The sequence below is a fragment of the Pseudotamlana agarivorans genome (assembly GCF_001642835.1).
In the GTDB taxonomy this organism is placed as follows: Bacteria; Bacteroidota; Bacteroidia; order Flavobacteriales; family Flavobacteriaceae; genus Pseudotamlana; species Pseudotamlana agarivorans.
In genome coordinates, this window is sequence record NZ_LXEI01000004.1 from 1 (window position 1) to 57,671 (window position 57,671).

Consider the following 57,671-nt stretch of genomic DNA (forward strand, 5'->3'; position numbering starts at 1 on the left):
TTAACCGACGAAGAAACAACGACCTTAGTCATAGGAGGAAATGTAGTTGAGCGCTAAAGTTTGTTTATCGTTTAAGTTGACTTTTTATACAGGTTTGATCATCGGTTTTAGATATATTGAAAAATTATAGATACATTTGAAAGTGTTTACCTCATAATGCTTTTGAAACGCTTTTATTTTTATTTTCTCGCGATAGTCTTGTGTGTTAATCTTTCTTTTACTCAGAATTATAGTAAGGAAAAGTTTGACAAGGTACTCTCTTATTTGAGTGAGTCGAGTAATCTGAATCTTAGTTTTGAGAAAAAAAAGGAACTTGTATTAAAAGCTAAAGAACTAGCTTCTGATATGAATAGTTATTCGCTAATGTTGCAGTGTAATCAAAAACTGTTAGCATTGGAAGAGGAAATGGGTCATAAGGATTCGTTTCTGAAACTGAGTCATGAAAACTTACAACTTGCAGAAAAGTTTAAAGATACAGCTACCATAGCTCAAATAAATAAAAACCTCGGATATTATTATTTTGATAGAGAGGTCGATAGTGCACATTTTTATAACCACCGCGCGGAGAAATTATTTAAACAGCTTAATGATTATTTTAATACAGCTACTGTATTATTAGATATCGCTTTGCTTCAACGTAGCGCGAAGGATTTTACAGGAAGTGAACTGACTTCTATAGAGGGCATTATGCTTTTGAATAAAATAAAAAATCCGACAAAGGAGGTTATCCGTAAAAAGTCTTTTTTTTATAATAATTTAGGTGTGGTTTTTAATGGGTTGGAGCAGTATGATAAATCCATTGAATATCAAAATAAATCCATAGAACTTAAATTAAAGCTCAAGGGAAATAACAAAGCAGCTATTGATTTTTCCAAAAACAACTTAGGAAACGTATTAAAAAACGCTGGGCAATATGATTTAGCATTAAAAACTTTAGGTGAAGTACTTGAAGACGAAAGCCTAGAAAGTGAATCGCCAGATTTTTATGCGATGGTGCTAGATAATTACGCTCATACGTTGTATTTATCAAACAACAAAGAAGCCTTGCCAGGTTTATATCATAAAGCGTTGAAAGCAAGTAGAGTTAATGGTGTTGATGCCTATAACTCTATTATAATACTTCAACATTTGGCGGAATATTACAATGACTTAGGTTTAAAGGATTCTGCTAAATACTACGGTTATGAGGCCAAGCGTTATTCAGAGAAATACCATAACGATGACCTTTTGACATCCTTGTTATTGCTTTCAAAAATTGAGGAAGGTGATATTGCCGCAAACCATTTAAGAAATTACGTGCGACTTAATGATAGTCTTCAGAAAAGTGAACGAGCCATTAGAAATAAGTTTACTAGAATTAAGTTTGAAACCAATGAGATTGAAGAAGAGAATATTAAAATAGCAAGGGAGCGCTTGTGGTTGTTAGTAATTTCAATTGTGGTTATTGTAGCTTCCTTTTTATTGTATATCATATTTGCCCAGCGCAATAAAAATAAGAAGTTAGAGTTTATTCAACAGCAACAGCAAACTAACGAAGAAATTTATAACCTTTTGCTTACGCAAAATGAAGTCGTTGAGGATGCTCGAGCATTAGAAAAGAAGCGTATTTCTGAAGAATTGCATGATGGTGTGCTAGGAAAACTTTTCGGTGCTCGCTTGAGTTTGGATAGCTTAAATACCAATTCTAGTGCTGAGGCTATAAAAACAAGAAGCCAGTATATCGCCGAGCTTAAAATGGTAGAAGAAGACATTAGAAAAGTGTCGCATGAATTAAATACCGATTTTGTATCTGGTTCTGGATTCAGAGATATTATTAAAACTTTAGTGGAAACCCAAACCGTGGCTTATGGGCTAGAATATAAATTAGAATGGCAGTCTACTATCGATTGGGATGAGGTTTCAAATAAAATAAAAATTCATTTTTATAGAATTATTCAAGAGGCGCTCCATAATATTTATAAACATGCCAAAGCTAATAAAGTGAACCTTATTTTTAAACTGGAAAATAGCGCTATTTGTTTAAGTATTATTGATGACGGTGTTGGCTTTGATGTAAATAGAGCAAAGTCTGGAATTGGTCTTAAAAACATGAATTCCAGAATTAAAGAAATAAACGGTAAAATACATATTACTTCTAAAAAAGTAGAAGGAACCACGGTAAATATAGATGTCCCCATATCTTAACCTTAAATTATGACTGAAAATATTAAAATACTCATGATTGATGATCACCCCATGATTATTGAAGGGTATCAAAATACGTTGCTTTACACCAAGCGCGACAATCAAGAACTAGATATTGAAATAGCAAACAATTGCGACGAAGCGCTATTGGCGATAAACAAAGCTGTAAAAACAAATAAACCCTACGATGTATTGTTTGTAGATATCAGTTTGCCGGCTTCATTTGATGGAAGTATGAATTCTGGAGAGGATTTAGCAGAATTCGCTAGAAAGGTATTGCCTCAATCCAAAATAATCATTTTAACGATGTTTAATGAGTCGTTTAGAATTCATAACATTATTAAAACCATAAATCCTGAAGGCTTGTTAATTAAAAGCGATTTAACATCTAACGAATTGGCAAACGCTTTTCAAACGGTTATGAATAATGTGCCTTTTTATAGTGCTACTGTAAATCAATTAATTCGAAGAACCATTAGTAGTGACATCGTTATTGACGATAAAAATCGAAAAATACTGCACCTGCTTTCACAAGGTGTTAAAACTAAAAATTTAGTAGCACATTTAGATATTTCCTTAAGCGCTATAGAAAAAAGAAAAAAACAACTTCGGGATCTTTTTGAAGTTGAAGACGGACAGGATGAAACCTTATTGAATCAAGCACGTAAAAAGGGTTTTGTGTAAGTAAAGTCTATGAAAAAGTATGATTTTTAAATTTTTTTAAAGAAAATTATATTTTTTATACCATGTAAGCCCTTGTAAATTAAAGGTTTTCTAGGTTTCCGTAAGTTAGGTGTGGGTTTTCCGCAGTTTAAAAAGAATCATGTTACTTATCTTTGATGTATCAACAATTCAAAAATTAATTAATCCCTCAATTTTTTAGTTGATAATAGCAATTTACATAACCCTGTGGAGGTGAGAGACCCACAGGGTTCTTCTTTTTATAAAGTTTCCTTTTTTTACCAACATAAAATCTAAAAATATTGTACTTTTCGGTTTCAGTTATAATCCATGAAACACGCTATTGTTTTTTTATTGGTTTTAATGCTTTCATCTTGTGAGTATTTTAATGTGAAAAAAACATCTTCAGAAGCCATTTTAAATGAAGAGTTAAAAACTTTTAATTGGAATGATGTGGATGAGTACCCCAATTTTTCGATATGTGATGAATCTGCAAGTAAAGCAGAGCGACAAATGTGTTTTCAAAACACGTTAACCCATCATATTACCAATTTTTTACAAAATGAAGGGATTATTGTCTCTCAAGATATTAATGATACCATTTTATTAGAATTTCAGGTGTCTAAAACAGGCGATTTGTCTTTAATGAGCTCTAGTGTTGATAGTCTAACGGTTGATGAAATCCCTAATATTGAAGATTTGCTAAATCAGAGTCTAACCGATTTACCTGAAATTTTTCCAGCCATTAAACGTGGTCAGCAAGTCACTACAGAATTTAAGCTGCCTTTAATAATACGTGTTAATTAATCTAACGTTTAAAAGTTCTGCCTTTCCAGCTATAGTTTGAAAATAAAGCCATAAAAGCCACGTAAACACTAAAAAACGGGTAGAGGAAGGCGCTTATTATGAAATTTTTTAAAATAGAAGTCTGTTTAAAAAAATGAGCCGTTTTATAGAGCAGGTAAAAGTCAATTCCGCATTTTAGTATAAAGGTTATGCCGAGGTTTTTAAATGAAAACAGATCGAACAAACTAAGGATTAGTCCAATAACGAGGAGTAAGTTTGTAGCGAATACGAGAACTCCAGTAATTTTTCCAAAACCATTTTTATAGGCCGTTGTTTTTGCGGCCCAGCGTACCCGCTGTGAAATGAGTTGCTTCCAGTTTTCTTGAGCATTTGTTTTAACTATAGCCGCATCACATTTTAAATAGTTAACACGATTAGCCTGCTTATTAAGCGCTTTTTCTAATAAAAATAAATCGTCGCCACTTGCAATATTCGAGTTACCTTCAAAGCCAGAGACCTCTGCGAACAATGATTTTTTATAAGCAAAATTAGCACCATTACACATAAACGGCGTGTTTAGTCCGAATCCACCGATGGTAGCTCCTTGTAAACTTAAAACATCAAGACATTGAAAACGGTTTAAGAAAGACTCTTTTTCATGATAAGTTACAGGACCAGCAATGCAATATGAATCAGTTTTTTGAATAAAAGCATCATAGCTGTCTAACCAAAATTCTGGTAACACACAGTCGGCGTCGGTGGTAATAATCCATTCGTATTTTGACTGCCTTATGCAGGAAGTTATCGCGTCCTTTTTGGGAGAATTAGAGTGTCTTTCATTGGGTATTACTTTTAGATCGACGTTCTGGTTTTTAGTTAAATGCTGTATCAGCTTAACTGAGTCGTCTTCCGAGTCATCGTTAACTAAAATAACTTCAAATAGGGTTTTCGGGTAGTTAAGACTGTAAATCGATGCTAATAATTGGGAGAGGTTTTTAGCTTCATTGCGAAATGGGATAACTATAGTGAACTTGGTTTTCGCCTTTTTGGTTGCGACTTTAAAGGACTTAACCCGGCTGAAACCATACCCGAAACTACCAATTAAAATACCGTAGGCGATAATCATGGAAGTGAATAAAAACATCATGAATTTATCGTTTTATTATACTTAAAGTTGAGTACGTAAAAACATCCTATTAAGCTTGGAATCATAAAATTAAGCATCCACATCACCATGGTAATCGATAAAATAATAAGCTCGTGAGCGCCAACAAAAGCAAATAAATATACAGAAACACTACCTTTTATCAAGCCGTCAAAAAGTGTTATAGAAGGAATTATTGAGGCTATTAGGTACATGGAGGCTATTATGGAAATGGCCTCAAAATAAGGAAGGCGGATTTGAAAAATTTGTAACAAAAAATAAAATTGAAATGAGAAAACAGCGTAACGTAAAAAGGATAACCCAAATCCATAGTAAAGGGTTTTAATAGGAAATCGTTTAAAAAATCGCCTCAATTTTTTAGTTGAAACCTGTTTTAATTTGAAATTTCCCTTGAAAATAAACCAACCAATAAAACTTATAACAAGGACTAGAATTGTACCGTAAATGGCTAGATACTCCATATTTAAAGCCGTGTTATAGCTTTGAATAAACCACCATAAACCTATAAGACCAACAAATGTTGTTACGGCTAATTGTAAAATATTATTAATAAAATTTATGGCTACAATATGTTTTCTAAAGGAGGCTTCATAATACATGGCTTTGGCACCATATTCACCAATGCGGTTAGGGGTTATTAGCGATGTAGTGAGCGATCCTAAGCATTGTTCGCAGGCTTGTTTTAATGAAATGTTCTTAAAGGGACGTAGTAGCAATTGCCACTTAAAAAGTTCAAATAACCAGTTAATAATGGATAAAATTAACAGAAAACTAAGCGTTTTGACCGAAAAAGCATTATTTTCAGACAAAATATTATAGAATTCAGAGAAATGTAACGTATTATTGTGTACAATTTTCTGATATATAAAGTAAAGCGCAGCAAGGACTATGCTTATTTTAATAAGCTTAAAAAGTCGTTGTTTGCTGCGGTATGGAAGAGTATGTGCTATGATGGTACAAATTAAATCAATATTACGAAATGATTGCTTATTTTAATCAAATTAAGAGTTCATGGGTGGTGGGTTTCTTGTTTTTGTGCTTTAATTTATCACATGCACAGGGAGAAACGAGTACATTTAAATTGCAATTTGCAACGGGAGTTAATACCCCCATGTCAAATGGTTTTGTGAGTGATTTTGAAGCAAAGCCTATTAATTTTCCAACCATTAACTTAGGGTTGCAATATATGTTTAGCCAAGATTTTGGTGCTAAATTAGATTTAGGATATAACCGATTTTCAAATAAAAACGAGAGTCCTGCGTTTAAAACAAATTATACCCGTTTAAATTTACAATTGGTTTACGATGCCACTCATATTTTAAGATTTTCCCAACGCATGGGAACCTTTTTGCATGCGGGCCCGGGATATTCCATGATTCGACCTTTGGATATTTATGGCGAAAATAAACTCAACTACCTCAATGCCATGGGAGGCATAGAATTTCATTACGCTATTAACGACGTTTTGTCCATTTATTTGGATGGTTCTTATATCTTTGGCTTCAGTAAAGACTATAATCAGGTGACTGATGGGTATGGTGCTTTTAACGGAGATATATTAACCGTAACAATTGGAGCGTCTATTTCGCTAAGCGGTTGTTACTTTTGTAATGATTAATGCAGGAAAGAATAATTTTAGGGATTGACCCTGGAACCACTATTATGGGTTTCGGACTTATAAAAGTGGTTGGTAAAAAGATGCACTTTTTGCAGATGAATGAGTTGGATTTGAAAAAATACGACGACCATTACATCAAGCTTAAACTTATTTTTGAACGTACTATAGAACTTATTGATACACACAATCCCGACGAAATCGCTATTGAAGCCCCTTTTTTTGGTAAAAACGTACAAAGTATGTTAAAACTAGGTCGGGCGCAAGGGGTGGCTATGGCGGCTGGTTTAAGTCGAGAAATCCCGATTACCGAGTACTTGCCTAAAAAAATAAAAATGGCCATCACAGGAAATGGAAATGCCAGTAAAGAGCAGGTGGCTAAAATGCTTCAAAGTAATTTAGGCTTAAAAACTTTACCTAAAAATTTAGATGCTACCGATGGGTTGGCTGCAGCCGTTTGTCATTTTTACAATTCTGGACGCATCGATGTGGGTAAAAGTTATTCAGGTTGGGCAGCATTCGTGAAGCAAAATAGTACAGAGTCTCCAAAAGGAACTACAGTTATCAATCTGCGTTCTAAAAAGTAATCTTTAACAAATCGATATGGTATGAATAACTCTGCTCAAACAACACAGAGGTTTTCTCATTTGAAGCGCTCTAATGGTGCTGCCATATACATTCATATTCCCTTTTGTAAACAAGCCTGTTACTATTGCGATTTTCATTTTTCTACGTCTTTAAAAAAGAAAGATGAACTGCTACATTCTTTAATTCTAGAATTAGAAATGCGTAAAACAGATTTTGAAAATCTAATTATAGAAACCATATATTTTGGAGGAGGTACGCCTAGCTTATTGTCTCAGGAAGAGATTCAGGTGTTATTAGATGCCGTTTATAAACACTATACCGTGTGTGATGCTCCAGAAATTACATTGGAGGCAAACCCAGATGATTTGTCTTCTTCTAAAATAAGGGAGTTGGCTCATTCGCCCGTAAACCGCTTGAGTATAGGTGTTCAGTCTTTTTTTGAAGATGATTTAAAAAGCATGAATCGTGCCCATAATGCCTTGGAAGCCAAAGCTTGTTTAGAAGAAGCAACGGCTTATTTTGATAATATTACCATCGATTTAATATATGGTATTCCTAATATGAGTCTGGAAAAATGGGATGCCAATATAGCACTTGCTTTAGGATTTGGTGTGCCCCATATTTCCAGTTACGCACTTACAGTCGAACCTAAAACAGCTTTGGATAGTTTTGTGAAAAAAGGTGTGTTTCCGCCTATTGATGAAGACTTAGCGCTGCAACATTTTAATCATTTAGTAAAGCGAACTCATGAAGCGGGTTTTGTGCATTATGAAATTTCAAATTTTGGGAAACCCGATTACTTTTCTAAACACAATACCAGCTACTGGCAAGGCAAACCGTATTTAGGTATTGGGCCTTCGGCACACTCATTTTTAGGTAATGAACGCAGTTGGAATGTTGCTAATAATAATAAATACATACTAAGTATAGCCCAAGGTGAATTGCCTAAAACAGCTGAAACCCTCTCGGAAACCGATAGGTTTAATGAGTATGTTATGACGGGGCTGAGAACCATTTGGGGCGTGTCGTTATCTCAAGTGGAAGCTGAATTTGGAGCGACGATTCTTCAGTATTTACAAAAGCATGCAGCGTCATTTTTAAAAGATGATTTGCTGGCTATATCAGAGGGTGTTGATGAAAATGGTCATATCATTAAAAGCCTTGTAGCAACACAGAAAGGTAAATTTTTAATTGACGGAATTGCTTCAGAACTATTTATGATTTGATTATATTTGGATATGAATGCTACAATCCAATATAATTCACGAAAACTTCAAATTAATTTAAAAAAACCCATAGATATTTCTATGCCGCTTCGTGCTTCCGAAAAAAATGTTCGAGCTTGGTATGTCGATTCGCCTAAAATAGAACCCGTAGAGGATGGCGAATGGAAAATAGCGGTTAAAAATGGCGCTTGTATAAATTTTAATAATGTTAGTTTTAATCCGCATGCCCATGGTACACATACTGAATGTGCTGGACATATTACTGAAGAAGTACACTCTATAAACGAACACTTAAAACAGTTTTTCTTTTTAGCTGAAGTCATTACTGTAGCGCCCGAGCGTTTAAATGGGGACTCGGTTATTTCTGAAAAGCAAATAAAGTTTGCGTTGGGGAATAAGAAGCGTGATGCCTTAGTGATACGTACCATTCCTAATACTTTAGAGAAGTTATCGACGCATTATTCCCACACCAATCCGCCTTATTTGTTAGAGGATGCGGCTATTTACTTAAGAGAAAAGGGCATAAAACACCTGTTAGTAGATTTGCCAAGTGTCGATAAAGAAAAGGATGAATGTATGATATTGGCGCATAATGCGTTTTGGAATACCAGCGGAAAATTACGTCTTGATGCCACCATTACCGAGTTTATTTACGTGCCTAATCATGTTGAAGATGGTGAGTATTTTTTAAACCTCCAAATTGCACCATTTGAGAATGATGCCGCCCCGAGTAAACCTATTTTATATGAGGTTTTAGGTTAATTTTTAATTGTTTTGTAGCATGGATATTGAGCAAATTCGAGATTATTGTTTAAGTAAAAAAGGCGTTTCTGAGGATTTTCCGTTTGATGAGCATACTTTAGTTTTTAAAGTTTTGGGAAAAATGTATGCCTTAATTTCTTTAAAAAAGTGGGAGCAAGGCGAGCAGGCCATAAACTTAAAAGCCGATCCTGAATATGCTTTAGAATTACGCGCATCTCATAGTTGTATTCGTGCAGGTTATCATATGAATAAAAAACATTGGAATACAATCTATCTAAATGAAGAGGCTTTACCATCCGATTTCATAAAAACATTAATCGATCATTCTTACGATATGGTTGTAAAGGGGATGACGAAAAAAATGCGAGATACTTTGTTATAGTGATAACCGTATTGTTTTTTGTTGTATATTTGGTAACTCTCTAATTCACAAGAACTTGTTGGTAGTGTAATCACAGCCCTGAAATCTTAAAGTCCTATATTATTAACTTTAATTTTATCAGATTATGAAAACTATCAAAACATTGTTTACAGCAGTAATTTGTTTATTGTTGCTGTCTCTTCCGATGCATGCTTTACAAGCTGAAGCAACACCCATTCAGAAAACCACCTACCTCACCGTTACCAAGCTACATTGGAATATGGATATGAAAGATTTTGATATGGACACATGGAAGTCCATTGAGAAAGAGTACTTGGATAAGGTCGTTCGTAAGAATGAGCATATTTTAAGCGCTTCATATTATCTTCATCAAATGACACCAGATAGTCGCGATGTGTTGTACGTACAGTCTTTTGCTTCTTGGAATGATATAGAAAAATCCTGGAGTCGTAGTGCAGCATTAGAAAAGGAAGCTTGGACGAACGAAAAGCATCTTAAAGAATTCAGAGGCAAAAAAAATGCCTATTTTGACATGGATCATTCTGATGAGATTTATGTTGTCTTACCGCATACAAAACCTTTAAATTCCAAAGGAAAGGATATGATATGCTATATACGCACCAATCATATGCTGCCTATTGAGAGAGAGTCTACGGATGAAATTAGAGGTTTAATTACAGACCATTTTGATAAAATGATTAAGGAGAACAATTTAATTAAGGGCTATTATACGTTTAGACATGCCTGGGGATCGGATGGTAGTGAAATGGTTGAATCGTACTTTTTTGATTCTATGACCGATATGGATAGTATGTTTGAAGGGATGAGTGCTCTTGAGGAAAAAATGTGGCCAAACGAGAAGGAGCGCAAAGAACGCATAGAGAAATTTAAAAAATATTTCACTCCAATTCATGGAGATGCGGTTTTTAAATACATCGCCGATCTTTCTAAATAGTTTATTGGCTTTTGATTGGGTTTATTGTAAATCTATCGATGCTGTTGGCTATCATATTTAATATTAACGTTGGAAACGGTGTTTATTAGCTGTATTTTTGAGCGTTCTACAAAATTATACCTATGAGCGTTTTACAGACACTAAAAGACCGAAGCCATAATACTTGCGAATTATGTACATCAGCGAATGATTTATCTCAATATACCATTCCGCCATCATTAAATGAAAATGTGGATAATGATATTTTGGTGTGTAAAACCTGTTTGGATCAAATAGAAGAAAGGGAAGAAATGAACCCTAACCACTGGCGTTGTTTAAACGATAGCATGTGGAGCGAGCATGTGGCTGTTCAAATTATGGCTTGGCGCATGTTACAGCGTTTACGTCATGAGGGCTGGCCAAAAGACTTGGTAGATATGATGTATTTGGATGATGATGCATTAGCGTTGGCACGGGCTACGGGCGAGCATGAAGATGAGGCTAATAAAGTTATTCACCGTGATGTGAATGGCGTGATTTTAAGTAACGGTGATGCTGTGGTGCTTGTTAAAGATTTAAAAGTGAAAGGCTCTAGCTTGGTTGCAAAACAGGGTACTGCGGTTAGAAATATTCGATTAGACCGTGATAATGATAAATATATTGAAGGTAAAGTAGGAGCCCAGCAAATTGTGATTATTACCGATTTTGTAAAGAAATTGTAAACTGGTAGTGCTTTTTGCTAGTGGCTATTTTTGACGCCTTCCAAGGTTCTCAACCTTAGTGATCCACTGACTTCTTTGATGCGCGCTAGCGTTTTTAATGATGCCAAAATATGACACTTTGGTCGTGTTAATACCGCAAAATTTTAATGTGGACTTTTTTAATTGGTTTACACTCGGTTTCCCGTAAACAAACCAATAGTACCAACTTGGTTGATCTAGGGTAGTGATGATATGCGCTGTTTTGCCCTTTAAAAGTTTGTCCCAAAAAGGACTATTATCTCTGTACTTAAAAGCAAAGCCAGGTAAAAATAAGCGATCTATAAAACCTTTCATAAGGGCGGGTAAGCCACCCCACCAAACGGGATGAATCCAAACCAAATGTTCGGCCCACTTTATTTTTTCCCAAGCTTCAAGAAGGTCGGGCTCTAATTCGGTTCTTTTTTGAAAGCCAAACTCCAGATTCGGATTAAATATTAAGTCGGAAATAGTAATAACTTTCACTTCTGCATGAGCTTCTAAGGCGCCTTTTTTATAGGCTGCTGCAAAGGCATGATTTAGGCTAGCGTTATTGGGGTGACCGTTTATTATTAGTATGTTTTTAGACATGTTATTGTTTCTAATTGATGAGAAACAAAATTATGCCGGAGCCTTTAGGGGGTATAGGACAAATGTCTAAAAAGCTAATTCTTTGCGGATGCGGCTTAAATGTCTTTGAGTAACGCCTAGGTACGAAGCTAAATATTGTAAAGGAATGTTTTGAAGGTAGGAGGGATGGTTTTTTACCAATTCGGCATAACGCTTGGTGGCGTTACTTCCCTGCAAAAGAAAAATTCGTTTTTCCAATTCAATGTACTGTTGTTCGGCAATAACTTTTTGAAATTGTATCCAATTCGAGCTGGTTTGAGACAGTTTTTCCATGTGATCTTTTGGAATAACTAAAAGTTCTGTTGTTTGGATAGCTTGAATGTTTTCTTGGGTAGCTTGCCCTGTTAAAAACGATGAATAGGCGGACATGAAATTATGAGGGAAAGTGATGCAGTAGGTCATGTCATCCCCTTTTTCAGTCATATAATATGATCTTAGAAGTCCGCTTAAAACAAAGCAAACCGAGTTACAGATTTCACCCTCTTGAATATAATAATCCGATTTCTGAAGGGTTTTTGGGATGGCTAACCGAATAAACGCATCAATGTCGTCGTCAGTTAAAATGTTATACGTTTTTAAAGTGTTTTTAAGGACTTCACTATCCATTAGACTGTTTTTGGTGGTCGTCTTAAATTTATTTTGTGGTAACTTGTTGTTTCATTGCAATGAGATTGCTACTCATTCTTCGTTAGAATGAAAGCGTCTTTAAAAAAAGTTTTAAGTAGAAGTGTCGGCAATGATTTTCCATTCGCCATTAATTTTTTTGAAAACAAGCATAAAAATACCATCGGCATTCCCTACATCGCGTTTAATATGATATTCTCCTAAAACATAGTAAGCATCCTTACTAATTTTTGTGATATCATTTATTTTAAAGCTTAATTTTCCTGTGTGAGCTTCGGTGGGATACGCTTTTAGATAACGCTCTAGGGTGTTATTCCAACCCATGGTAACCCCATGCGCTCCATAAAACTTTAAAGAGTCACTTTTCCAGTAACCTTCCATGTAGGATTCAATATCGTTGTTTGACCAGGCCAGTCTTTGTTTTTTTAGAACTTTTTCGATGGCTTTTTGGTCTGATGTCTCTGGCGACTGAGCAAAGCTAGTCATGGCACATAGTAAACAAAAAAATAGAGCAAGTTTTTTCATGAACCGAAATCTGAATGTTAAAAAGGAAACGTATAAGCTAATAGTAAATGTAATGAAATCTTGAAATTAACATGTCTCTTGTCGATAAAATATGCAGGTAGGTGTTTTTTGTCTAGACTTAAAATCTATTGGTCGATAAAATAGTTTATGAATGATTTTGGTTTTTTACATTTACTGAGCAACCCTATAATGGACTTCTTAATTTTTTAGTTTAACCATTTAAAACATTTAGTATGGATTTAGTAATTACCAGCTGTAATAACTTTTACAAAGTTAAAGGCCACTTAAACAAAAGTAATGTTGGCATTTTTATCAACGAGTTTGATGATATTTTTAATAATCTAGATAGTCTTACTATTAGTATTAAGGACGTTGAGAGTATGGATAAATATGGCGTTGAGGCTTTATCTAAACTTCATAATGAGTCTATAATGAAAAACAAACAGTTTTCAATTATTGGTTATGGTTGTAAAGAACTTTACGACCACTTTAAAACAGAAGTTGCTGCCTAGAGCATTCTTCATTTTCGTTTTATAAATTTGGAAGAGGCTGTATAAAAAGTTATAGTTTTTTAATTAGTTTAAGTTTGTCGAAATCCGAGTTAAGGATTGTTTTTAAGATTATTCGATAAGCTCAGAATAACAAAGAGGCTGTAATTTTTATACAGCTTTTTTTGTGTTTTATTCTGCTTAAATCTAGTAAAACGTTTCAAGTTGACTGTGTTAGCGATAGGCGTGGAAAGCTTTTGGCGAGGCGTTCATCGAGCCAAAACTTGTAACAGATAGCGCGACGCCCTTTGGCTTCCTAAAAAAGCTAAAGGGCGTAACACCATAATCCGACTTTAGATCAAAAAAATAAGTTTATTTTGAAAGTTCGGTGAAATATTTATAGAATAAAGGGATGGTTTCTATGCCTTTTAGGTAGTTCCAGATGCCGAAATGCTCGTTTGGCGAATGGATGGCATCGCTGTCTAAACCAAAGCCCATTAAAATGGTTTTACTTTTTAATTCCTGTTCGAAAAGTGACACAATTGGGATGCTGCCACCACTACGTTGCGGTATTGGCGTTTTTCCAAAGGCATCGCGATAGGCGTTTGATGCGGCTTGGTAACCAATACTATCGATAGGGGTGACATAACCTTGTCCGCCATGATGCGGGTTTACTTTAACTTTTACACCTTCTGGAGCGATGGCCTCGAAATGTGTTTGAAATAAATTCGTGATTTCCTTCCAGTCTTGATTTGGCACGAGGCGCATCGAGATTTTCGCATAGGCTTTGCTGGCGATAACGGTTTTTGCTCCTTCGCCTGTATAACCTCCCCAGATACCATTAACATCTAAAGTTGGTCTAATGGAGTTTCTTTCGTTTGTAGTGTATCCTGCTTCGCCATAAACAGCATCAATATCTAAGGCCTTTTTATAGTTTTCTAAATTAAAAGGCGCCTTGGCCATTTCGGCACGTTCTTCTTTTGATAGTTCTTCCACACGATCGTAAAAACCTGGAATGGTGATGTGATTGTTTTCGTCGTGAAGTTGTGCAATCATTTTGGTTAACACGTTTATAGGGTTGGCTACAGCGCCGCCATACAATCCAGAATGTAAATCGCGGTTAGGACCCGTAACTTCAACTTCTACATAACTTAAACCACGTAATCCTGTGGTTATTGATGGCACGTCGTTAGCAATCATGCCGGTGTCGGATATTAAAATAACGTCGTTTTTAAGCTTATCGTGGTTGTTTTTAACAAAATCTCCAAGGTTAACGCTACCAACTTCTTCTTCACCTTCAATCATAAATTTTACATTGCAGGGTAGTTGGTTTGTGTTGGTCATAAATTCCATAGCCTTAACATGCATGTACATCTGACCTTTATCGTCGCAGGCACCTCGGGCAAAAATGGCGCCATCGGGATGCTTGTCTGTGGTCTTGATTACGGGTTCAAACGGTGGGGAATCCCATAAATTGATAGGGTCTGGTGGTTGCACATCGTAATGTCCGTAAACCAATACCGTAGGTAGGTTTTTATCTATTATCTTTTCACCATAAACGATAGGATTGCCTGGAGTTTCATTAATTTCAACAAAATCGCAACCGGCTTGTTCTAAACGGAGTTTAACGGCTTCAGCGGTTTTTAAAACATCGGTTTTATAGGCAGAATCGGCGCTAATAGAAGGGATTTTGAGGAGTTCAACCAGTTCGTTTAAAAAACGGTCCTTGTTTTGGGTGATGTACGTTTGAATATCTTTCATGCTATTTTTTCTTAAGATTGTATCAAAAGTATAAAAAAGAAACTTTTTTTGGTGTTATAAAGTTTGCAATTTAAAAATCTTGTTTATATTTGCAGTCCTTTAGCGGGCGTGGTGGAATTGGTAGACACGCTAGACTTAGGATCTAGTGCCGCGAGGTGTGGGAGTTCGAGTCTCCCCGCCCGCACTAATAAAGGAAAAGCTGACTATTTTATAGTTGGCTTTTTTGTTTTTTATATTTTTTTAATGGGGTAGCTAGTAGTGTCTGGTCTCTCTGTCTTTCCTTCGCTTAATCTTTGTTTTAACCAAATAGCTAAGGATAATTAAATTTTTAGTTACTAAATCTTATGTAGTATTTAGTCTAATTTTTTAATATGGGAGTTTCGATTTGAGTTTAGTGCTTATAATGATGACTTTAATTTTTTAAATTCTTGCTCTAAAAAAGCGAGTTTATCTAAAACTTGACTGTTTTTTAAATCGGGAACTCTATTGTAAAAAACGGATTTGATTTCCCAAAGTTCCTCTATTTCAGAAAACTTTAATACGCTTTCATCAATACCAACATGATCAGCTCTAAGGATAAAGGAGTTGTTGCTAGGATATACTCGTTTAAGTAAAAGGGCTTCGGCGGTGAGGATTAAATACACGCTAGGTGTTGTGATTTTTTCAAAATCGTTTTTTGCAACCCATTGTCCTATAACAATATCCTTTGGGAATAAGCCGTTGTTTTCAGAGCTCATTTCAAGGTTGTCTACTACATAGGCTCTTAATTTATTATTGTTGTTAATGGGTAGGCTTAAAAAATTTAAGTCCTTTATGTAATTCGGATTACTAGCATGTTTTATATAAGATTCTTGGTCATCAGGATTGATGCAAGGTATAGTGGTAAGTTTATTTCTATTCGGCAATTCAAGATTATCTTCCAAATCGCCTTTAAACTTTAAAAGTTGATTTACTGTAAGCTCTTTGGTTAAGATGGTGTCGATTGGAATGCTAAAATGATTAGCAATTTTTATAATAGTCTCAATTTTGGGTTCGCTTCGACCTTCTTCATAAGCGCCTAAAGTACCTCGTTTAAGGTCGAATATATCAGCAAAAGCTTGTTGACTTAGTGCTTTTACACTTCTTATCTTTCTAATATTTTTTCCGAATAAAGACATATTTTTGCTAATTTTATTTGCAAATTAAAAATATTTGTGTAATTTAGTCTAACAATATTAGCAAAATATAGTGTCAATAGCTAATGTTTTTAGTTTAAATCTGTTCGAACGGATAATTTATTAAAGTTAAATAATTGAAGGTTGTTTGTGATTTGTAACAGGCTTATTGATATTCTTTAACTTAATCTTAATACTTTTTTGTATTATTAAACTCTTAAAATTTAAGTGCTAACCATAAAAACCAACTATGAAAAATCATTTCAATATAACGAGAGATTTTTTACTTGAATTAAATTTTAACATCACAAGAGAAAACCATGAAGATGGTCTCTTGGTAATTCAAAAGGAAAATTTTGGAATTAAAAATCTTATAATAGGCGTTGCTCCGCCAATATTAATAATGGAGCAGTTTATTTTTAAGATTAATAATCAGTCTGAGAAAATTTTTAAAAGTCTTCTACAAAAAAATAGAGATATCGTTCACGGTGCCTTTGTTTTGGATGATTCTGGCGAAAAAGTAATCTACCGAGACACATTACAAATAGAGAATATGGATTTAAATGAACTGGAAGGTTCGCTAAACTCCTTAAGCCTCTTAATGAGTGAATACTCAGATAAAATCATTGAATTTTCAAAATATTAAAACAAAACATTATGAACATTTTTAGAAGATTATTTAAGATAGGTGAGGCAGAAACCAATGCTGCAATTGATAAAATGGAAGATCCCATTAAAATGACCGAACAGGGCATAAGAGATATGAAATTGGATTTAGAAAAAAGTCTTGAGGCCTTAGCTCAGGTTAAAGCACTAGCTATTAGAGCTACGAACGAGCAGGAAGAATTTCAGAATAAAGTAGACGATTATCAAAATAAAGCTATTATTATTTTAAAGAAAGCGCAGTCTAATGAAATAGATCCGACTGAAGCAGACAGACTTGCTAAGGCGGCTTTGGTTGAAAAAGAAACGGCAGAGCAACAGGTAATTAGAGCTAAGGAAGAAACTGCGAAATTTGAAAATAATGTAGCGCTGATGCAAAAAAACATTCAAACCATTAAAGCTAATATTGCGAATTGGGAGAATGAATTGAAAACCTTAAAAGCGCGTGTTAAAGTAAGCAATGCCACCAAAAACTTAAATAAACAAATGGCTGAGCTTGATAGCACAGGAACCGTGTCTATGCTTGAGCGTATGAAAGAAAAAGTGGCGCAAGAAGAAGCTTTAGCGGAAGCTTATGGCGATATTGCTAATGCATCAAAATCGATAGATGAAGAACTTGATAACGCAGCTGACACCTCTAAAGTTAAGGCTGATAGTGAGCTAGAAAAGCTTAAGGCACAATTAGGAATGGGAACTTCTAAAGACGATTAATCTTGGAAGAGCTTATTAATATTCTTTTTTCTGAAGTCAATCTAATACTTAGCGTTTTACTTATTATCCTCATTTTATATTGGATAATGACCATGGTAAGTGGTTTGGATTTTGATCCCGATTTCGATATTGATGTAGATGTTGATGCGGAAATTGATGCAGACTCGGGGATTGAAGGAGGTAACTTAGATTTTGAAGATATTTCGAATACCGAAGTCAATCAAGAGGATGTTGTTGGTAAAAGACGAAAGCCTTTAAAATGGTGGCAAATAGTATTGATATTTTTCAATTTTGTAGGGCTGCCATTTATGTTCACTTTTACTTTTTGGATTTTTATTTGGTGGTTTATAACGGTTATCACAACAGCTTTAACGCATACTTATGATAATTATTTAGGATTTGCAATTATGTTGATTGCCATATTACCAGCTTTAATTGTTACTAAAATTCTAACGAATCCTTTTAAAAGTTTCTTTAAACATCTAAACAAGGACGGAGATGCCCCCATAGACTATTTAGGCAGAAAAGCTACATTACTATCGTCAATTTCCCAGGACAAAATGGGTAATGCAGAGGTTAGTGTAAATGGCGATACCATGTCTATTTACGTGAAATCACTAGACGGCGAACCGCTTGTTTATGGTGCTACAATACTTATTATTAAAAGATCGGCCGATCGCAATTATTACCTAGTACAATCTTATAACGACTAATTAATCAAATTAAAATGGAATCAATTTTACCAATTATTGGAATTGGAATAGGCGTTTTACTATTCCTAATCATCGTTTATTTCGCGATAATCGCGATGTTTTACAAAAAAATACCGCAAGGACAAGCGCTTATTAGAACAGGGTTTGGTGGAACAAAAGTAGCGACCGACAAAGGTTTGTATACCGTTCCTGTTTTTCATAAAACAGAAATTATGGATATTTCGGTTAAGAAAATCCAAATTGAAAGACTGGCTCATGAAGGTCTTATTTGTAAAGACAACATGCGTGCAGATATCAAAGTGGCCTTTTTTGTTCGTGTTAATAATGATATTGAATACATCAAAAAAGTAGCGCAAACTATAGGGGTGGATCGTGCTTCAAAAATAGCAACTTTAGAAGATCTTTTTGAGGCTAAGTTTTCTGAAGCCTTAAAAACGGTAGGTAAGAAATTCGATTTTATCGAACTCTATGAAGCTCGAAGAGAGTTTCGTGATGAAATTGTAAACATTATTGGTACCGACCTTAACGGGTATACTTTAGAAGACTGTGCCATCGACTTTTTAGAGCAAACTTCTGTAAAAGAATTAAAGGCTGATAATATTTTAGATGCTGAAGGTATTAAGAAAATCACCGAGCTTACTGCAGTTCAAAACATGAAAGCGAACCTGATTAAACGCGATGAAGAAAAAACAATCAGAAAGCAGGATGTGGAAGCTAGAGAAGCCATTTTAGAGCTAGATAAACAATTAGCCGAAAAAGAAGAGAAGCAAAAACGAGAGATTGCAAATATTAAAGCTAGAGAAGATGCTGAAACTTTAAAAGTTAATGAAGAAGAGCGTTTAAAATCTGAAAGTGCTCGAATTGCTACTGAAGAAAAGGTTAAAGTTGCTGAAGAAAATATGCAACGTCAAGTCATTGTAGCGCTTAAAAATAAAGAGCGTACTGAAGCTGTAGAAACCGAAAGAGTTGAAAAAGACAGGTTATTAGAGGCTACAGAACGTGAGCGCGTTGTCACTCTTGCTCAAATTGAAAAAGAGAAAGTGGTTGAAGTTGAGAAAAAGAATATTCAAGATGTTATTAGAGATCGTGTGATGCTTGAAAAAGGTGTTGTTGAAGAGCAAGAAAACATGAAAGATATTCAAGCGTTTAAAACAGCAGATAGAGATAAGCAAGTTAAAATTACAACTGCTGAAGGACTTGCTCAAGAAGATTTAATTAGAACAACCATAGCAGCCGAAGCTCAAAAAGAAGCGGCTAAACAAAAGGCTGAGGAGATTAATATTGAAGCCTTAGCGCATAAAGAAGCGAGCCAGAAACAAGCTGAAGCGCGTAAAATATTAGCCGAAGCTCAAGCTAAAGAGGAAGCTACTGTTGGAATGTCTGAAGCTCAGGTGATGCATGCTAAAGCCGATGCTAATGAGCGTCAAGGCTTAGTTGAAGCAACCATTATTGAGAAAAAAGCGAAAGCTGAAGCTGCTGGTATTGAAGCCAAAGCTGAAGCTAAACGTAAAGAAGGTATTGCGGAAGCCGATGTAATTAAAGAAAAAGCTATTGCCGATGCTTCTGGAATTGAAGAAAAAGCAGCAGCAATGAAAAAGCTTGATGGTGTAGGTAAAGATCACGAAGAGTTTAAACTACGTCTTAATAAAGACCTTCAAATTGATTTAGCTAATATTAATATTCAAAAGGAGATTGCCGATGCACAAGCTCAAGTGATAGGGGATGCCTTAAAAGCTGCTAAAATTGATATTGTTGGTGGTGAAACCATGTTCTTCGATCAAATTGTTGGACAGATTACTAGAGGAAAAGGATTTGATCGCTTAGTTCAAAACTCTAATAACATTCAAGAGGTTAAAACGGCTATTCTAGGGAGTGATGATGTAAAAGGAAATCTCTTAGAAAAAGTGAAGGATTTTGCTGTGAAATATAATGTTTCCACCGAAGATCTTAAGAATATTAGCGTAGCTAGTTTAATTGCAGATTTGAAAATGAAATCTAACGACAAGGAGGAGCACACCATGCTTGGAAATCTGTTAAACCTGGCTAAAGGTTTGGGCATTTCTGATAGTACCATTCCAAAGTTGAGAAAATAAAAGTAGAGGCTTTCTAAAAAGGCGATAATATTTGATTTGTCAGGTTGAGCTTATCGAAACCGATATTGATTGTTAATCAGTAAAACTATTTCGATAGGCTCAATAAGACAACTATATGCTTTTCAGCTTGCCTCAATTTTTAAAACTTAAAACGCTCAAACTAATTATAATTTAAAGTTCAGGACAGGATATAATGACAAAGGACCCTATAAAGGAAGCGCATGCTCAAAAACTTGATGTTGGAACTTACGAGGTTATTCAAAATCGACTTCAAAAGCAAAAAGCAGAATTACAGCAACGTCTTAAAAAACTTAATGAAGGTAGAAAGGTTGTTTTTGGATCCCTAGAAACAAAACTGATCACCAACGATCGTATTAATACAGAAAATAACTGTATTGCTAGAGATATTGTGTCTCTTGGAAACACTTGTTTGTTTGGTTATAATGTGCACTTTGGCTTACGAACAGATATTGCTTTAAATGATGTGTTGAGCATTTATCAATTTAAAGAAAATAGTTTCGAAGCTGTTTCTTTAGAGCTTCTTGAAGATGAGGTTTTTAAATTAGATTTCGAAAATCTCTTTAAATACTACCGCAATACTATTTTTTCAAAGTTCGCTATCATAGGGAATTACCTCTATATGGTTTTTCAGTTAAGTGATAGCGTTACAGATATTAAAACCTTTAAATGGTTAATAAAAGATGGCAGTCTTCAGTATATCGATAATCGAAGTGAACATGAGTACAAATTGCCATCTCAACATGAATTTAATTGGCAGGACGTATCGCGAGATATGCATAGACACGGTGTACATGCCCATGTTTCAATCTTAGATCGAGTATTTGTAGAAACTATTGGAGGCGATTTAACTATTAAAGTTGAAGATAATACCGAAGATGGTAAAGGGATTTATTCTGAAGAAGTAAAATATAGAGACCAAACCCTAGATGATGCGCAGTATCGCTATGCAAACTTAGGCAACCTCATTGTTTTAGATGTAAAGCCATTTCAAGAAAGTTCGAGGTATTTTGTTTATAACCATAAACTGAAAGAAGTTCAGAAAATTGAAAGTATCAAGGATGCTTGTGTTTTACTTCCTGATGACCACGGCATCATTTTTCCTACGGGGTATTACCTTCAAACGGGTGAGTACCATATTTTCGATAACAGTATTTCCCATGTAAAATTTCAAGAAAAGGTAGCATCCCCAAATGGCGAAGATTATCTCTATGTGTTTTATTCTGCCGAAAACGGACTCTATAATTTAATGAGTTACAACGTGATTTCGCAAGAGATTCAAACACCTATAATTTGTAATGGATTTACCATTTTAGAAGATGGCGAGTTATGTTATTTCAGAAATGAAAATGAACAAACTAAACATCATGTTATTCAAATTTGGCAAACGCCTTACATGAAAAGCGATTTTATGCCGTCTGCGCATGAAGATAACTTGCTTTATAAAATTGGGAATAAAGATATTGTAAAGGCGATGGCCGAAGTAAATGGTCTTGTAAATCTTCTAAATAAAGCAGACGATTACGAGGGCTTGTATATTGATTTGGCTAAACAATCAAAGGATATTCTCGATGCTTACTATTGGTTAAAAGAAGCAGAAACCCAGCAGTTAAACGAGCCCTTAAAAGAAATTAATCAAGCTGCAAATGCTGCTATTGATGAGTTTCAAAAAGTCTTGCAGTTAAAGAAAAATGCCGAACAACAAACTACAGTGCTTGGTGAAAAGGCCGTACTTTTATTTAATAAAATTAAAAGTACGGGGTTTAGAAGTATAAATGACTTTGTTAGTTTCCTTACGCAGTTAAGGGGGTTAAGAGGGGAGTCTATAAGTTTAAAGGAGGTGCGTTATGTTGATGAAAATTATATAGATGCACTAGAAACGCAAATAGCCGAGCAAACCTCACGAATTTCAGAGCGTTGTGCTACCTTCCTTTTAGATGATAAAGCCTTAAAACCTTATGAAGATGAGGTTAAACTGAATGAAAAAGCTTTAGGGACCATTAAAAAGGTTGTAGATGCTAAAAATTTAGAGGAAAAGGTAAATGTAATTTCCAAAGACCTCGAACTGCTTATCGACATTGTGTCGAATTTAGAAATTGAAGATACCTCACATTCTACCGGCATTATTAATAACATCTCCTTAATATTTTCAACCATTAATCAGTTAAAAGCTGAAATTAAAAATAAGAGGAAATCTCTCGGGAGTGAAGAAGCTCAAGCCAGTTTTGCTGCACAGCTAAAGCTTATTGATCAGAGTATTATCAATTACCTTGATATTGCCGATGTACCTGAGAAATGTGATGATTTTCAAACAAGAATTACCATTCAGTTGGAGGAGTTGGAAGGCAAGTACGCCGATTTCGACACTTTTATTAACCTGATTATAGAGAAAAGAGAAGAGGTTTATAATGCCTTTCAGGCTCGTAAAAATAGTCTGGTTGAAAAGCGTAATAAACGGACTTTTGTTTTGCAAACATCAGCAGAGCGTATTTTAAAAGGGATTCGTAAAAAGGCCGAATCATTTTCGGAAGTTGCAGATGTTAATGGCTATTTCGCTTCCGATATTTTGGTGAATAAAACCAGAGATATCGCCCGGCAGCTTCAAGACATGGATGATAGCGGTAAAGCAGAGGAAATTTTGTCTTTATTAAAATCTGCTCGTGAAGATGCTCTGCGAAAACTTAAAGATAAAAAGGAACTGTATGAAGATGGCGATAATGTTATACGTTTAGGGAAGCACAAGTTTGGTGTTAATAATCAAGAATTAGATTTAACCATACTTTTTGCCGATGGCGGATTGAAGTATCACTTAACAGGAACCGATTTTTATCAAAAAATAGAAAATGAAACCCTTTTAAAGTCCGAAGAATTCTGGGATCAGGATTATATTTCTGAAAATAAATACATCTATCGAGGGGCTTATTTGGCGTATAAAGTTTTTCAAAACAATAAAACTTTAGTTCTAGAAAGTACCGAAGAAAACCTTTTAAACATTGTACAAGAAGTAAGTAGTAAAGATTACTCGGAAGGTTATGTGAAAGGTGTTCATGATTTAGATGCGGTAAAGATTTTGTCTACGCTAGTTCAAAAACATAAAGCATTGGATCTTTTAAGATTTCATCCCGAAATTAGATCTTGTGCACAATATTTTTGGTATTTCACAGATAAGGAAAACCAGAAATACCTTGATGAAACTATAAAAGCTTCAGGAGAAGTGATTCAGTTTTTTCCAGCAACCCAAGAGTACGAATTCATATTAAAAAAGCTTCAAAAGAGTATCTTTAAAATGGGAGAGACTTTGGGTATTTACGATGCGTCACTTTCCGCGGAAGCGGCAAAATACCTTTTTGAGGAACTTCAAAACGACCATAGTTTTCAAAAGAGTGGTATTGCCATTCAAATTAAAGAAGCCTTTCTTAATAAATTAAAAGAAGAAAAAGCCGACCTTAAATTTAGAACAAGCATTGATAAATTAGAGTCTAACGAAGCAAAAGTGGCTTTAATTAGACAGTGGGTTAAAGCCTTTTTAAGCAGTCAGCAAGATGAAGCGATTGGTTTGAAGCTAAAATATGTTAACGAAGTAGTTTGTCTCATTCTGTTTGAAGATGAAGCTGTCTTGAATACAAAATTTGTGTCTCCTTCGGAAACTATTGAGGGTTTAGCTGGCGAACATGAGACTATTCAAAATGGGGTATTTCAGTTTAATTATCACGATTTTATAGCTGCGCACTCCAATTATTTTGAAGAAAAAGTTCCAGCTTACAATGCTTTTAGAAAGGCCAAGCATGAAGTGACCGTGCAGTTGAAAGATGATTTAAAATTGGAAGAATTTAAACCGGGTATTCTGAGTTCCTTTGTAAGGAATAAGTTGATAGATCAGGTTTATTTTCCGCTTTTTGGTGATAATTTGGCGAAACAGCTAGGAGCTTTAGGTGACCAGAAAAGGACCGATAGAATGGGTTTATTACTGCTTATTTCGCCGCCCGGGTATGGTAAAACAACCCTTATGGAGTATATAGCAAATAGACTTGGTCTTGTTTTTATGAAGATTAACGGTCCTGCTATAGGGCACGAGGTGACATCGGTTGATCCATCGGCGGCAACGAATTCTGCAACTCGCGAAGAGCTAAAAAAATTAAACTTAGCCTTTGAAATGGGGAATAATGTGATGTTGTATCTTGACGATATTCAGCATTGTAATCCTGAGTTTTTACAGAAATTTATATCCTTATCTGATGGAACTCGAAAAATAGAAGGGGTTTACAACGGAAAATCCAGAACCTATGATCTTCGAGGAAAAAAATTCTGTGTTATCATGGCTGGAAACCCTTATACTGAAAGTGGTGAAAAATTTAGAATCCCTGATATGTTAGCAAATAGAGCCGATATTTATAACCTCGGGGATATTATAGGTGATACGGCGCATTTATTTAAGTTGAGTCTTATTGAAAACTCATTGACTTCTAACCCTATAATGCATCAATTAAGTAGCAAGAATTTTGATGATGTGTATCAATTACTCGATCGTATAGAGAACGGTAATCAAGAAGCGCAACTAACAGGTAATTATACTAATCAGGAGGTTCAGGAATATGTTTCTGTTTTAGAAAAAATCATTCAAATTAGAGACACGGTTCTACAAGTTAATGCGAATTACATTAAAAGTGCTGCCATGGAGGATGAATATAGAACAGAGCCTTCATTTAAACTTCAAGGTTCGTATCGTGATATGAATAAAATGGTTTCTAAAGTGGTGCCTGTTATGAATAATGAGGAATTAAAAACCTTAGTGCTTACACATTATGAAAGCGAATCTCAAACGCTTACTTCTTCCGCGGAAGCGAATTTATTAAAGTTTAAAGAGCTCGTAGCACAATTAACAGATGTAGAACAAAAACGTTGGGCTGCTATAAAAGAAACGTTTCAAAAAAATAATAAGCTTAAAGGTTTTGGGGATAAAAACGAAATGGCGCAGCTGCTTTCACAAATGATGCAATTTTCAGAAAACCTAGAAGGGATAAAGGAGGTGCTTCAAAGCGGATTGCAAAAATAGGACGTATCTCCCCGCCCGCACTAATAAAGGAAAAGCCAACTAAAAAATAGTCGGCTTTTTTGGTTATTTATTCTGCCACATTTTTACCCTAGGTTCAGGTAATTCTCATTAAAAAGTTTTTACCACTTTAATTCTAAAAATAATATCATTCGTTCTATAAAGTCCGCCGATATTCTGTTCGGTGTAATGGTAGGCTAACATACCTTGTATTTTAAATGTTTTGTCAAATTGGTAACCCGCTCCAGGGGTAATACGAATCACATCACTAAACTGCGAAAGCTCTACTACATTAAAAAAGAATTCTATGCCCATTGGGAAATAAAATCCGCGTTCTTCTTGGAATAAAAAGCCTTGTAACCCAATGTTTGCCATAATTTGGTAGCGAAAACGTAAGCCAAAATGGTTGTTAGAATCTTGCTTTGTAATTAAAAACCGTTCTTCTAAACGAAAATAGTTAGTGAGATGTATGCGTTGGGTGATATAAAAGCCAAGGCTGTAGCCTTGAAAAGGTCTAATTTCTAATGAATTATATCCCGATTTATTGTTGAAATAAAATAAACCTAGTCCGCCAATATAAGACTCAGTTCGCTTTAAATTTTTAAATATGAATGGGCTAAATTGTTTTTCATAGCCAGCTCTTGCAATGTATCTATCCCAGCTATTTGAGTTTACCGTACGATAACCAATATCTGTTTTAAGTGAAACACTGTCCTTTAACGTCCAGCTAGGATTTAAAGACAGCCACAATTGTTGTGTAAAAGAATTGTCTTCTTCAAGAGGTTCGTCTTGGGCATAGCCCATGTAGCCTAAACAAAAAATAAAGCTATACAAGCAACGAATAAATATCGATCTGATATAATTTTTATGAACAGGATTAAAACAGCGCATGCATTTCAATGACTAGGGTAAGGTTATCGTAAAAATAAAGGATTTTTTTTTAGTTTGAAATGTATTTGAAATGAAATAGATTCAATCTTTAGTTTCGAAAAAGAACTCCAAGTTTTGGAGGAGGTTTAGTTTCAAGAAAGTATGTGCTTAATTGTCGCGAAAACGCTTTCGTTAATTTTAATTAAATTCTATGGTTTTTTTTAACTCAACCCATTAAAGGTTATATATTTGCAAAAAAATCAATTGAAGTACCCTATTATAAGGAAATAAGAATCCATGTTTAATATTTGGTTCTTAAGGAATATTAAGGTGTTAGGTTGAATTTTATGGGATTGGAATTAGTGTTAGTATGCGTTTATTTCTAATGAAAATCTTTAAGTTAAGATTATAATACACAAACTATAATTAAAAAATGAACAAACAAAATGATCAGCAAGCAGCAGATAATATTAGAGCATTAGCTGTTGCTATGGTAGAAAAAGCGAAATCAGGTCACCCAGGTGGCCCTATGGGTGGTGCAGATTTTATGCACATTTTATACTCTGAATTTTTTAATTATGACCCTACAGATATGGAGTGGCCGTTTAGAGACCGTTTCTTTATGGATGCTGGTCACTTGTCTACTTTAATGTATGCACAGTATTACCTTTTAGGAAACTATGCTAAAGATGATGTTGCTAATTTCAGACAATGGGGTTCTATCACACCTGGTCACCCAGAAGTTGATGTAAAACGTGGTATTGAAAACACCTCTGGACCATTAGGGCAAGGACACACGATGGGTGTAGGAGCTGCCATTGGAGCGAAGTTTTTACAAGCTAAATTTGGCGATTGGATGAACCATAAAGTTTATGGATTTATTTCTGATGGTGGTATTCAAGAAGAAGTTTCTCAAGGTGCAGGACGTATTGCTGGACACTTAGGGTTAAGCAACTTTATCATGTTTTTCGATTCTAACGATATCCAGTTATCAACATCTACCGATGAGGTAACTACCGAAGATACGGCTATGAAATATGAGTCTTGGGGATGGAAAGTTGTTACTATCGACGGGCATAACCACGATGAAATTAGAAAAGCTTTAAAAGACGCGAATGCTGAAACTGAAAAACCAACCTTAATTATTGGTAAAACCATTATGGGTAAAGGTTGTGTAACTGCCGATGGTAGTATGTTTGAAGGTTATTGCGAATTACACGGTCAGCCAATTGGAGCTACTGGAGCCGATTACGAAAAAACATTAGAGAATTTAGGTGCAGACGTGAATAATCCTTTTGAGATTTATCCTGAAGTAGCCGATTTCTATAAAAATATCATTGCTGAAAAAACAGCTCAAGCTGCTGAAAAGAAAGCAGAAATTAATACATGGAGAGAAGCTAACCCTGCATTAGCAGAAAAATTAGACTTCTTCTTCTCTGGAGAATTACCAGAATTAGATTTTAACATTCCTCAAAAAGAAGGTTTAGCAACTAGAGCAGCGTCTTCAGCGGTTTTAGGATACCTTGCTGAAAATGTAGAAAACATGGTTGTGTCTTCTGCCGATTTATCAAATTCAGATAAAACCGATGGTTTCTTAAAGAAAACTCACGCGATGAAAAAAGGTGATTTTTCAGGAGCCTTTTTACAGGCTGGTGTAGCCGAGTTAACTATGGCTTGTATCGCAAACGGATTGGCTTTACACGGTGGTATCATTCCAGTTGTTGCAACGTTCTTCGTGTTTTCAGATTATATGAAACCAGCCATTCGTTTAAGTGGTATTCAAGAATTGGGTGTTAAATATGTATGGACACACGATGCCTTTAGAGTAGGTGAAGATGGTCCAACACACCAACCAATCGAGCAAGAAGCGCAAATTCGTTTACTTGAAAAATTAAAAAATCACAGCGGAAACCCAAGTTTCTTAGCGTTACGTCCTGCCGATTCAGCAGAAACAAACGTAGCTTGGAAAATGGCGCTAGAAAATAAAAATACACCTACAGGTTTAATCCTTTCTAGACAAGGTATTAAAGATGTGCCTGCACAAGGTGAGTCAAGATACCAAGAGGCTTTAGCTGCCGAAAAAGGTGGGTATTTAGTGAAAGAAGTTGAAAACCCAGATGTGGTGCTTATCGCAAACGGTTCTGAGGTTTCTACTTTATTAGCTGCCGCTGAAATTTTAGAAGCTGAAAAAGGCTTAAAAGTAAACATCGCTTCTGTAATTTCTGAAGGTGTTTTCAGATTACAATCTAAAGCATACCAAAACAGCGTTATCCCACAAGACAAACCATTATTTGGTTTAACAGCTGGTTTACCGGTGAACTTAGAAGGTCTTGTTGGTGCTAATGGAAAAGTATTTGGAGTCGATCATTTCGGTTACTCTGCTCCTGCAGGTGTATTGGACGAGAAATTCGGATTCACAGGCGAAAAAGTAAGCAACGAAGTATTAGAATATTTAAAAACAGCATACAAAACTGCATAATTATGAAATTTTTTATTGATACAGCAAACCTTGATGATATCGCTGAAGCACAGGCTTTAGGTGTTTTAGATGGGGTAACAACAAACCCGTCTTTAATGGCGAAAGAAGGTATTACAGGTGCTGAAAATATTTTAGCACACTATACAAAAATCTGTGATATTGTTGACGGTGATGTTAGTGCCGAGGTCATTTCAACCGATTTTGAAGGTATGGTAAAAGAAGGTGAAGCCCTTGCTGCTTTACACCCACAAATCGTGGTAAAACTTCCTTTAATTGCCGATGGTATTAAAGCTTGTAAATATTTCTCAGATAAAGGCATTAGAACGAACGTAACTTTAGTATTCTCTGCTGGTCAAGCTTTATTGGCTGCAAAAGCAGGTGCTACTTATGTGTCGCCATTTATTGGTCGTTTGGATGATATTTCTACAGACGGTTTAAACCTTATTGCAGAAATCAGACAGATTTACGATAACTACGGTTTCGAAACTCAAATTTTAGCAGCTTCAGTACGTCACACGATGCACGTTATTGATTGCGCAAAATTAGGATCTGATGTGATGACAGGACCATTATCGTCTATTAAAGGATTATTAAAACACCCTTTAACCGATATCGGTTTAGCGAAATTCTTAGAAGATTACAAAAAAGGAAACTAGGCTCTTAGTTCTTTTTTGACGATATAAAGCTTCTCATTTCAAGATGATTTCTTGAATTTGAGAAGCTTTTTCTATTTAAAAGTATTATTTTGGCAGCCCGTAAAAAGTAAGAATACTTTTTCTTTAACTGTAAGTAATATTAAAACTTAAGTATACGTAAATGAATCCAAAAACTACCCTAACCTTAACTCTGTGTTTATTTGTATTGACAGTGATTGGTCAGCAAACCAATCATTTTAAAAGTCATCAAAATGAAGAGGATTTGTTTGAAACCAATTTGGAAAGTTTGGAATATCAACTTCAAAATAAAGCAACCACCAATGGCAGTTTAGCTAATAAAAGCATTAAATATTCTAAAACAGAGGGATCTAAAAACATTGAAAACACATCGTTATTAGATTCTGTAGTTAGTTATTATTTTTCCAGTGAGATAGATTCTATTCCATCTGGAAAAACCGTATATGTTTACGAGGCTGGAAATGATCAAGCCATAGAAAAAGTAACATATAATTGGGATTCGAATTTAGATGTATGGGGTGTTGTTAGAAAATCTGAATATGATTACGACGTTTACAAAAATGAGGAAGCTCATTTTTTTTGGGATGCCACTATAAGTGAATGGGTTGGAGATTTTAAGCGTGAGTATTATTTAGATGATAATCAAAACCATACATCTGTTGTTTGGAGTAACTGGGATGCGAATACTAGAGATTGGTTAGTTTCTTCAAAGTACGATTCTACATTCGATGCTAATAATAATATAATTTCGTCAATCAGTAGTGGTTGGGATTCAACTCTAAACGATTGGAGTCTTAATACTAAAACTGAGTATGTATACAATGCTAATAATGATGTTGTTCAGCGTTCACTTTATAATTGGGATTCAGATACAAATATTTGGGATGTATATACCAGAAAAGAATATGATTATGATAATCGTGGAAATGCAATTTTAATTGTGACCTATGATTTTAATTTTAATAATTGGTACGGGTATGTAAAGGAAGAATACGCTTTTGATATGAACAATAATATGATTTCTGAATTACGACACTACTGGAACTACGATTTTAACGATTGGGAGCTACAACGTTCTAAGGTTTATACTTATGATGCTGATGGAAACATAATGCAGGAAATACGCTATAGGCTCGACCCGAGTACTGGAACTTTTGTTGAGACGTATAGATGGGATACGCATTATGATATTGAAGACATCGTAGTTGTTGAGAGTTACTTTTGGGATTCTAATATTAGTGCGTGGGTGTTAACCCGTAAAGAGTTTTCTTATTATAGCAAGAAAAATGCGCTTAGTACAAAAACAGATTCGGCTATTGCAGGAGTAATTCTTTACCCTAATCCGACTTCAGATTTTGTAACGATTAAAACCAATACAAACACGGCGTCTGTAACTTTAGATTTATTTGATCTTTCCGGAAGAAAAATCTACCATAGTGAAGAGATTAATAAGGCACTAAACTTGAAATCTGTACCTTCAGGACAGTACATTTATCGTTTAAAAATAAATGACCAACAGAAAACAGGAAAATTAATCAAGCGATAATCAGTTTACGAATAATGAATATTAAAGCTTCTCTTTTCAAGATAGTTTCTTGAAAAGAGAAGCTTTTTTGTTTGAATGTGTTAAATTGGCTACCTATTAAACTAAATTAAATGAGCCAAAAAATTCTCCTAACCTTAATCTGTTGTTTGTTCGTATTGACGGTGATTGGTCAGCAAACAAATCATCTTAAAAGTCATCAAAATGAACAAGCTTTGCTTAAAACCAATTTGGAAAGTTTGGAATATCAATTTCAAAATAAAGCAACTAACAATGGCAGTTTAGCTAACAAAAGCATTAAATATTCTAAAACAGAGGCATCTAAAAACATTGAAAATACGTCGTTACGAGATTCTGTAGTGAGTTATCATTTTTCCAGTGAGATAGATTCGATTCCATTCACAAAAACAGGATATGTTTACGAGGTAGGAAATGATCAAGCCATAGAAATAATAACATATAATTGGGATAAAGTCACAAATAACTGGGTAAATGATGATAAAGTTGAATATGAATATGATGAAAAAGGGAATGTTTTGAACACGAGGTATTTATATTGGGATTCGAATTTAGATGTATGGGTTTTTAACAGAAAATATGAATTTGATTACGACCTTTACAAAAATGAGGAAATTTCTTCTTTTTGGGACACCACTATAAATAATTGGGTTAGAGATTTTAAGGGTGAATATTACTTGGACGATAACCAAAACCAAACATCTCTTGTTTGGTATAATTGGGATGCGAGTACTGTAGATTGGTTAGTTACTTCAAAGTACGATTCTACATTCGATGCTAATAATAATAGAATTTCTTCAACCGGTAGTGGTTGGGATTCAACTCTAAACGATTGGAGTATAACGGTTAAAACGGAGTATGTATATAATGCAAATAATGATGTTGTTCAGCGGGTTAGTTATGGTTGGGATTCAGATACAAATACTTGGGGGTTAGTACGTAGAGAAGAGTATGATTATGATAATCGTGGAAATAAAATTTTAAGTGAGACCTATGATTTTCAGAATAATAATTGGTACGGGTATCGAAAGGTAGAATATGCCTATGATATGAATGATAATTGGACTTCACAATTACGTTACGATTGGAACTTCGATATCAATGATTGGGAACTTATACGTGAAAGGGTTTATACTTATGATGATGAAGGAAACCTAACGCACATACTCTATACGCCCGATATAAGTACTGGAACTTTTGTTGAGACAAATAGATGGGATACGCGATATGATATTCAAGATATGATCATTTATGAGAGCTACAATTGGGATTCTAATGCCAGTGCGTGGGAGATCACTCGCAAAGATTTTACTTATTTTAGTAAGAAAAATGCGCTTAGTACAAAAGCAGATTCGGCTATTTCAGGAGTAATTCTTTACCCTAATCCTACTTCAGATTTTGTAACGATTAAAACCGATAAAAACACCGCGTCTATAACTTTAGATTTGTTTGATCTCTCAGGGAGAAAAATCTACCATAGTGAAGTGATTAATAAAACACTAAACCTGAAAACTGTAGCGTCAGGAAAGTACATTTATCGTTTAAAAATAAATGACCAACAGCAAACAGGAAAATTAATCAAGCGATAATCAGTTTGTGATTAATGAATATTAAAGCTTCTCTTTTCAGGATATGTTCTTGAAAAGGGAAGCTTTTTCTTTTTAAGATTTTTATGACCGCCATTGACAGCATAACAGATTCACAGTTTTTGTTTGTAAATTTATAGTCTATTTGAAATGTGGTTTTGGCGTCTTAAAGAAAGTTTTTAGCCTTATTTACGACTATTATCACCTTTGAAACTAATAAATTCTAATGAAACGAGCACTTATATGTTAACATGGAAAGATATTATGCATTTTGCAGTGAATGGCAATCCCACTCCTAATAAACGCGTTGAAAAAAGTGAAGCCGAATGGCTAGAAGAACTAACGCCAGAACAATACAGAATTACAAGGCAAAAAGGCACCGAGCGTGCGCATAGTGGCGATTTGTGTACCGCGTACGACGAAGGCAAATACAATTGTGTGTGTTGCGATGCACCCCTGTTCGATTCTACTATAAAATTTAGTTCAGGAACCGGTTGGCCAAGTTTTACACAGCCTATTACTGAAAATGCTATTAAATACGAAAAAGACACCACTTATGGAATGGTACGGGTGGAGGTGATGTGTAATGTGTGTGATGCGCATTTGGGACATGTTTTTCCTGACGGACCAGAACCTAGCGGATTGCGTTATTGCATCAATTCGGAGTCTATGATTTTAGAAAAAGAGAACGTATGAGTAATATACAAGTAGCAACTGTAGGTGGCGGCTGTTTTTGGTGTACCGAAGCCGTTTTTCAGGAAGTAAAAGGGGTGGAAAAAGTGGTTTCAGGTTATTCGGGAGGAACTGTGCCTGGGCATCCTACCTATCGGGAGATTTGTTCCGGATTAACAGGACACGCCGAAGTGATTCAAATTACTTTTGATGCTGATGTGATTTCGTATCAAGACCTTTTAATTATTTTTATGACCACCCACGATCCTACAACACTAAATCAGCAAGGAGCCGATCGTGGAACGCAATACCGTTCGGTGATTTATTTTCACGATGAAAAACAAGAGCAAATTGCGAAAAATGTGGTCGCCGAAATAAGCAGCTATTATGAAAAGCCTATTGTGACTGAAATTTCACCTTTAGCTATTTTTTACGAAGCTGAAGCTGAACATCAAAATTATTACCGCACGCATCCCACGCAAGGTTATTGTAGTTTTGTAATCACACCAAAACTAACGAAACTCCGAAAATTACATTCGGATAAATTAAAAGCATGAAACTAAATATAAACGACAAATTCACCAAAGAATTACCGGCAGATCCTATTCTGGAAAACAGCAGAAGACAGGTTGAAAAAGCCTGTTTTTCATATGTGACACCTAAAAGAACAGCACAGCCAGAAACGCTTCATGTGTCTCCTGAAATGCTTGCCAATCTCGGACTTTCAAAAGAAGACAGTATATCAGAAGTCTTTTTAAACGTATTTACTGGAAATGAAGTTTTACCAAACACAACTCCATACGCCATGTGTTATGGCGGCTATCAGTTTGGAAATTGGGCAGGGCAATTGGGTGATGGTCGTGCTATAAATTTATGCGAAGTAACCCATGAAAATAAAAACTGGGCATTACAATTAAAAGGATCAGGTGAAACACCTTATTCAAGAACGGCCGATGGTTTGGCGGTATTACGCTCGTCTATTCGTGAGTATTTATGTAGTGAAGCCATGTTTCATTTGGGGGTGCCTACTACTAGAGTTTTATCTTTGGCTTTGTCGGGCGACCAAGTGTTGCGCGATGTGTTGTATAATGGCAATCCCGAATACGAGAAAGGTGCCATAGTTTGTCGTACTGCCGAGTCATTTTTACGCTTTGGAAACTATCAAATATTCGCTGCAAGACAAGACCATAAAACACTTAAAACTTTAGTCGATTACACCATAAAACATCATTTTTCCCATTTAGGAAATCCGTCGAAGGACACCTATTTAGCATTTTTTAATGAAGTGACTCAGCGTACACTTGACATGATAATTCATTGGCAACGGGTTGGTTTTGTACATGGTGTAATGAATACCGATAATATGTCTATTCTAGGACTAACCATAGATTACGGTCCTTACGGCTGGTTAGAGGGCTTTGATTTTGGGTGGACCCCTAACACCACCGACAGACAACATAAACGTTACCGTTTTGGTAATCAGCCCAATATGGGACTTTGGAATTTGTTGCAACTTGCCAATGCACTTTATCCGTTAATTGAAGATGTTCCGGCTCTAGAAGCGATATTAAATACTTATCAAACCAATTTTGAAGGGGAGTCCTTAAAGATGATGCGCTCAAAATTAGGATTGCTAAAAGAAGTCGATTCCGATCTTTCATTGATTCAAGATTTAGAAGATGTGCTTCACCTCACGGAAACCGATATGACAATTTTCTTCCGATTGTTAGCCAATTTTAATGCTGAAAAAGCTGATGAAGGTTTCAAGGTAATTTCAGAAGCCTTTTATACGCCTGATACCATTTCTGAAACTATTAAAACCCGATGGCACCAATGGTTTGAAAGTTATGCTGAGCGTTTAAAATTGGAGTCTGTTTCTTCATCCGAAAGGAAAGAAAAAATGAATGGCGTAAATCCGAAATACGTATTACGAAATTACATGGCACAATTAGCTATTGATGATGCCGATAAAGGTGATTATAAATTAATTGACGAATTATTTCAGCTTTTAAAACAGCCTTACGCCGAGCAGCCCGAAAACGAAAAATGGTTTGCCAAACGGCCAGAATGGGCACGTAATAAAGTAGGTTGTTCGATGTTGTCTTGTAGCTCTTAAAATGAAATTGCTCCAGAAAATAGCTTTGGGCGGAGGTTGTCATTGGTGTACCGAAGCCGTGTTTCAATCACTTATTGGGGTTGAAAAAGTAGAACAAGGTTATGTAGCTTCTGTAGATGTTAATGCCTCATTTTCCGAAGCGGTGATTGTACATTTTAATAATGAGGTCATTCCGCTTCAAACTTTAATCGAAATTCATTTATACACGCATAAAAGCACCTCAAATCATAGTAGGCGAAACACATACCGTTCGGCTGTTTATGTGTTTTCAGAGGAACAGCATCAGCAAGCTTTAGAAATTTTAGAAGATTTTCAAATACAATTTGAAAACAAACTAATCACACAGGTGCTTCCGTTTGAGGCTTTTGAAGCTTCACGAGCAGCCATTCAAAATTACTATTACACAAATCCGCAGAAACCCTTTTGCAAACAATTTATAAATCCGAAATTACAGCTCTTATTACAGCAGTTTTCAGCCAATACGAGAACGGCTCAATTAAATCATTTAAAATCTTAAAAATCCTTTAGTATTATCAAAACATCAGTTACAAAAATAGGGTTAGGTTTAGCAGCTTTGGGCAGACCAGAATATATTAATATTAGAACAAATCAAGATATTGATAAATCGGAAACAGCCTTTAAAAACACAACATTTTCGGTGTTAAATGAAGCTTACAAGTTAGGAGTGCGCTATTTTGATACCGCACCATCGTATGGGAAAGGTGAAGCTTTTTTGCAAGAATGGGACGCCTTGACTAATCATGAAGATGTTATTTTAGGAACCAAATGGGGGTATACTTATGTGGCCAATTGGCAATTAGGTTATCCTGGTAAGCATGAAATCAAAGAGCATTCTTTAGAGAAGTTATTAGAGCAGTGGGGAGTTTCAAAAAAAATGCTTCCCCATTTAAAATATTACCAAGTGCATTCGGCGACTTTTGATAGTGGTATTTTAGAAAATCAAAGTGTTCTAGATGCATTACTCCGAATTAAAGAAGAAACGGGGCTGCACATCGGCATTACAACCAGTGGTGAAAATCAAAAAGAGGTCATTTCCGAAGCTTTAAAAATTGAAGTGAGTGGTAATCTTTTATTTGATAGTTTTCAAGTGTCTTTTAATGTGTTTGAACAATCAACATACCACGTTTTAAAAGCGGTGATGGAAAGAGGGAAGGCAGTGATTATCAAGGAAGCGTTGGCAAACGGCCGTGTTTTTGAAAGTAATGAATTTCCAAAATATAAAGTTGCTTACGGTGTTTTAAAACAACTTTCGGAGCAATACCAAGTTGGTGTAGATGCCATTGCTTTACGCTTTGTTATGGATTATTTACAACCAGATTATGTGCTCAGTGGGGCGTCAAATGTTCAGCAATTAAAGGCGAATTTGAAGGCAAACGATTTTAAATTGGATACCACTGTGATCGATTTACTTAAAAGTATAAAAGTGTCACCAAGTTTTTATTGGGAAGAGCGAAGCGCATTAGACTGGAATTAAAACGTGATTGTGTTTTAATGATAAACTCATAAATAAGGTATTTGGCGTTAGGCCCTTCAGTAAATCGTAGTAATTTTAAATTTGAACGATTTTAATAGGTAAATCTTCTGTAAAGTTTGCTGGTTTTCTATTTGTGTTAATTCATAGTACTGGTCTTTAGAGGGTTAAATATACTATAATGATGAGTGCCATGTTAGAAAATAACAAGATTTGTTGTAGTTTTAAGCGAGAAGACCGTATTTAATTTCATTTAAAAACTAAATTTCAGGAATCTGTTAGCAAAACATTCTAATAGCCGCCTATTATTTAATAGATTTACTGCGAAAAAGAAGAATTAGCCATGACTACTGTTGATGATTTATTGAAACTTTTGGTTTTAGAAAAGGTTAATGATTATGTGTTTAATGGCATAAGTAAAACTATTGGGAGTCCGATTGTTTTTGGTGGTCAAGTTCTGGCTCAGGCTATTAATGCTGCAAGTCGTACGGTATCTAGCCAAAGAAGTTTACATTCCATGCATGCTTATTTTTTAGAGGCTGGAAATCTGGATTACCCCATTACCTATAACGTTACTGTAGTTAGAGATGGTGGTAGCTTTTCGGTACGTCGGGTTACGGCACACCAAAATGAAAATACCATATTTATTCTGGCAGCATCTTTTCATATTGATGAGCCAGGTTATAGCCATCAAATCGAAATGAAATCAGGTTTAAAACAGCCTGAAGCGTTATTGAGTTGGACCGATATTTTAAACCAGTTTGGTGATTATTTACCTAAGGGATTGAAGGCCTTTTTTGAAGTTGATCGTCCTATAGAATTTAAGCCTACCGAAATTGGTAACCCTTTAGAAAGAAAAGATTTACCACCATTTAGTGATGTGTGGTTCAAATTAAAAGGTGATGCTAAAAATTTAGATTTAGCCACAAAACAGCAAATTTTAACGTATATTTCAGATTATAATATTTTAGTGTCTGCTCTTAATCCGCATGCCAGTAAAGCGCATTGGGGCAATACACAAACGGCTAGTTTAGACCATTCGATGTGGTATTTTAGAGACTTTGATTTTAACGATTGGATGTTGTTTTCAATAGAATCGCCCAGCTCTGCAAGTGCTAGAGGCTTTGCAAGAGGAAATATTTTCACGCGTGATGGTAAATTAATAGCCTCGGTAGCACAAGAAGGTTTAATGCGTCCAATTGAAAAAAAATGACAAACAAAGTATTGAAAATAGGGCATCGCGGAGCCAAAGGTCACCTTGCCGAAAACACATTAGAATCCATTAAAAAAGCCTTAGACTTAAAAGTTGATGGCATCGAAATCGATGTGCATCGCTGTGCCTCAGGTGAATTGGTGGTTTTTCACGATTTTACCCTAAACCGCGTTACCGATGGTTTCGGAGAAATTTCTAAACACACTCTAAACAATCTTAAGAAAGTTAAAGTTAAAGGCCGCTATCAAATTGCAACCTTGTCGCAGGTGCTTACTTTGGTTGACAATAAATGCTTGTTGAATATTGAGCTAAAAGGTCAGGATACAGCAAAAGAAGCCTGCCGTCTTATTACATTTTTTGTTGATAAAAAAGGATGGGATTACAGCAATATTATTGTGTCTAGTTTTCAATTTGATTTGTTAGAAGAAGTTTTTGAAATAAATAAAAACATACCGCTTGGTGTGCTTACTAATACCAATTTGGAAGAAGCTGTCAACTTCGCGAAACAGATAAACGCCACATCTATTCATCCCAATTACACCATGCTAACTCCCGAAAATGTGGAAGAATTGCGTCAGGATTTCAAGATTATTGCCTATACCGTGAATAACTTAAAACCTATTGAACGTATGATTGAATATGGTGTTAGCGGGATTATTTCTGATTATCCAGATAGAATATGATCAAAAAGGATGTCATAATTATTGGTGGCGGAGCTGCAGGTTTTTTCGCAGCCATTAATATTGCTGAAAACAATCCTCAATTGCAAGTTGCTATTTTAGAACGAGCAAAAGAAGGCTTAGCTAAAGTTAAGGTTTCTGGTGGTGGACGCTGCAATGTTACCCACGCCGAATTTATGCCTTCAGAATTGATTAAAAATTATCCTCGCGGGGAGAAAGAACTCCTTGGTCCTTTTCATCAATTTATGACGGGTGATACCATCGCTTGGTTTGAAGAGCGTGGCGTAGAGCTAAAAATTGAGGATGACGGCCGCATGTTTCCGGTTTCAAATTCGTCACAAACTATTATCGATTGCTTTTTAAGTGAAGCCCAGAAACACGGGGTGGATATCTTGTATAATCAACCTGTAAAATCGATAGAAAAAGAAGGTGATGCTTTTGTTATTCAAACTTCCGATAGCCGTTTTACTTCAAATAAAATATTGGTGGCAACAGGAAGCAATCCGAAAATATGGAAAATTTTAGAGGGTTTGGGGCATAGTGTTTCCGAACCGGTTCCTTCCTTATTTACTTTTAATATTAAAGATGAGCGCATACAGGATATTCCTGGTGTTGTGGCTTTAAATGTAGAGGTAAAAGTTTTAGGAACCAACCTGTGGAGTGAAGGGCCGTTGCTTATTACACACTGGGGTATGAGTGCGCCTTCGATTTTAAAATTGTCAGCCTTCGGAGCATTAGAGTTAGCCAAACGCGATTATAAATTTCAAATAGAAATTAACTTTATAAAGCAATCTTTTGAAGCCGCTTTAGATGTTTTAAAGGACCTGAAACAAACCATGCCTAAAAAAACGGTATTTAAATCTACGCAGTTTGATTTGCCTAAGCGACTATGGCATAAATTGGTTTTAGCATCAGAAATGTCAGAGACTACACGCTGGGCAGATTTAAATAAAATGCAATTAGAAGCCTTAGCAAAACAACTAACTTCTGCCGTGTTTAACGTAGATGGAAAAAGTACGTTTAAAGAGGAGTTTGTTACCGCTGGAGGTGTCAATCTAAAAGAAGTAAATTTTAAAACTTTTGAGAGTAAGTATGTTGAAAACCTTTATTTCGCAGGTGAAGTTTTAAATATCGATGCCGTTACAGGCGGATTTAATTTCCAAAATGCTTGGACTGGAGCTTTCATTGCTGCACGAGATATAGCAAAGTCCATTTAAACAATCATAGAACAGAATTTTTCACAACAGTTTCCACTCTAGTAAGAGGGGGGTTAAGGGGTGTGTCTTTAAAAAAAAGTATAAAATCTATTTATAGTTAATATATTTTGTATATATTTAGTATATATAATTAATGTGCCATGGGAAAGACGAAAAAACTTATTGAATTAGACGATAAAGCTATTGAGATTCTAGAAAAGCAAGCCAAGCTCGAAAAGCGCTCGTTAAAAAATTATATAGAATATACTTTAGAGGAGCAAGCTGTGCGTTTTAGTGAACCTTCCGAAGCCTATAAGGCGATGATGGATGATATGATTAGCCGAGATGAAAAAGGGGCTTTAAAAACACATTCTTGGGAGGATATTAAAGCGCAATATGGCAGATAAACATATTGAGTTTTCTGAAGAAGCAAGGATTGAATTTCATAAAGCAAAATGTTATATGGAGTTCACGGGTAAAGCGAACGAATTTTGGGTAGATGTTGAGCGACAACTTAATTTAATCGCCGATTATTCTGAAGCATTTCAAGTGCGTTACAAAAATATTCGAATCGTGCCATTAGAACGATTTCATTACACTATTCATTATGTGGCAAAGCCTTACGGGGTTTTAGTCTATCGTTTTCTCAACCAAAAACAAGATTTTTAAATGAAAACCTATATCGCCCTTTTAAGAGGGATTAATGTAAGCGGACAAAAGAAAATTCCCATGGCTGAACTTTGTGAGTTGCTTTCTGGGATTGGGTTAGAAAACGTTCAAACCTATATTCAAAGTGGGAATGTATTGTTTCAATCTTCCGAAGAAAACCTTCAAAAATTAGAATTAAAAATACATCAAGCGATTAAATCACATTTTGGTTTTGATGTGCCTGTTTTAATAAAAACTCATGACGACCTTCAAAGTATTTTTGATGGGTGTCCTTTTTCCGAAGAAAAAAAGAAAAACAGTTATTTTACATTTTTATTTGAGTCGCCAAAACAGGAAGCCATTGAAGCTGTTGCAGGATTAAGTTTTACTAATGAGGAATTTATAATTACTCCAGAATGTATTTATTTCTATAGTGCCATAGGTTACGGTAAGGCAAAATGTAGTAACAATTTCTTTGAACGTAAACTCAAAATAACAGCCACCGCCAGAAATTATAAAACGATGGTTAAGCTTTTAGCTTTGTCTGAAGCTAATTAAAAAGTCCACCAGATATTTCCTTACTTTTGCCAAGCAAAATCCGTTTTACTGAACATTATAACATGACAGAAAATAATTTTATACCTAAACCATATACAAACCCTATTGAAAAAGGCGCTTTTACATGGTCGTCGCCAAGTAATATCGCATTAGTAAAATATTGGGGTAAAAAGAAAGATCAGATTCCTGAAAATCCGTCTATCAGTTTTACTTTAAATAATTGTAAAACGACTACGACTTTAAGTTTTTCAAAAAAAGCTGATAAGGAAGCCTTTTCATTTGAGGTGTATTTGGATGGTGAAAAAAAAGAGAGTTTTAAATCTAAAATAGAAACTTTTTTTAATCGTGTTGAGGTGTATTTACCATTTTTAAAAGCCTATCATTTTAAAATTGAAACGTCTAATACTTTTCCGCATAGTTCGGGAATTGCGTCTTCAGCTTCAGGAATGAGTGCTTTGGCCTTGTGTTTAATGAGTGTTGAAAAGGCATTAATGGGTGCTAATGATGCTTCGAGCGCAGTCGAGTATTCTCAATACGAAACTTATTTCATTCAAAAGGCCTCGTTTTTAGCCCGTTTGGGTTCCGGATCTGCTTGTAGAAGTCTAGAAGGTGATTTGGTAGTGTGGGGGCAACATGAGTCTATTGAAGGGAGTTCTGATTTGTTTGGCGTGAAATTTCCACATCAAGTCCATGAGGCGTTTAAAAATTACCATGACACCATTTTGTTGGTGGATAAAGGTGAAAAAGTGGTGAGTAGCACGGTAGGACATAATTTGATGCACGGACACCCTTTTGCACAGGAACGTTTTAAGCAAGCCGATAAAAATTTAAAAACGATTACCGAAATTTTAAAATCGGGTGATTTAGATGCGTTTATCGCTTTGGTAGAAAGTGAAGCCTTAACGCTTCATGCTATGATGATGACCAGTATGCCTTATTTTATTCTAATGAAGCCTAATACGTTGGAAATTATCAATAAAATATGGGCGTTTCGCGCAGAAACAGGCTCTAAAGTTTGTTTTACACTAGATGCTGGTGCAAATGTTCATGTGTTGTATCCAGAACATGAAGCTGAGACAGTAAAAACGTTTATTGAAACAGAACTTGCAGATTTTTGTCAAAATAAGCAGTTTATCCATGATGCTGTCGGGATTGGAGCCTGTCAATTGATAAATAACAATTGAAAATTAACAATGAAGAGGGATAATGTTATTAAAACTAAAAGTTTTAATTTTGCAGTAAGAATTGTTAACCTGTATAGGTTCTTAATAACAGAACATAAAGAATTTGTGTTATCAAAGCAATTACTTCGTTCGGGTACCTCAATTGGTGCTAACGTTAGGGAAGCGGAACATGCTGAGAGTAAAGCGGATTTTATTCATAAACTCTCGATTTCATTAAAAGAGGCAAATGAAACGGAATATTGGCTGGATTTACTTAAGGAAACAGGCTATTTAAATAATTCTGAGTATCTTAGCCTCGAATTTGATGTTAAAGAGATATTGAAGTTGTTGACAAGTATTATTAAAACGTCAAAACTTAAGTAATTATTAATTATTAACTATCAATTGTTAATTGAAAAAGATGAAAGGACCTTTATTTTATTCTAAAATTCTACTTTTCGGCGAATACGGAATCATCAAAGATTCTAAAGGCCTATCCATTCCTTACAATTTTTATAACGGTGCTTTAAAGAAGTCTGAAAACCCTTCGGAGGCTGCTATAAAATCGAATGCGAGTTTAAAGCGCTTTGCTGAATACATTCAGAATATCGATTCTGAATTGGTGCGTTTTGATTATGCGTTGTTAAAGGAAGATGTAGATTCGGGCATGTATTTCGATTCTTCTATTCCTCAAGGATATGGCGTAGGAAGTAGCGGTGCTTTAGTGGCTGCTATTTATGATCAGTATGCCTTTGATAAAATAACCGTTCTTGAAAATCTAACTAGAGAAAAGCTATTAAAACTAAAAGCTATTTTTTCGGAAATGGAATCGTTTTTCCACGGAAAATCTTCTGGACTAGATCCTTTAAATAGCTATTTAAGCATTCCTATTTTAATAAACTCTAAAGATAATATTGAAGCTACAGGCATACCAGCACAGCAAAGTGAAGGTAAAGGCGCTGTGTTTTTAATTGATAGTGGTATTATTGGAGAAACAGCTCCTATGGTTAGTTTGTTTATGGAAAATATGAAACAAGAAGGTTTCCGTAATATGCTTAAAACCCAATTCATAAAACATACCGATGCCTGCGTAGAAGATTTCCTTAAGGGTAACGTGAAGTCTTTGTTTAAAAATACGAAGCAATTGTCTAAAATTGTTTTAAGTCATTTTAAACCGATGATTCCACAGCAGTTTCATGAACTATGGGAAAATGGTATCAATACCAATGACTACTACTTAAAACTTTGTGGCTCTGGCGGTGGTGGCTATATTCTTGGTTTTACAGAGGATATCGAAAAAGCTAAAAAATCGCTTAGTGATTATAAATTGGAGGTGGTTTATAATTTTTAAATCTTAGAGTTATTCCTAACTTTAGGCTTTCAATAAAATACTTCTCCCATGTTAAGCAGAAAACAGAAGCATATTCTACTTAAGTTTTTTAGTATGTTTTCTGTAGTGCGCGGTTATAATATTTTAATCGTAATCATAGCACAGTATTTAACGTCTATTTACATTTTGGCTCATGACAAGCCATTAAAAGAAGTCGTTTCCGATCTTAATTTGCTCATGCTGGTTTTAGCATCGTCGGCAACTATTGCTGGGGGCTATATCATTAATAATTTTTACGATTCCGAGAAAGATTTAATCAATCGACCAATTAAATCGCGCTTGGATAAATTAGTGAGTCAGAACACCAAGCTTTCCTTTTATTTTGTGCTTAATTTTTTGGCAGTCATCATGGCGAGTTATGTTTCGTTTCGAGCGGTTGTGTTCTTTTCTATTTACATTTTCGGCATTTGGTTGTATTCCCATAAGTTGAAAAAAATGCCATTTATTGGGAATTTGACTTCGGCCATACTTATGATTACGCCGTTTTTTGCCATTTTTATGTACTATAAAAACTATGAAACGGTCATTTTTGTACATGCCATTTTCTTGTTTTTAATGATTTCCATGCACGAGCTAACCAAAGATTTGGAAAATATTAAAGGAGATATTGCTCAGAATTATGTGACTATTCCAGTGGCATATGGCGAGCGCGTTTCTAAAGTGATGCTTACTATTTTAGCGTTGTTAACCTTGGTGCCATCTTACCTGTTACTCTTTAAATTTGATGTTGGTCACATGGATATGTTTTTCTATTTGAGCATATTTTTACTTTTAATATTCTTGTTTTTGTTGTGGAAATCTAAAGCGAAATTACATTACTTAATCCTTCATAATATTCTAAAGCTCATTATTCTAGCAGGAGTGTTCAGTATTTTGCTAATTGATGTGCATGTGATATTGAATCGGATTTAGTATCGGATTTCAAAGCTATATTGGTTAAATTTTTTTACAAAAAATAAAAATTTTAGTTTTTTAAACTTACTAGTAAATAAAACGCTTAAACTTTGGGCATCATCATTAAGAAGTCATAATTTTAAGTATATCTTTGCATAAAATAATTAGTCATGAACAGACATCAAGGAAGTAAAGGAAAAGGAAAACCATCGGGACGTGGTAGTGGAAACCAACGTTCCACAAGTTATGCAAGAGGAAATGCTCCTATAAAAAAAGCCAATGTGGCGCCTAAAAACACAACACCTAAGAGCACTGGAAACCCTGGTGAAATTCGATTGAATAAATATGTGGCGAATTCGGGGATGTGCTCACGACGTGAGGCTGATGTTCATATTGCAACAGGTTTAGTTTCTGTAAACGGAAAAGTTATTACAGAAATGGGCTATAAAGTGAAGCCTGGCGATGAGGTGCGTTACGACGGTGCAAGAATAAACCCAGAGAAAAAAGCATACGTTTTACTAAATAAGCCAAAAGGGTTTGCAACCACGACTAGCGAAGGTAAAGGAAGAACGGTTATGGATTTAGTAGCTAATGCAACCAGTTCTAGGATAAAACCGATTGGACGCTTAGGACGTAACTCTAAAGGCTTATTGTTATTTACCAATGATGATGATGTTGCTGCAAAATTCACTAATTCTAAAAATGGTGTGGCGCGTTTGTTCCATATTGAATTGGATAAAAACTTAAAATTAGAGGATTTAAAAAAGATTCAAGCTGGCTTTAAATCGGAAGGAAAATTAATTGAAGTTGAAGAGATTAGTTATATCGACGGCGCATCAAAAAAGGAAATAGGATTGAAAATTAAAAATACAGGAAATACCATTATTCGTACTATTTTTGATTATTTCAAATATGATATTATAAATTTAGACTGTGTAGCTATCGGACATCTTACTAAAAAAGATATTCCTCGTGGTAGCTGGAAACACTTAACAGAGCAAGAGCTTAATACGCTTAAAATGCTTTAGTATTTAAGATATAAAATTTTGTAATCAGCACGCTTAACTTTATTGTTTAGCGTGCTTTTTTTGTTTTACACGGTTCTGTTCCGTCACCCTGAATTTATTTCAGGGTCTCATCAACCTTGTTTGTTATTTTATCGGAATTGGAAAGTGATGTTTTGGAAACGAGAAGCCGATAGCCTATAGTGCGGACTTGTAGTCCGTGCCTAAGTCCATGCCTCGATAATACTCATTTATAACAAATACCCTTAGAAGCTTAAAATTAAATGTAGAACTATTAAATTCAACTGAAAACACTTTACTTTCTTATGATTATCCTAGTAAAATAGAAAAAGCCCTATATCTTTAATGGAATCTTTCTTACTTTGTATTATGGGCACGGACTACAAGTCCGCGCTATCGGATCTAGAGATTGATAAAACAGAAATGGGTTTATGTGTTTTTTTTACACAAATAAGACTCTGTAAATAACTATACTAAATAAAATGTACTATGGAGAATGATCTAAATAGATTTGTAAAAGCACAAGAGAATGACTACAAACAAGCGCTTACCGAAATAAAATCAGGGAGAAAAAGGAGTCATTGGATGTGGTATGTTTTTCCGCAATTTAAGGGGCTCGGTTATAGCGATATATCTAAATTTTATGCAATCCAAAACTTACATGAGGCTATAGAATATCTAAACCACCCCATTTTAGGATCAAGATTGATAGAAATAACTAACGAACTCAACTTGCTTCACGAAAATGATGCAAACAAAATATTTGGAAGTCCAGATGATTTGAAGCTAAAATCAAGCATGACGCTTTTTTCATTTATCGACAGATCTAAAGAAATGCCTTTTAAAAAGGTTATAGAAAAATATTTCAATGGAAAATTTGACAACAAAACTCTTAATCTATTAAAGTAGTTTTAGTTTTTTCTGTATTATCTGTTCAACTGTGTAAAGTTTATAATTCAATGTTGGCGGCTAGTATCTTCGAGTGCTATCAAAGGATTTTCTTTTACACACTTCTGTTCCGTCACCCTGAATTTATTTCAGGGTCTCATCAACCTTGTTTTGTTATTTTATCGGAGTTGGAAAGTGATGTTTTGGATACGAGAAGCCGATAGCGCGGACTTGTAGTCCGTGCCTAAGTCCATGCCTCGATAATACTCATTTATAACAAATACCCTTAGAAGCTTAAAGTTAAATTTAAAACTATTAAATTCAACTGAAAAACACTTGACTTTCTTTTGACTAACGCAGTTCAATAAAAAAGCCCTATATCTTTAATTGAATATTCTTACTTTGTATTATGGGCACGGACTACAAGTCCGCGCTATCGTGTCTCGACTTCGCTCGAACAGCCTGGGGTATGGTTTGGCGTATTTTAAGATTTATTAGAAATGCTTTAACGCATTTTTAACAGCAATAACAAGGGTTTATGACATATATCATAAAACACATCCTGCCTTTTACGGAACTTTGTCTTATTAATGTAAAACAGTGGTTCGTTTTTCATATAAAATGTTTGGTTAGTTTAAAACTGTTCAGTCTTTGCGAAGGTTGAACAGTTTTTTTTTGCTGTTCATTTAGAGGGAGTAATGACTTTAGAATCTGTTTTCATAGAAAGTTGTTGTAACGCAGAGATTCGCGAAGAGGCGCAGAGTTGCACGGAGTTTGCTTTAGGTTTTAACGATGATTCAGACCCTTTAGGTTTCTGAAACCTGAAGGGTCTTATAGAAAAACCAAAAACCAAAAACCAAAAACCAAAAACCAAAAACCAAAAACCAAAAACCAAAAACCAAAAACCAAAAACCAATCTCCAACCTCCGGGTTAGGGATAGCAGTGGAAATCCTTTTTTTTGCTTAATAATGAAACGGTATTGCTACTAAAATTTCGGATTTTAATAAATTGAAATTGACACCCTAAAGCCTTGAAAAAAAGATTGTAACGGATAGCCCGACCCTTGGGTAACCCCCAAAATAGAGCTTTGAAATAGAGGGGAATTAAAATTTTCAAAAAAAAACTTAAAAAAAGTTTGTAATTCGATTTTTTGTTTTTCATTTGCACTCTATTTAGCTGAACAAATTGAACAATGTTTCTATGTTCGGGCTTTTGAAAATTAGGAAGTCATATTCAAAAGCAGCTTACAGATTAAGCGACCGAATTTTAAAGCTAACTTCCGTATCTCCCATATATGCGATTCAGCATGAATACGGCTTTGTGCCTACTACCGAAAAGGAAATTCAAATTTGATATTGTTTGTTTTTTATTAAATTAACGTGTAGTTAATCTACAGATTACATCTTTAACTTTTTAAAAATAAACAAATTGAATACAAAATATATTGATTTAATAAATCAGACTTACGATTTTCCACAAGAAGAATTTAAGGTTGATAAAGGACAGTTGCATTTTCATGATATCGATTTAATGGCCCTTACTAAAGAGTATGGTGCGCCGTTAAAATTCACTTACTTACCACAAATTTCTAATAATATAAACAAGGCGAAAAAGTGGTTTGCTGAAGCGATTGAAAAGCACAATTATAAAGGGAAATACAATTACTGCTATTGTACAAAAAGCTCACATTTTAAACACGTTTTAGATACGGCTTTAAAAAATGATATTCATATTGAAACCTCTTCGGCTTTCGATATTGATATTGTTGAGAGCTTAAAAGCGGAAGGTAAAATTACCGATAATACTTATGTTATTAGTAACGGTTTTAAACGTGCGCAATACATTACCAACATCGCGCGATTGATTAATAACGGCCATAAAAATGCGATTCCGATTATAGATAATTACGAGGAAATCGATTTGCTTTCTCAAGAGATTGAAGGCAAATTTAATGTGGGTATTCGTATCGCGTCGGAGGAGGAGCCTAAATTTGAGTTCTATACCTCAAGGTTAGGGATTGGTTATAAGAATATTGTACCTTTCTATAAAAATCAGATTGCCAACAATAAAAAGGTTGAACTTAAAATGTTACACTTTTTTATTAATACGGGTATTCGCGATACGGCTTACTACTGGAACGAACTTTTAAAGTGTTTGAAGGTTTATACTAGCTTGAAAAAGATTTGTCCGTCGTTGGATAGTTTAAATATTGGAGGTGGTTTCCCTATTAAAAACTCGTTGGCTTTCGATTTTGATTACGAATACATGGTTGATGAAATTATCAATCAGATTCAATTAACTTGTGAAGAAGAAGGGGTTGAAGTGCCTAATATATTCACCGAGTTTGGAAGCTTTACCGTTGGAGAAAGTGGTGGTGCTATTTATGAAGTGCTTTACCAAAAACAACAGAACGATCGTGAAAAGTGGAACATGATTAACTCGTCATTTATTACAACCTTGCCAGATACTTGGGCCATAAATAAACGTTTTATTTTATTGGCTGTAAACCGTTGGCAAGATACTTACGAGCGAGTGCTATTAGGAGGTTTAACTTGCGATAGCGACGATTATTACAACAGTGAACAGCATATGAACGCGATTTATATGCCAAAATATAACAAAGACAAACCCTTGTATATCGGGTTTTTTAACACAGGCGCTTACCAAGAAACCATTGGTGGTTTTGGAGGATTACAGCACTGCTTGATTCCGTCGCCAAAACATGTTTTAATCGATAGAGATGCCGATGGAAACATCACAACAAAATTATTTAGTGAACAACAAAAAAGTGAAGACTTACTTAAAATTTTAGGTTATGAGCTATAAAACCTACGCTGGAATTCCAGAAGAATTTGGGAAATTAGAAAATGCTAAAATCGTTTTAATTCCTGTGCCTTACGACGGTACCAGTACTTGGCAAAAAGGAGCTGATAAAGGGCCAAAAGCTTTTTTAGATGCTTCTGAAAACATGGAGCTTTACGATATCGAAACAGGAACAGAAGTATACCAACAAGGTGTGTTTTTGGCCGATCCTGTTACCGAAAATGAGTCGCCAGAAGCCATGGTAGATGCTGTGCATAAAACCACTAAAAAATATATTAAAAAGAACAAATTCGTTACCATTTTTGGTGGTGAACACTCGATTTCTATAGGAACCATTCGTGCCTTTAACGATATGTACCCAAGTTTAACAGTGTTGCATATTGATGCGCATGCCGATTTGCGTAAAAGCTACGAAGGTACAAGTTGTAACCATGCTTGTGCGGTGTACGAAGCCAGTCAAACGACCAACTTAATTCAGGTGGGCATTCGTTCAATGGATATCATGGAGAAAACTGTGATGGACGAAGAGAAAACCTATTTCGCTCATGAAATGGCTATGGATGATACTTGGATGGATTCGGCAATCGATCAAATGACCGATAACGTGTTTATTACTTTCGATTTAGATGCTTTCGACCCATCAATCATGCCAAGCACAGGAACTCCAGAGCCAGGCGGATTGTTATGGTACGAAGCTTTAGATTTCTTAAAACAGGTTTTCGCCGAAAAGAATGTGGTAGGTTTCGATATTGTTGAACTTTGCCCTAACAAAAAAGAAAAATCATCAGATTTCTTAGCTGCAAAATTGTATTATAAAATGTTAAGCTATAAATTTATGGACGAAGGTGTTGATGATGAGTATGATAATGCCTTCGATAATTCAAAACAAAAAAATAACGTTTCAAAATTCAGCGATAACGATGAGTACTAAAGGACCAATTTCACAATTCATAGAAAAACATTATTTACACTTTAATGCGGCTGCCTTAGTTGATGCTGCTAAAGGCTACGAAGCACAACTGGAATCTGGCGCTAAAATGTTAGTGTCGCTTGCTGGTGCTATGAGTACTGCCGAATTGGGTAAAAGTTTTGCTGAAATGATTCGTCAAGATAAAGTGCAAATTATTTCTTGTACTGGTGCCAACCTTGAGGAAGATATCATGAATTTGGTAGCGCACTCACACTATAAACGTGTGCCTAACTACCGTGATTTAACGCCACAGGAGGAGTGGGACTTATTAGAAAAAGGACTAAACCGTGTAACCGATACTTGTATACCTGAAGAGGAAGCGTTTCGTCGTTTACAAGCACATATTGTTGATATTTGGAAAGAAGCTGAAGCTAAAGGCGAACGTTATTTACCACATGAATACATGTACAAAATGTTACTATCGGGTGTTTTAGAGCAATATTATGAAATTGATTTAAAGGATTCTTGGATGTACGCTGCCGCGGAAAAAAACCTACCTATCGTTTGTCCAGGTTGGGAAGATAGTACTATGGGGAATATTTTTGCGAGCTATGTGCTAAAAGGTGAGTTGAAAGCAAGCACCATGAAATCGGGTATTGAATATATGACCTTTTTAGCCGATTGGTACACTGATAATTCTGAAAAAGGTATTGGTTTCTTCCAAATTGGAGGAGGTATTGCTGGCGATTTCCCTATTTGTGTCGTACCTATGTTATACCAAGATATGGAACGTACCGATACACCTTTCTGGAGCTATTTCTGCCAAATTAGTGATTCTACAACAAGTTACGGGTCGTATTCTGGAGCCGTGCCTAACGAAAAAATCACTTGGGGGAAATTGGATATCGATACACCAAAATTCATTATCGAGAGTGATGCTACCATCGTAGCGCCACTTATTTTCGCCTATTTATTAGGGCAGTAAGACATGGATACGAACAGCATTGAAAATATAGAGCTTAAGTACCTTACCGTCGATGATTTTAAAGAACTAAAAGCTGCGACTTTAGAGTCGTATGCTGGGGTGCTTACGTCGTATTGGAAAAAGAAACATATTAAAGCTTTAACCACCATGTTCCCAGAGGGACAGGTGGTTATAAAAGTTGATGGTGATATTGCAGGTTGCGCCTTATCCCTTATTGTTGATTACGATGCTATTGAGGATGAGCACACCTATGAAGATATAATTAGTGGCGAATCGTTTAAAAATCACAATGCCGATGGTGATGTGCTTTATGGTATTGATGTGTTTATAAAACCACAATATCGTGGGTTGCGCTTAGGGCGTCGTCTTTACGATTATAGAAAGGAAGTTTGCGAGAACTTAAACTTAAAAAGTATTGTTTTTGGCGGGCGTATGCCTAATTACCATAAGCATAAGGAGCTCACGCCAAAGCAATATATTGAGAAAGTAAAGCGTAAAGAAATTCATGACCCTGTTTTAAATTTTCAGATTTCTAACGATTTTCACCCGGTTCGTGTTTTAAAAAATTATTTAGAAGGCGATACTGCATCCAACGAGTATGCGGTTTTAATGGAGTGGGATAATATCTATTACGAAAAACCGAGCAAGAAAGCGAGTACCGTAAAAACGGTGGTACGATTGGGTTTAATTCAGTGGCAAATGCGTCCGTATAAAGGCTTGGACGATTTAATGGAGCAGGCAGAGTATTTCATCGATAGTGTTGCTGCTTATCGTTCAGATTTTGCTGTGTTTCCTGAGTTTTTCAACGCCCCTTTAATGGCGGAGTTCAACCACATGCACGAACCTGATGCTATTCGAGAGCTTGCAAAATTCACTGAGACTATCGTTAATAAACTGAAACAGCTTTCTATTTCATACAATATCAATATCATTTCAGGGTCTATGCCCGAAGTGGTTAATGATAAGCTATATAACGTAGGTTATTTATGTAGAAGAGATGGGAGTTTGGAGCGTTATGAAAAAATTCATGTGACGCCTGATGAAGCTAAAGTTTGGGGGATGCAATGCGGAAATAAATTGCAAACTTTTGAAACCGATTGTGGTAAAATAGGCATCCTGATTTGTTACGATTCGGAGTTCCCGGAGTTGTCGCGCTTATTGGCCGATGAAGGTATGGATATTCTATTCATTCCTTTTTTAACCGATACGCAAAACGGCTATTCTCGTGTGCGTTTATGTGCGCAAGCCCGTGCTGTTGAAAACGAATGTTATGTAGCCATTTCTGGGAGTGTTGGTAACTTGCCTAATGTGAATAATATGGACATCCAATATGCACAGTCGGCCGTATTTACACCATGCGATTTTTCGTTTCCGAGTAACGGAATAAAGGCTGAAGCCACCACAAATACTGAAATGATTTTGGTTGCCGATGTCGACTTAAGTTTATTGAGAGAACTTCATTCTTTTGGAGCAGTAAAAAATTTAAAAGATAGAAGAAAAGATTTTTACGATGTTATTCGAATTAAAAGCGATAAATAGTATATTTAAACCTATTACAAACAACATTTTACTTAATAAGAATGAAAAATAGAAATGATAATTTAAAACGTGTCATTGTTGATTTTAAAAAGTTAACGCCTGAGATACTATCCTTATTGGTAGAACGCTACCCTGATGGCTATGACGATGATCAGATTATATCTTTTAGAAATCAGCACAACGAAATTATCGAAGCTGTAGAAGTGACAACTCATGATACCAAATACTTGGTGAAAGTAAGTACTAAACTTGCGATTACTATGGAGAATTATGATGAAGATGACTACGAAGATTTCGATAATAACGATCCTGAAGCCGTACAAGAGCCAGAGATCGAAGGTGATGACGACGAAAACGAATAACAATTAACAACATTTAGTGCTATGAGAATTGCCGCTTTTAAATCTTACAAAAACGGTTACTATAATTTTTGGTTTGAAAATGGCGAGGAACTTGCTTTTGAAGATGTTCACCCTCGCGTTTTAAAACAATTCGACTTGAAAAACGATAAAAGTCTTATCGATAAAGACTTTAAAATCACCTTCGTTGAAGATGAAGATGGCGACGATATTTTTTATCGTATCGAAAGTTTAAAGCCACTTTAAAAGTCTTTAATTAATACAGCATGTACTCTGTAGTTGCTTACCAAGTAGCTCGTGCTATCCATATAAAAAACTGTAAGCAGGAGTTGCCGTGGCAGCTCCTGTTTCAAGATAGCGATGAACTTTATTTTAAAAGTTCTAACCATAAATTCATCTATATTTTTCAATCTGGCATGGTAAGTTTTTTTAACCTTACTGCTTCTGAAATTGATGATGCCTTAAACAAAATCCGTAAATTTTGCGACCACTATTTTTCTGAAAAGCTTTCAGAATCTCTCGAAATACGCGTTGAAGCTGATACTTTAAAAGTACAGTTCGATCATGTTATTTTACCAGAACTGGACGAGGAAATGATTCGATTGGTACTCCTTAATACGTCGCAGTCGGTGGCTTTAAGCCGTTATTCCGAAATAACGGAAGAACTCATCATTGAAACCAATCAGCATACCTTATTCCTTGAAAAAAATGGAAAGCTAAATATTTCAGGAAATCAACTGAAGCGTTTTATTGGAAAGATTTTAAACATCAAAAACAAAATCTCTGAGAATTTGTACATTTTCGATGCTCCCGAAATTACTTGGGAAAATGCACAGCTTAATAAATTAGACTTAGGTCTAAAGCGTGTTTTCGACTTAAAGGACCGTTATCGTATCATACACGATCGCATTGAAATTATAAAAGAAAATTTAGAGCTGTTTAAAGACATCATGGATCATAACGAAAGCAGTCGTTTGGAATGGATTATCATCATTCTAATTGTTATTGAAGTGATTGATATGTTTATTACAAAAATCCTCACCTAAAACGGCTACTATTTAAAAAATCTTTATCAAGAATGCTACTTTTCTATTGTTCAGTGAAGCAAACAACTGTACGGTTTTTCTTAATTGCTAGTTTTGCTTTAAATAAACTGTACATAAACTGAACATGCTGTAAAACCGTAAAATTTTAGTTAACAAAACTTATAAATTGGCAATAAAACCAACGTTTAAACAACTAAAATTGAATTAATTATGATTAAAACAGCAACTGTACATGATTTTGCTGTCCGAAAAAAGGGCAGCAATCATGTAAAAAAAAGAAACAGCAAACTTATTTGGATGCTAACGGTTCTACTAGGTACTATGGGTATTCATGCTCAAGATTGGGCCGGGATTCCTATTCCAGCTAACGCAGGTGATGGGAAAGTGTGGGAACTACAAGATCAGGTTTCCGACGACTTCAATTACAATTTTAATTCCGCTTCTTGGTCTAACTTCGGTTCCGGCAATAAGTGGTACAATTTTTACCATAATGCTTGGGATGGACCAGGTTATACCTATTGGAAAAACCAAAATGTTACCGTTGATGGTAGTGATTTGGTTATAAATGTAGGGTACACTGCCGAAAATAATAAGGGGGGTAATTACGGTGTGGCCTCAGGCTGTGTGACTTCAAATAGCAAAGTGAAATATCCGGTTTATGTAGAATCGGCCATTAGTGTGGCAAATATTTCATTGGCTTCATGCTTTTGGTTACTTAGCCCCGATGATACCGAGGAAATAGATATTATTGAAAACTACGGGGGCGTAAACGGTTATAAGCATCTTACGCATATTAGTCATCACTCTTTTGTACGCAGTCCTTTTACCGATTATCAACCTAGGGACACGAATTCGTGGTATCCAGATAGTCGTGTAAATACCAGTTATGGATGGGGAGATTGGTGCTGGAACAATGGAGATCGTCGTTATATGCGTATGGGCGTAAATTGGATAGGACCTAAACATTTTGAATATTACATAGATGGTGAGTTGGTAAGGGTGATGTACTACAATGCTATTGCAACCAATTACAATGGTACATGGCAATATACCTACTTTAATTCCATGAATTGGAATGTTAACGGTTATAATTTACCTACAAATAATGGTGCTGGTTACACCGATGTAACGGTGCATGCCACAACCGCAGCCTATAGTTTTGAAAAACTTCAAGAGGCTTCAAATGCTTCAAATGGTTTTAATGTGATTGATCCTGCTTGGTTTCAAGGTGGCGATGATCAAGACCTTGACGGAAACAGTGTAACGGTTGAAGCAAGAGGTTTTACCAAAGAGATGGATATTATCATTAATATGGAATCACAAAGTTGGTTGGCGGGTTCTACACCTTCTGCAAGTGATTTGAATGATCCGACTAAAAACACCATGAAAGTTGATTGGGTTCGTGTGTATAAACCAGTGAATTCGGGAAACGCTGATGTGGAGGTGACCGGAGTAACTTTGAGTCCTGCTACCTTGAGTATTGAACAAGGAGCTACAGCCAACTTAACAGGAGCTGTTACCCCTATTACAGCAACCATTAAAACGATGACTTTTTCTTCTAGTAACACAGCGGTAGCCACCGTCAATCAAAGTGGTGTAGTAACAGCCGTTTCTACTGGGAATGCTGTAATTACGGCAACCACTACCGATGGCGGTTATACCGATACGAGTAGTGTTACCGTTACAGATAATTCAAATTCGGGTAACGACGATACGATTGTTATTGAAGCTGAAAATTTCGCAAGTACGACAGGGACTTATAATGATGGTTTTGTGCCTTATGGCGTGAATGCCGGAACAACAAAAATTAATTATGTGAATAGCAATGACAGTGCTATATATAACATTCAAGTATCTGAAGCTGGAAACTATGAGATATCTTATGCGATTTCTACTCCAATGGTTAATGCTGCCATTAGTTTTTATGCCGATAATGTCCTTGTTGGCGCAACCAATGTTGTAAATAACGGTCAGTGGGATGCTTATCAAAACTTAAATTCAGGACATCAAGTGTATTTGAGTGCGGGAGCGCATACCATAAAAATTGTAGCTAGTGGTTCCAATGCCTGGCAGTGGAATTTAGATAAAATAACTTTAACCAAATCGGTGTCTGGAGGTACAACACCAAGTAATATCATTATTGAAGCCGAAAACTTTACAAGTACCACAGGAACTTATAATGATGGCTTTGTACCTTACGGAGTTAATCAATCTAGTGTTGGCATTAACTATGTGAATTCAAATGATGAAGCGGTTTATAGTTTTTCTGTACAAAATTCGGGAGTATATAACATTCAGTATTTGATATCGACACCCGTTAATCAAGCGCAGATTTCTGCCTATGTTAATAATACTTTGGTGGCTACCAATTCGGTTTCTAATAATGGCGCTTGGGATGATTATCAAACTTTAAACGCTGCTTCAACCGTAAGTTTACAGCCAGGAACCCATACGTTGAAAGTTGTGGCTAGTGGTAGTAATGCTTGGCAATGGAATTTAGATAAAATCATTTTGAGTTCTAGTGCAACATCAAAACAAAATGAAACTTCGAAACGAAGTGCCTCTACCGAAAAGTCGAATAAGTTTGTGTTTTATCCAAATCCAGCTTCCGATGTGTTGAATATTTCAACCAGTGAAACCATCCAAAAAATACAAGTTTATAGTATTACCGGTGCCGTAGTTTTACAGCAAAAGGGCTATAACGGGGCTTTGGATGTTCGTGAGCTTGCCAATGGTTTATACTTATTACAGGTAACTACAGCCGAAGAGGAAGTCATTACAAAACGTATTGTCATAAGTCGATAGACTTATAATTATTTTATTAGTTAAGAAGAAAGCTCGCCCATTATACGGCGGGCTTTTTGTTTGATTTTAGGAAAACTTCCCAAATAAAAAAACCGTACACTACAAGGTATTCTAAGGAAATGATCCATAAGTTCTCCGATTTATCAGATTGATTAACGTTTACATAAGCCAAATAGCTTAAAATAATAACAAAACTCCATACCGAAGGGAATTTATATTTTGTGAAAACCGAGAGTATAAGTAATGTTGCGACATACCAAGGGTGCACAGTAGTGGCTGTAAAATAATAAAAGGAAAGTGCGAAAAGCATGGCAGTAATAAGTTGTACTGAAGTTTTGTTTTTTCTGAATAAAGCCATGCCCATAACAACTGCAAAAACAAGTATCGCTATGGTTTTTCCTATAAAAGCAATTTCGTTATAGCCTCGAAAGGTATAACCTATCGCTCTAGCGATATAATATAAACTGGCGTTGAATTCAAATTTTTGAAACCACAGTGCCACTGTGGTCGCGTAATTATTGATAAATTGACTATTATAAAAAGGCAGGAATAATAACATGGTGCATAGGCCTATAATACTATAAAAACACAGCAGTTTTACTATGTTT

General features: G+C 35.4%; 54 protein-coding genes and 1 tRNA gene (1 of these 55 running past the window's edge). 46 read left to right on the forward strand and 9 right to left on the reverse strand.

Annotated features, from left to right (window positions below):
* Positions 1-393 precede the first annotated feature (393 nt).
* From A6I66_RS07065 to A6I66_RS07075, 3 genes are all read left to right on the forward strand, one after another.
* Complete coding sequence (locus A6I66_RS07065) at positions 394-2,184, forward strand: tetratricopeptide repeat-containing sensor histidine kinase (RefSeq protein WP_169815717.1); 1,791 nt, start codon at positions 394-396, stop codon at positions 2,182-2,184.
* A gap of 9 nt (positions 2,185-2,193) precedes the next feature.
* Positions 2,194-2,868 (forward strand): response regulator, encoded by a 675-nt coding sequence (locus A6I66_RS07070; RefSeq protein ID WP_067147096.1) that lies wholly within the window; start codon positions 2,194-2,196, stop codon positions 2,866-2,868.
* A 327-nt stretch (positions 2,869-3,195) separates the two neighbouring features.
* On the forward strand, positions 3,196-3,672 hold the full coding sequence (locus A6I66_RS07075) for a hypothetical protein (protein ID WP_067147099.1): 477 nt from the start codon (positions 3,196-3,198) through the stop codon (positions 3,670-3,672).
* 1 nt (position 3,673) lies between these two features.
* Here A6I66_RS07075 and A6I66_RS07080 read toward each other — a convergent pair whose 3' ends face one another.
* Positions 3,674-4,798, reverse strand: a complete 1,125-nt coding sequence (locus A6I66_RS07080) for a glycosyltransferase family 2 protein (RefSeq protein WP_067147101.1) — start codon at positions 4,796-4,798, stop codon at positions 3,674-3,676.
* Entirely contained in the window at positions 4,795-5,787 is a 993-nt protein-coding gene (locus tag A6I66_RS07085; RefSeq protein ID WP_317047672.1) for a lysylphosphatidylglycerol synthase domain-containing protein, read from the reverse strand. The genes A6I66_RS07080 and A6I66_RS07085 overlap by 4 nt, the downstream gene beginning before the upstream one ends.
* Before the next feature lie 8 nt (positions 5,788-5,795).
* On the opposite strand from A6I66_RS07085, the gene A6I66_RS07090 reads away from it, so the two are divergent.
* The 7 genes from A6I66_RS07090 (at position 5,796) to A6I66_RS07120 (ending at position 11,045) form a co-directional block, all read left to right on the forward strand.
* Positions 5,796-6,434 (forward strand): cell envelope biogenesis protein OmpA, encoded by a 639-nt coding sequence (locus A6I66_RS07090; protein WP_067147105.1) that lies wholly within the window; start codon positions 5,796-5,798, stop codon positions 6,432-6,434.
* Entirely contained in the window at positions 6,434-7,018 is a 585-nt protein-coding gene (gene ruvC, locus A6I66_RS07095) for a crossover junction endodeoxyribonuclease RuvC (protein ID WP_067147107.1), read from the forward strand. Before A6I66_RS07090 ends, ruvC begins: the two co-directional genes overlap by 1 nt.
* Before the next feature lie 21 nt (positions 7,019-7,039).
* A complete protein-coding gene (gene hemW, locus A6I66_RS07100; RefSeq protein ID WP_067147109.1) occupies positions 7,040-8,245 on the forward strand; it encodes a radical SAM family heme chaperone HemW in 1,206 nt (401 codons plus the stop codon).
* A 12-nt stretch (positions 8,246-8,257) separates the two neighbouring features.
* The gene (locus A6I66_RS07105; protein ID WP_067147111.1) at positions 8,258-9,007 is read left to right on the forward strand and encodes a cyclase family protein; all 750 of its coding nucleotides are present in this window, start codon (positions 8,258-8,260) and stop codon (positions 9,005-9,007) included.
* A 19-nt stretch (positions 9,008-9,026) separates the two neighbouring features.
* A complete protein-coding gene (locus A6I66_RS07110; protein WP_067147113.1) occupies positions 9,027-9,389 on the forward strand; it encodes an MmcQ/YjbR family DNA-binding protein in 363 nt (120 codons plus the stop codon).
* A gap of 124 nt (positions 9,390-9,513) precedes the next feature.
* Positions 9,514-10,344, forward strand: a complete 831-nt coding sequence (locus tag A6I66_RS07115) for a hypothetical protein (RefSeq protein ID WP_157614130.1) — start codon at positions 9,514-9,516, stop codon at positions 10,342-10,344.
* A gap of 122 nt (positions 10,345-10,466) precedes the next feature.
* Positions 10,467-11,045, forward strand: coding sequence for a PhnA domain-containing protein (locus tag A6I66_RS07120; RefSeq protein ID WP_067147117.1), 579 nt, complete (start codon positions 10,467-10,469; stop codon positions 11,043-11,045).
* A gap of 24 nt (positions 11,046-11,069) precedes the next feature.
* On the opposite strand, the gene A6I66_RS07125 is transcribed toward A6I66_RS07120, so the two are convergent.
* The 3 genes from A6I66_RS07125 to A6I66_RS07135 all read right to left on the reverse strand — a co-directional run bounded on the left by A6I66_RS07125 (position 11,070) and on the right by A6I66_RS07135 (position 12,839).
* The gene (locus A6I66_RS07125) at positions 11,070-11,651 is read right to left on the reverse strand and encodes an NAD(P)H-dependent oxidoreductase (protein WP_067147119.1); all 582 of its coding nucleotides are present in this window, start codon (positions 11,649-11,651) and stop codon (positions 11,070-11,072) included.
* A 66-nt stretch (positions 11,652-11,717) separates the two neighbouring features.
* Positions 11,718-12,296: a Crp/Fnr family transcriptional regulator gene (locus A6I66_RS07130; RefSeq protein ID WP_067147121.1), complete on the reverse strand. Its 579-nt coding sequence runs from the start codon at positions 12,294-12,296 to the stop codon at positions 11,718-11,720.
* A 111-nt stretch (positions 12,297-12,407) separates the two neighbouring features.
* On the reverse strand, positions 12,408-12,839 hold the full coding sequence (locus A6I66_RS07135; protein ID WP_067147123.1) for a YybH family protein: 432 nt from the start codon (positions 12,837-12,839) through the stop codon (positions 12,408-12,410).
* Positions 12,840-13,072: 233 nt separating this feature from the next.
* On the opposite strand from A6I66_RS07135, the gene A6I66_RS07140 reads away from it, so the two are divergent.
* Complete coding sequence (locus A6I66_RS07140) at positions 13,073-13,351, forward strand: hypothetical protein (protein ID WP_067147125.1); 279 nt, start codon at positions 13,073-13,075, stop codon at positions 13,349-13,351.
* A 348-nt stretch (positions 13,352-13,699) separates the two neighbouring features.
* Here the strand turns inward: A6I66_RS07140 and A6I66_RS07145 are convergent, their stop codons facing one another.
* A complete protein-coding gene (locus tag A6I66_RS07145; protein WP_067147126.1) occupies positions 13,700-15,088 on the reverse strand; it encodes a dipeptidase in 1,389 nt (462 codons plus the stop codon).
* A 102-nt stretch (positions 15,089-15,190) separates the two neighbouring features.
* Here A6I66_RS07145 and A6I66_RS07150 point away from each other — a divergent pair.
* Positions 15,191-15,272: transfer RNA gene (locus A6I66_RS07150), tRNA-Leu, on the forward strand.
* A 214-nt stretch (positions 15,273-15,486) separates the two neighbouring features.
* On the opposite strand, the gene A6I66_RS07155 is transcribed toward A6I66_RS07150, so the two are convergent.
* Positions 15,487-16,245: a helix-turn-helix domain-containing protein gene (locus A6I66_RS07155; protein WP_067147127.1), complete on the reverse strand. Its 759-nt coding sequence runs from the start codon at positions 16,243-16,245 to the stop codon at positions 15,487-15,489.
* A 247-nt stretch (positions 16,246-16,492) separates the two neighbouring features.
* Between A6I66_RS07155 and A6I66_RS07160 the strand changes: the two genes are divergently transcribed.
* The 5 genes from A6I66_RS07160 (at position 16,493) to A6I66_RS07180 (ending at position 25,493) form a co-directional block, all read left to right on the forward strand.
* Positions 16,493-16,888: a type III secretion system chaperone family protein gene (locus tag A6I66_RS07160; protein WP_067147128.1), complete on the forward strand. Its 396-nt coding sequence runs from the start codon at positions 16,493-16,495 to the stop codon at positions 16,886-16,888.
* An 11-nt stretch (positions 16,889-16,899) separates the two neighbouring features.
* A complete protein-coding gene (locus tag A6I66_RS07165) occupies positions 16,900-17,616 on the forward strand; it encodes a PspA/IM30 family protein (RefSeq protein WP_067147130.1) in 717 nt (238 codons plus the stop codon).
* 2 nt (positions 17,617-17,618) lie between these two features.
* The gene (locus tag A6I66_RS07170) at positions 17,619-18,329 is read left to right on the forward strand and encodes a hypothetical protein (protein ID WP_067147131.1); all 711 of its coding nucleotides are present in this window, start codon (positions 17,619-17,621) and stop codon (positions 18,327-18,329) included.
* A gap of 14 nt (positions 18,330-18,343) precedes the next feature.
* Entirely contained in the window at positions 18,344-20,422 is a 2,079-nt protein-coding gene (locus tag A6I66_RS07175; protein WP_067147132.1) for a flotillin family protein, read from the forward strand.
* A 193-nt stretch (positions 20,423-20,615) separates the two neighbouring features.
* Complete coding sequence (locus A6I66_RS07180; protein WP_067147134.1) at positions 20,616-25,493, forward strand: DNA repair ATPase; 4,878 nt, start codon at positions 20,616-20,618, stop codon at positions 25,491-25,493.
* A gap of 108 nt (positions 25,494-25,601) precedes the next feature.
* On the opposite strand, the gene A6I66_RS07185 is transcribed toward A6I66_RS07180, so the two are convergent.
* A complete protein-coding gene (locus A6I66_RS07185; protein WP_084399551.1) occupies positions 25,602-26,381 on the reverse strand; it encodes a DUF2490 domain-containing protein in 780 nt (259 codons plus the stop codon).
* A gap of 412 nt (positions 26,382-26,793) precedes the next feature.
* Between A6I66_RS07185 and A6I66_RS07190 the strand changes: the two genes are divergently transcribed.
* From A6I66_RS07190 to A6I66_RS07335, 29 genes are all read left to right on the forward strand, one after another.
* Positions 26,794-28,839 (forward strand): transketolase family protein, encoded by a 2,046-nt coding sequence (locus tag A6I66_RS07190; protein ID WP_067147138.1) that lies wholly within the window; start codon positions 26,794-26,796, stop codon positions 28,837-28,839.
* A 2-nt stretch (positions 28,840-28,841) separates the two neighbouring features.
* A complete protein-coding gene (gene fsa / locus A6I66_RS07195) occupies positions 28,842-29,495 on the forward strand; it encodes a fructose-6-phosphate aldolase (protein WP_067147140.1) in 654 nt (217 codons plus the stop codon).
* A gap of 160 nt (positions 29,496-29,655) precedes the next feature.
* Positions 29,656-31,059, forward strand: a complete 1,404-nt coding sequence (locus A6I66_RS07200; protein ID WP_067147142.1) for a T9SS type A sorting domain-containing protein — start codon at positions 29,656-29,658, stop codon at positions 31,057-31,059.
* 110 nt (positions 31,060-31,169) lie between these two features.
* Positions 31,170-32,663, forward strand: a complete 1,494-nt coding sequence (locus A6I66_RS07205) for a T9SS type A sorting domain-containing protein (protein ID WP_084399552.1) — start codon at positions 31,170-31,172, stop codon at positions 32,661-32,663.
* Positions 32,664-32,903: 240 nt separating this feature from the next.
* Positions 32,904-33,356 (forward strand): peptide-methionine (R)-S-oxide reductase MsrB, encoded by a 453-nt coding sequence (msrB, locus tag A6I66_RS07210; RefSeq protein ID WP_067147146.1) that lies wholly within the window; start codon positions 32,904-32,906, stop codon positions 33,354-33,356.
* Positions 33,353-33,889 carry a peptide-methionine (S)-S-oxide reductase MsrA gene (msrA, locus tag A6I66_RS07215; protein ID WP_067147148.1) on the forward strand — a complete coding sequence of 179 codons (537 nt, stop codon included), beginning with the start codon at positions 33,353-33,355 and terminating at the stop codon, positions 33,887-33,889. The genes msrB and msrA overlap by 4 nt, the downstream gene beginning before the upstream one ends.
* Complete coding sequence (locus tag A6I66_RS07220) at positions 33,886-35,448, forward strand: protein adenylyltransferase SelO (RefSeq protein WP_067147150.1); 1,563 nt, start codon at positions 33,886-33,888, stop codon at positions 35,446-35,448. Before msrA ends, A6I66_RS07220 begins: the two co-directional genes overlap by 4 nt.
* Position 35,449: 1 nt before the next feature.
* On the forward strand, positions 35,450-35,965 hold the full coding sequence (locus A6I66_RS07225; protein WP_067147151.1) for a peptide-methionine (S)-S-oxide reductase: 516 nt from the start codon (positions 35,450-35,452) through the stop codon (positions 35,963-35,965).
* Positions 35,966-36,001: 36 nt separating this feature from the next.
* Positions 36,002-36,943: an aldo/keto reductase gene (locus A6I66_RS07230; RefSeq protein WP_317047673.1), complete on the forward strand. Its 942-nt coding sequence runs from the start codon at positions 36,002-36,004 to the stop codon at positions 36,941-36,943.
* Between the two features lie 340 nt (positions 36,944-37,283).
* Positions 37,284-38,153: an acyl-CoA thioesterase gene (locus A6I66_RS07235; RefSeq protein ID WP_067147156.1), complete on the forward strand. Its 870-nt coding sequence runs from the start codon at positions 37,284-37,286 to the stop codon at positions 38,151-38,153.
* Complete coding sequence (locus tag A6I66_RS07240; RefSeq protein ID WP_067147157.1) at positions 38,150-38,836, forward strand: glycerophosphodiester phosphodiesterase; 687 nt, start codon at positions 38,150-38,152, stop codon at positions 38,834-38,836. Before A6I66_RS07235 ends, A6I66_RS07240 begins: the two co-directional genes overlap by 4 nt.
* Complete coding sequence (locus A6I66_RS07245; RefSeq protein ID WP_067147159.1) at positions 38,833-40,050, forward strand: BaiN/RdsA family NAD(P)/FAD-dependent oxidoreductase; 1,218 nt, start codon at positions 38,833-38,835, stop codon at positions 40,048-40,050. Before A6I66_RS07240 ends, A6I66_RS07245 begins: the two co-directional genes overlap by 4 nt.
* 140 nt (positions 40,051-40,190) lie before the next feature.
* A complete protein-coding gene (locus tag A6I66_RS07250) occupies positions 40,191-40,436 on the forward strand; it encodes a hypothetical protein (RefSeq protein WP_067147161.1) in 246 nt (81 codons plus the stop codon).
* The gene (locus A6I66_RS07255) at positions 40,426-40,698 is read left to right on the forward strand and encodes a hypothetical protein (RefSeq protein ID WP_067147163.1); all 273 of its coding nucleotides are present in this window, start codon (positions 40,426-40,428) and stop codon (positions 40,696-40,698) included. The genes A6I66_RS07250 and A6I66_RS07255 overlap by 11 nt, the downstream gene beginning before the upstream one ends.
* Positions 40,699-41,235 carry a DUF1697 domain-containing protein gene (locus A6I66_RS07260; protein ID WP_067147165.1) on the forward strand — a complete coding sequence of 179 codons (537 nt, stop codon included), beginning with the start codon at positions 40,699-40,701 and terminating at the stop codon, positions 41,233-41,235.
* Between the two features lie 62 nt (positions 41,236-41,297).
* Complete coding sequence (locus A6I66_RS07265; protein WP_067147166.1) at positions 41,298-42,419, forward strand: diphosphomevalonate/mevalonate 3,5-bisphosphate decarboxylase family protein; 1,122 nt, start codon at positions 41,298-41,300, stop codon at positions 42,417-42,419.
* 9 nt (positions 42,420-42,428) lie between these two features.
* Positions 42,429-42,782 (forward strand): four helix bundle protein, encoded by a 354-nt coding sequence (locus A6I66_RS07270; RefSeq protein WP_067147168.1) that lies wholly within the window; start codon positions 42,429-42,431, stop codon positions 42,780-42,782.
* 37 nt (positions 42,783-42,819) lie between these two features.
* The gene (locus A6I66_RS07275) at positions 42,820-43,749 is read left to right on the forward strand and encodes a mevalonate kinase family protein (protein ID WP_067147170.1); all 930 of its coding nucleotides are present in this window, start codon (positions 42,820-42,822) and stop codon (positions 43,747-43,749) included.
* A gap of 48 nt (positions 43,750-43,797) precedes the next feature.
* Positions 43,798-44,700, forward strand: a complete 903-nt coding sequence (locus A6I66_RS07280; protein WP_067147174.1) for a geranylgeranylglycerol-phosphate geranylgeranyltransferase — start codon at positions 43,798-43,800, stop codon at positions 44,698-44,700.
* A 152-nt stretch (positions 44,701-44,852) separates the two neighbouring features.
* A complete protein-coding gene (locus tag A6I66_RS07285) occupies positions 44,853-45,710 on the forward strand; it encodes a pseudouridine synthase (RefSeq protein WP_067147175.1) in 858 nt (285 codons plus the stop codon).
* A 486-nt stretch (positions 45,711-46,196) separates the two neighbouring features.
* Entirely contained in the window at positions 46,197-46,616 is a 420-nt protein-coding gene (locus tag A6I66_RS07290) for a DUF1810 domain-containing protein (protein ID WP_067147176.1), read from the forward strand.
* A 1,408-nt stretch (positions 46,617-48,024) separates the two neighbouring features.
* Entirely contained in the window at positions 48,025-49,422 is a 1,398-nt protein-coding gene (locus A6I66_RS07300) for an arginine decarboxylase (RefSeq protein WP_067147178.1), read from the forward strand.
* The gene (gene speB, locus A6I66_RS07305; protein ID WP_067147180.1) at positions 49,412-50,350 is read left to right on the forward strand and encodes an agmatinase; all 939 of its coding nucleotides are present in this window, start codon (positions 49,412-49,414) and stop codon (positions 50,348-50,350) included. The genes A6I66_RS07300 and speB overlap by 11 nt, the downstream gene beginning before the upstream one ends.
* Positions 50,340-51,314, forward strand: a complete 975-nt coding sequence (locus A6I66_RS07310; RefSeq protein ID WP_067147181.1) for a deoxyhypusine synthase family protein — start codon at positions 50,340-50,342, stop codon at positions 51,312-51,314. The genes speB and A6I66_RS07310 overlap by 11 nt, the downstream gene beginning before the upstream one ends.
* A gap of 3 nt (positions 51,315-51,317) precedes the next feature.
* Positions 51,318-52,853, forward strand: a complete 1,536-nt coding sequence (locus tag A6I66_RS07315) for a bifunctional GNAT family N-acetyltransferase/carbon-nitrogen hydrolase family protein (RefSeq protein ID WP_067147182.1) — start codon at positions 51,318-51,320, stop codon at positions 52,851-52,853.
* Positions 52,854-52,894: 41 nt separating this feature from the next.
* Positions 52,895-53,215, forward strand: coding sequence for a hypothetical protein (locus A6I66_RS07320; RefSeq protein ID WP_067147183.1), 321 nt, complete (start codon positions 52,895-52,897; stop codon positions 53,213-53,215).
* 21 nt (positions 53,216-53,236) lie between these two features.
* The gene (locus tag A6I66_RS07325; protein ID WP_067147184.1) at positions 53,237-53,458 is read left to right on the forward strand and encodes a hypothetical protein; all 222 of its coding nucleotides are present in this window, start codon (positions 53,237-53,239) and stop codon (positions 53,456-53,458) included.
* Positions 53,459-53,478: 20 nt separating this feature from the next.
* Positions 53,479-54,258, forward strand: coding sequence for an RMD1 family protein (locus A6I66_RS07330; protein WP_067147185.1), 780 nt, complete (start codon positions 53,479-53,481; stop codon positions 54,256-54,258).
* A 210-nt stretch (positions 54,259-54,468) separates the two neighbouring features.
* A complete protein-coding gene (locus A6I66_RS07335; RefSeq protein WP_067147186.1) occupies positions 54,469-57,063 on the forward strand; it encodes a carbohydrate-binding protein in 2,595 nt (864 codons plus the stop codon).
* A 40-nt stretch (positions 57,064-57,103) separates the two neighbouring features.
* On the opposite strand, the gene A6I66_RS07340 is transcribed toward A6I66_RS07335, so the two are convergent.
* Positions 57,104-57,671 carry the end of a mannosyltransferase gene (locus A6I66_RS07340; protein ID WP_067147188.1) on the reverse strand. Its footprint extends 866 nt past the window's final position, so the window shows 568 of its 1,434 coding nt (coding positions 867-1,434); its start codon lies beyond the right edge, outside the window; it ends in the stop codon at positions 57,104-57,106.

What these genes read in the sequence shown, in the direction of transcription:
- A6I66_RS07180 (WP_067147134.1), top strand. Translation starts at nt 20,616, where the DNA reads ATGACAAAGGACCCTATAAAGGAAGCGCATGCTCAAAAACTTGATGTT.
- A6I66_RS07080 (WP_067147101.1), bottom strand. Translation starts at nt 4,798, where the DNA reads ATGATGTTTTTATTCACTTCCATGATTATCGCCTACGGTATTTTAATT.
- hemW (WP_067147109.1), top strand. Translation starts at nt 7,040, where the DNA reads ATGAATAACTCTGCTCAAACAACACAGAGGTTTTCTCATTTGAAGCGC.
- ruvC (WP_067147107.1), top strand. Translation starts at nt 6,434, where the DNA reads ATGCAGGAAAGAATAATTTTAGGGATTGACCCTGGAACCACTATTATG.
- A6I66_RS07160 (WP_067147128.1), top strand. Translation starts at nt 16,493, where the DNA reads ATGAAAAATCATTTCAATATAACGAGAGATTTTTTACTTGAATTAAAT.
- msrB (WP_067147146.1), top strand. Translation starts at nt 32,904, where the DNA reads ATGTTAACATGGAAAGATATTATGCATTTTGCAGTGAATGGCAATCCC.
- A6I66_RS07070 (WP_067147096.1), top strand. Translation starts at nt 2,194, where the DNA reads ATGACTGAAAATATTAAAATACTCATGATTGATGATCACCCCATGATT.
- A6I66_RS07155 (WP_067147127.1), bottom strand. Translation starts at nt 16,245, where the DNA reads ATGTCTTTATTCGGAAAAAATATTAGAAAGATAAGAAGTGTAAAAGCA.
- A6I66_RS07255 (WP_067147163.1), top strand. Translation starts at nt 40,426, where the DNA reads ATGGCAGATAAACATATTGAGTTTTCTGAAGAAGCAAGGATTGAATTT.
- A6I66_RS07075 (WP_067147099.1), top strand. Translation starts at nt 3,196, where the DNA reads ATGAAACACGCTATTGTTTTTTTATTGGTTTTAATGCTTTCATCTTGT.
- A6I66_RS07220 (WP_067147150.1), top strand. Translation starts at nt 33,886, where the DNA reads ATGAAACTAAATATAAACGACAAATTCACCAAAGAATTACCGGCAGAT.
- A6I66_RS07280 (WP_067147174.1), top strand. Translation starts at nt 43,798, where the DNA reads ATGTTAAGCAGAAAACAGAAGCATATTCTACTTAAGTTTTTTAGTATG.
- A6I66_RS07265 (WP_067147166.1), top strand. Translation starts at nt 41,298, where the DNA reads ATGACAGAAAATAATTTTATACCTAAACCATATACAAACCCTATTGAA.
- A6I66_RS07335 (WP_067147186.1), top strand. Translation starts at nt 54,469, where the DNA reads ATGATTAAAACAGCAACTGTACATGATTTTGCTGTCCGAAAAAAGGGC.
- A6I66_RS07185 (WP_084399551.1), bottom strand. Translation starts at nt 26,381, where the DNA reads ATGCGCTGTTTTAATCCTGTTCATAAAAATTATATCAGATCGATATTT.
- A6I66_RS07090 (WP_067147105.1), top strand. Translation starts at nt 5,796, where the DNA reads ATGATTGCTTATTTTAATCAAATTAAGAGTTCATGGGTGGTGGGTTTC.
- A6I66_RS07110 (WP_067147113.1), top strand. Translation starts at nt 9,027, where the DNA reads ATGGATATTGAGCAAATTCGAGATTATTGTTTAAGTAAAAAAGGCGTT.
- A6I66_RS07125 (WP_067147119.1), bottom strand. Translation starts at nt 11,651, where the DNA reads ATGTCTAAAAACATACTAATAATAAACGGTCACCCCAATAACGCTAGC.
- A6I66_RS07325 (WP_067147184.1), top strand. Translation starts at nt 53,237, where the DNA reads ATGAGAATTGCCGCTTTTAAATCTTACAAAAACGGTTACTATAATTTT.
- A6I66_RS07260 (WP_067147165.1), top strand. Translation starts at nt 40,699, where the DNA reads ATGAAAACCTATATCGCCCTTTTAAGAGGGATTAATGTAAGCGGACAA.
- A6I66_RS07205 (WP_084399552.1), top strand. Translation starts at nt 31,170, where the DNA reads ATGAGCCAAAAAATTCTCCTAACCTTAATCTGTTGTTTGTTCGTATTG.
- A6I66_RS07330 (WP_067147185.1), top strand. Translation starts at nt 53,479, where the DNA reads ATGTACTCTGTAGTTGCTTACCAAGTAGCTCGTGCTATCCATATAAAA.
- speB (WP_067147180.1), top strand. Translation starts at nt 49,412, where the DNA reads ATGAGCTATAAAACCTACGCTGGAATTCCAGAAGAATTTGGGAAATTA.
- A6I66_RS07130 (WP_067147121.1), bottom strand. Translation starts at nt 12,296, where the DNA reads ATGGATAGTGAAGTCCTTAAAAACACTTTAAAAACGTATAACATTTTA.
- A6I66_RS07145 (WP_067147126.1), bottom strand. Translation starts at nt 15,088, where the DNA reads ATGAAAGATATTCAAACGTACATCACCCAAAACAAGGACCGTTTTTTA.
- A6I66_RS07235 (WP_067147156.1), top strand. Translation starts at nt 37,284, where the DNA reads ATGACTACTGTTGATGATTTATTGAAACTTTTGGTTTTAGAAAAGGTT.
- A6I66_RS07175 (WP_067147132.1), top strand. Translation starts at nt 18,344, where the DNA reads ATGGAATCAATTTTACCAATTATTGGAATTGGAATAGGCGTTTTACTA.
- A6I66_RS07135 (WP_067147123.1), bottom strand. Translation starts at nt 12,839, where the DNA reads ATGAAAAAACTTGCTCTATTTTTTTGTTTACTATGTGCCATGACTAGC.
- A6I66_RS07285 (WP_067147175.1), top strand. Translation starts at nt 44,853, where the DNA reads ATGAACAGACATCAAGGAAGTAAAGGAAAAGGAAAACCATCGGGACGT.
- A6I66_RS07225 (WP_067147151.1), top strand. Translation starts at nt 35,450, where the DNA reads ATGAAATTGCTCCAGAAAATAGCTTTGGGCGGAGGTTGTCATTGGTGT.
- msrA (WP_067147148.1), top strand. Translation starts at nt 33,353, where the DNA reads ATGAGTAATATACAAGTAGCAACTGTAGGTGGCGGCTGTTTTTGGTGT.
- A6I66_RS07320 (WP_067147183.1), top strand. Translation starts at nt 52,895, where the DNA reads ATGAAAAATAGAAATGATAATTTAAAACGTGTCATTGTTGATTTTAAA.
- A6I66_RS07120 (WP_067147117.1), top strand. Translation starts at nt 10,467, where the DNA reads ATGAGCGTTTTACAGACACTAAAAGACCGAAGCCATAATACTTGCGAA.
- fsa (WP_067147140.1), top strand. Translation starts at nt 28,842, where the DNA reads ATGAAATTTTTTATTGATACAGCAAACCTTGATGATATCGCTGAAGCA.
- A6I66_RS07200 (WP_067147142.1), top strand. Translation starts at nt 29,656, where the DNA reads ATGAATCCAAAAACTACCCTAACCTTAACTCTGTGTTTATTTGTATTG.
- A6I66_RS07240 (WP_067147157.1), top strand. Translation starts at nt 38,150, where the DNA reads ATGACAAACAAAGTATTGAAAATAGGGCATCGCGGAGCCAAAGGTCAC.
- A6I66_RS07315 (WP_067147182.1), top strand. Translation starts at nt 51,318, where the DNA reads ATGGATACGAACAGCATTGAAAATATAGAGCTTAAGTACCTTACCGTC.
- A6I66_RS07270 (WP_067147168.1), top strand. Translation starts at nt 42,429, where the DNA reads ATGAAGAGGGATAATGTTATTAAAACTAAAAGTTTTAATTTTGCAGTA.
- A6I66_RS07245 (WP_067147159.1), top strand. Translation starts at nt 38,833, where the DNA reads ATGATCAAAAAGGATGTCATAATTATTGGTGGCGGAGCTGCAGGTTTT.
- A6I66_RS07105 (WP_067147111.1), top strand. Translation starts at nt 8,258, where the DNA reads ATGAATGCTACAATCCAATATAATTCACGAAAACTTCAAATTAATTTA.
- A6I66_RS07165 (WP_067147130.1), top strand. Translation starts at nt 16,900, where the DNA reads ATGAACATTTTTAGAAGATTATTTAAGATAGGTGAGGCAGAAACCAAT.
- A6I66_RS07190 (WP_067147138.1), top strand. Translation starts at nt 26,794, where the DNA reads ATGAACAAACAAAATGATCAGCAAGCAGCAGATAATATTAGAGCATTA.
- A6I66_RS07250 (WP_067147161.1), top strand. Translation starts at nt 40,191, where the DNA reads ATGGGAAAGACGAAAAAACTTATTGAATTAGACGATAAAGCTATTGAG.
- A6I66_RS07115 (WP_157614130.1), top strand. Translation starts at nt 9,514, where the DNA reads ATGAAAACTATCAAAACATTGTTTACAGCAGTAATTTGTTTATTGTTG.
- A6I66_RS07140 (WP_067147125.1), top strand. Translation starts at nt 13,073, where the DNA reads ATGGATTTAGTAATTACCAGCTGTAATAACTTTTACAAAGTTAAAGGC.
- A6I66_RS07290 (WP_067147176.1), top strand. Translation starts at nt 46,197, where the DNA reads ATGGAGAATGATCTAAATAGATTTGTAAAAGCACAAGAGAATGACTAC.
- A6I66_RS07310 (WP_067147181.1), top strand. Translation starts at nt 50,340, where the DNA reads ATGAGTACTAAAGGACCAATTTCACAATTCATAGAAAAACATTATTTA.
- A6I66_RS07275 (WP_067147170.1), top strand. Translation starts at nt 42,820, where the DNA reads ATGAAAGGACCTTTATTTTATTCTAAAATTCTACTTTTCGGCGAATAC.